This is a genomic window from Pseudonocardia sp. EV170527-09 (assembly GCF_008369905.1).
Taxonomy (GTDB): Bacteria; Actinomycetota; Actinomycetes; order Mycobacteriales; family Pseudonocardiaceae; genus Pseudonocardia.
On the sequence record NZ_VRMC01000010.1, the window covers coordinates 1 to 56970 of the forward strand.

The 56970-nt window shown below is 74.7% G+C and carries 55 protein-coding genes and 3 pseudogenes (1 of these 58 only partly in view); 30 read left to right on the forward strand and 28 right to left on the reverse strand.

The features are described from left to right. Positions 1-40: 40 nt before the first annotated feature. From FVA95_RS04510 to FVA95_RS04520, 3 genes are read right to left on the reverse strand one after another with little or no spacing between them, the layout of a single operon-like run. Complete coding sequence (locus FVA95_RS04510) at positions 41-928, reverse strand: heme-dependent oxidative N-demethylase subunit alpha family protein (RefSeq protein WP_149663074.1); 888 nt, start codon at positions 926-928, stop codon at positions 41-43. Then, the gene (locus FVA95_RS04515) at positions 925-1863 is read right to left on the reverse strand and encodes a PDR/VanB family oxidoreductase (RefSeq protein WP_240051267.1); all 939 of its coding nucleotides are present in this window, start codon (positions 1861-1863) and stop codon (positions 925-927) included. Before FVA95_RS04515 ends, FVA95_RS04510 begins: the two co-directional genes overlap by 4 nt. After that, on the reverse strand, positions 1860-2396 hold the full coding sequence (locus FVA95_RS04520) for a dimethylamine monooxygenase subunit DmmA family protein (protein WP_149663075.1): 537 nt from the start codon (positions 2394-2396) through the stop codon (positions 1860-1862). Before FVA95_RS04520 ends, FVA95_RS04515 begins: the two co-directional genes overlap by 4 nt. Before the next feature lie 158 nt (positions 2397-2554). Between FVA95_RS04520 and FVA95_RS30720 the strand changes: the two genes are divergently transcribed. Next, the gene (locus FVA95_RS30720) at positions 2555-3367 is read left to right on the forward strand and encodes a hypothetical protein (protein WP_161992197.1); all 813 of its coding nucleotides are present in this window, start codon (positions 2555-2557) and stop codon (positions 3365-3367) included. Positions 3368-3602: 235 nt separating this feature from the next. Beyond that, positions 3603-4946, forward strand: a complete 1344-nt coding sequence (locus tag FVA95_RS04530; RefSeq protein ID WP_149663076.1) for an AI-2E family transporter — start codon at positions 3603-3605, stop codon at positions 4944-4946. Here FVA95_RS04530 and FVA95_RS04535 read toward each other — a convergent pair. Together FVA95_RS04535 and FVA95_RS04540 are read right to left on the reverse strand one after the other, a co-directional pair. Then, positions 4931-7507 (reverse strand): HAD-IC family P-type ATPase, encoded by a 2577-nt coding sequence (locus FVA95_RS04535; RefSeq protein ID WP_240051268.1) that lies wholly within the window; start codon positions 7505-7507, stop codon positions 4931-4933. The two genes, FVA95_RS04530 and FVA95_RS04535, sit on opposite strands and share 16 nt — an antisense overlap. A gap of 82 nt (positions 7508-7589) precedes the next feature. Next, positions 7590-8774, reverse strand: a complete 1185-nt coding sequence (locus tag FVA95_RS04540) for an acyl-CoA dehydrogenase family protein (protein WP_149663077.1) — start codon at positions 8772-8774, stop codon at positions 7590-7592. 125 nt (positions 8775-8899) lie between these two features. Between FVA95_RS04540 and msrA the strand changes: the two genes are divergently transcribed. Next, positions 8900-9412 (forward strand): peptide-methionine (S)-S-oxide reductase MsrA, encoded by a 513-nt coding sequence (gene msrA / locus FVA95_RS04545; RefSeq protein ID WP_149663078.1) that lies wholly within the window; start codon positions 8900-8902, stop codon positions 9410-9412. Positions 9413-9499: 87 nt separating this feature from the next. On the opposite strand, the gene FVA95_RS04550 is transcribed toward msrA, so the two are convergent. Continuing rightward, positions 9500-10072 carry a L,D-transpeptidase gene (locus tag FVA95_RS04550; protein WP_149663079.1) on the reverse strand — a complete coding sequence of 191 codons (573 nt, stop codon included), beginning with the start codon at positions 10070-10072 and terminating at the stop codon, positions 9500-9502. A 314-nt stretch (positions 10073-10386) separates the two neighbouring features. Here FVA95_RS04550 and FVA95_RS04555 point away from each other — a divergent pair, with 314 nt between their 5' ends. Then, positions 10387-10965 (forward strand): hypothetical protein, encoded by a 579-nt coding sequence (locus tag FVA95_RS04555; RefSeq protein ID WP_075333372.1) that lies wholly within the window; start codon positions 10387-10389, stop codon positions 10963-10965. A 51-nt stretch (positions 10966-11016) separates the two neighbouring features. On the opposite strand, the gene FVA95_RS04560 is transcribed toward FVA95_RS04555, so the two are convergent. Continuing rightward, positions 11017-11451: a pyridoxamine 5'-phosphate oxidase family protein gene (locus FVA95_RS04560; RefSeq protein ID WP_149663080.1), complete on the reverse strand. Its 435-nt coding sequence runs from the start codon at positions 11449-11451 to the stop codon at positions 11017-11019. Positions 11452-11533: 82 nt separating this feature from the next. Between FVA95_RS04560 and FVA95_RS04565 the strand changes: the two genes are divergently transcribed. The 12 genes and pseudogenes from FVA95_RS04565 (at position 11534) to FVA95_RS04615 (ending at position 22202) form a co-directional block, all read left to right on the forward strand. After that, positions 11534-12517: an AraC family transcriptional regulator gene (locus FVA95_RS04565; protein WP_149663081.1), complete on the forward strand. Its 984-nt coding sequence runs from the start codon at positions 11534-11536 to the stop codon at positions 12515-12517. A gap of 43 nt (positions 12518-12560) precedes the next feature. Next, complete coding sequence (locus tag FVA95_RS04570; protein ID WP_149663082.1) at positions 12561-13520, forward strand: LysR family transcriptional regulator; 960 nt, start codon at positions 12561-12563, stop codon at positions 13518-13520. A gap of 85 nt (positions 13521-13605) precedes the next feature. After that, positions 13606-14913, forward strand: coding sequence for an FAD-dependent oxidoreductase (locus FVA95_RS04575; protein WP_149663083.1), 1308 nt, complete (start codon positions 13606-13608; stop codon positions 14911-14913). An 80-nt stretch (positions 14914-14993) separates the two neighbouring features. Continuing rightward, positions 14994-16133, forward strand: a pseudogene (locus FVA95_RS04580) (aconitase X); the annotation flags it as partial. A 112-nt stretch (positions 16134-16245) separates the two neighbouring features. Beyond that, positions 16246-16698 (forward strand): aconitase X swivel domain-containing protein, encoded by a 453-nt coding sequence (locus tag FVA95_RS04585; protein WP_149663084.1) that lies wholly within the window; start codon positions 16246-16248, stop codon positions 16696-16698. Continuing rightward, complete coding sequence (locus tag FVA95_RS04590) at positions 16695-17135, forward strand: Rieske (2Fe-2S) protein (RefSeq protein WP_075306597.1); 441 nt, start codon at positions 16695-16697, stop codon at positions 17133-17135. The genes FVA95_RS04585 and FVA95_RS04590 overlap by 4 nt, the downstream gene beginning before the upstream one ends. Further along, entirely contained in the window at positions 17132-18262 is a 1131-nt protein-coding gene (locus FVA95_RS04595) for an amidohydrolase family protein (protein WP_149663085.1), read from the forward strand. The genes FVA95_RS04590 and FVA95_RS04595 overlap by 4 nt, the downstream gene beginning before the upstream one ends. Then, positions 18259-19032 carry an amidohydrolase family protein gene (locus FVA95_RS04600; protein ID WP_240051269.1) on the forward strand — a complete coding sequence of 258 codons (774 nt, stop codon included), beginning with the start codon at positions 18259-18261 and terminating at the stop codon, positions 19030-19032. Before FVA95_RS04595 ends, FVA95_RS04600 begins: the two co-directional genes overlap by 4 nt. Positions 19033-19095: 63 nt before the next feature. After that, on the forward strand, positions 19096-19434 hold the full coding sequence (locus FVA95_RS32630) for a hypothetical protein (protein ID WP_240051270.1): 339 nt from the start codon (positions 19096-19098) through the stop codon (positions 19432-19434). Continuing rightward, positions 19431-20462 (forward strand): ABC transporter substrate-binding protein, encoded by a 1032-nt coding sequence (locus FVA95_RS04605; protein ID WP_149663086.1) that lies wholly within the window; start codon positions 19431-19433, stop codon positions 20460-20462. The genes FVA95_RS32630 and FVA95_RS04605 overlap by 4 nt, the downstream gene beginning before the upstream one ends. A gap of 50 nt (positions 20463-20512) precedes the next feature. Continuing rightward, the gene (locus FVA95_RS04610) at positions 20513-21343 is read left to right on the forward strand and encodes an ABC transporter ATP-binding protein (RefSeq protein ID WP_149663087.1); all 831 of its coding nucleotides are present in this window, start codon (positions 20513-20515) and stop codon (positions 21341-21343) included. A 4-nt stretch (positions 21344-21347) separates the two neighbouring features. Beyond that, positions 21348-22202, forward strand: a complete 855-nt coding sequence (locus FVA95_RS04615) for an ABC transporter permease (protein WP_149663088.1) — start codon at positions 21348-21350, stop codon at positions 22200-22202. Positions 22203-22291: 89 nt separating this feature from the next. On the opposite strand, the gene FVA95_RS04620 is transcribed toward FVA95_RS04615, so the two are convergent. The 4 genes from FVA95_RS04620 to FVA95_RS04635 form a co-directional block, all read right to left on the reverse strand. Continuing rightward, positions 22292-23134: an alpha/beta fold hydrolase gene (locus FVA95_RS04620; RefSeq protein ID WP_149663089.1), complete on the reverse strand. Its 843-nt coding sequence runs from the start codon at positions 23132-23134 to the stop codon at positions 22292-22294. Positions 23135-23165: 31 nt separating this feature from the next. After that, the gene (locus tag FVA95_RS04625; RefSeq protein ID WP_149663090.1) at positions 23166-23792 is read right to left on the reverse strand and encodes a TetR/AcrR family transcriptional regulator; all 627 of its coding nucleotides are present in this window, start codon (positions 23790-23792) and stop codon (positions 23166-23168) included. After that, positions 23785-25761: an MFS transporter gene (locus tag FVA95_RS04630; protein ID WP_240051271.1), complete on the reverse strand. Its 1977-nt coding sequence runs from the start codon at positions 25759-25761 to the stop codon at positions 23785-23787. Before FVA95_RS04630 ends, FVA95_RS04625 begins: the two co-directional genes overlap by 8 nt. A 188-nt stretch (positions 25762-25949) precedes the next feature. Then, positions 25950-26897 (reverse strand): acyl-CoA desaturase, encoded by a 948-nt coding sequence (locus FVA95_RS04635; RefSeq protein ID WP_149663091.1) that lies wholly within the window; start codon positions 26895-26897, stop codon positions 25950-25952. 130 nt (positions 26898-27027) lie between these two features. Here FVA95_RS04635 and FVA95_RS04640 point away from each other — a divergent pair, with 130 nt between their 5' ends. The 3 genes from FVA95_RS04640 (at position 27028) to FVA95_RS04650 (ending at position 29638) form a co-directional block, all read left to right on the forward strand. Continuing rightward, the gene (locus FVA95_RS04640; RefSeq protein ID WP_149663092.1) at positions 27028-27927 is read left to right on the forward strand and encodes an oxaloacetate decarboxylase; all 900 of its coding nucleotides are present in this window, start codon (positions 27028-27030) and stop codon (positions 27925-27927) included. Between the two features lie 379 nt (positions 27928-28306). Next, a complete protein-coding gene (locus tag FVA95_RS04645; protein ID WP_149663093.1) occupies positions 28307-28807 on the forward strand; it encodes a hypothetical protein in 501 nt (166 codons plus the stop codon). Between the two features lie 342 nt (positions 28808-29149). After that, entirely contained in the window at positions 29150-29638 is a 489-nt protein-coding gene (locus FVA95_RS04650) for a sodium-independent anion transporter (RefSeq protein ID WP_161992198.1), read from the forward strand. Positions 29639-29659: 21 nt separating this feature from the next. Here the strand turns inward: FVA95_RS04650 and alc are convergent, their stop codons facing one another. The 6 genes from alc to FVA95_RS04680 are packed head-to-tail and all read right to left on the reverse strand — an operon-like array spanning position 29660 to position 35710. Further along, positions 29660-30652 (reverse strand): allantoicase, encoded by a 993-nt coding sequence (gene alc, locus FVA95_RS04655; protein ID WP_149663095.1) that lies wholly within the window; start codon positions 30650-30652, stop codon positions 29660-29662. Further along, positions 30649-31815, reverse strand: coding sequence for a glycerate kinase (locus FVA95_RS04660; RefSeq protein WP_149663096.1), 1167 nt, complete (start codon positions 31813-31815; stop codon positions 30649-30651). Before FVA95_RS04660 ends, alc begins: the two co-directional genes overlap by 4 nt. After that, entirely contained in the window at positions 31812-33602 is a 1791-nt protein-coding gene (gene gcl / locus FVA95_RS04665) for a glyoxylate carboligase (protein ID WP_149663097.1), read from the reverse strand. The genes FVA95_RS04660 and gcl overlap by 4 nt, the downstream gene beginning before the upstream one ends. Beyond that, the gene (locus FVA95_RS04670; protein WP_149663098.1) at positions 33599-34495 is read right to left on the reverse strand and encodes an NAD(P)-dependent oxidoreductase; all 897 of its coding nucleotides are present in this window, start codon (positions 34493-34495) and stop codon (positions 33599-33601) included. The genes gcl and FVA95_RS04670 overlap by 4 nt, the downstream gene beginning before the upstream one ends. Further along, positions 34492-35280: a hydroxypyruvate isomerase family protein gene (locus tag FVA95_RS04675; RefSeq protein ID WP_149663099.1), complete on the reverse strand. Its 789-nt coding sequence runs from the start codon at positions 35278-35280 to the stop codon at positions 34492-34494. Before FVA95_RS04675 ends, FVA95_RS04670 begins: the two co-directional genes overlap by 4 nt. Positions 35281-35317: 37 nt before the next feature. Next, positions 35318-35710, reverse strand: coding sequence for an amidase (locus tag FVA95_RS04680; RefSeq protein ID WP_149663100.1), 393 nt, complete (start codon positions 35708-35710; stop codon positions 35318-35320). 225 nt (positions 35711-35935) lie between these two features. Between FVA95_RS04680 and FVA95_RS04685 the strand changes: the two genes are divergently transcribed. From FVA95_RS04685 to FVA95_RS04710, 6 genes and pseudogenes are all read left to right on the forward strand, one after another. After that, entirely contained in the window at positions 35936-37474 is a 1539-nt protein-coding gene (locus FVA95_RS04685) for an NCS1 family nucleobase:cation symporter-1 (RefSeq protein WP_149663101.1), read from the forward strand. Further along, positions 37474-38208, forward strand: coding sequence for an aspartate/glutamate racemase family protein (locus FVA95_RS04690; RefSeq protein ID WP_149663102.1), 735 nt, complete (start codon positions 37474-37476; stop codon positions 38206-38208). Before FVA95_RS04685 ends, FVA95_RS04690 begins: the two co-directional genes overlap by 1 nt. Further along, positions 38205-39630, forward strand: a pseudogene (allB, locus tag FVA95_RS04695) (allantoinase AllB). Before FVA95_RS04690 ends, allB begins: the two are co-directional and overlap by 4 nt. A 9-nt stretch (positions 39631-39639) precedes the next feature. Continuing rightward, positions 39640-40461, forward strand: a complete 822-nt coding sequence (locus FVA95_RS04700) for an IclR family transcriptional regulator (RefSeq protein WP_149663103.1) — start codon at positions 39640-39642, stop codon at positions 40459-40461. Positions 40462-40603: 142 nt separating this feature from the next. Beyond that, positions 40604-41317: a type IV toxin-antitoxin system AbiEi family antitoxin domain-containing protein gene (locus FVA95_RS04705; protein ID WP_161992199.1), complete on the forward strand. Its 714-nt coding sequence runs from the start codon at positions 40604-40606 to the stop codon at positions 41315-41317. Between the two features lie 33 nt (positions 41318-41350). Continuing rightward, positions 41351-41482, forward strand: a pseudogene (locus FVA95_RS04710) (hypothetical protein); the annotation flags it as partial. A 45-nt stretch (positions 41483-41527) separates the two neighbouring features. Here FVA95_RS04710 and FVA95_RS04715 read toward each other — a convergent pair. From FVA95_RS04715 to uraD, 4 genes are read right to left on the reverse strand one after another with little or no spacing between them, the layout of a single operon-like run. Next, complete coding sequence (locus tag FVA95_RS04715; RefSeq protein ID WP_149663106.1) at positions 41528-43045, reverse strand: nucleobase:cation symporter-2 family protein; 1518 nt, start codon at positions 43043-43045, stop codon at positions 41528-41530. 34 nt (positions 43046-43079) lie between these two features. Further along, a complete protein-coding gene (pucL, locus tag FVA95_RS04720) occupies positions 43080-43994 on the reverse strand; it encodes a factor-independent urate hydroxylase (protein ID WP_149663107.1) in 915 nt (304 codons plus the stop codon). 1 nt (position 43995) lies between these two features. Further along, on the reverse strand, positions 43996-44301 hold the full coding sequence (locus FVA95_RS04725) for a hydroxyisourate hydrolase (protein WP_149663108.1): 306 nt from the start codon (positions 44299-44301) through the stop codon (positions 43996-43998). Continuing rightward, the gene (gene uraD / locus FVA95_RS04730; RefSeq protein ID WP_149663109.1) at positions 44298-44804 is read right to left on the reverse strand and encodes a 2-oxo-4-hydroxy-4-carboxy-5-ureidoimidazoline decarboxylase; all 507 of its coding nucleotides are present in this window, start codon (positions 44802-44804) and stop codon (positions 44298-44300) included. Before uraD ends, FVA95_RS04725 begins: the two co-directional genes overlap by 4 nt. A gap of 411 nt (positions 44805-45215) precedes the next feature. Here uraD and FVA95_RS04735 point away from each other — a divergent pair, with 411 nt between their 5' ends. Continuing rightward, a complete protein-coding gene (locus FVA95_RS04735) occupies positions 45216-46865 on the forward strand; it encodes a cytosine permease (RefSeq protein WP_149663110.1) in 1650 nt (549 codons plus the stop codon). 36 nt (positions 46866-46901) lie between these two features. Here FVA95_RS04735 and FVA95_RS04740 read toward each other — a convergent pair whose 3' ends face one another. From FVA95_RS04740 to FVA95_RS04765, 6 genes are read right to left on the reverse strand one after another with little or no spacing between them, the layout of a single operon-like run. Next, complete coding sequence (locus tag FVA95_RS04740) at positions 46902-47657, reverse strand: urease accessory protein UreD (RefSeq protein ID WP_149663111.1); 756 nt, start codon at positions 47655-47657, stop codon at positions 46902-46904. 1 nt (position 47658) lies between these two features. After that, positions 47659-48387 carry an urease accessory protein UreG gene (ureG, locus tag FVA95_RS04745; protein WP_149663112.1) on the reverse strand — a complete coding sequence of 243 codons (729 nt, stop codon included), beginning with the start codon at positions 48385-48387 and terminating at the stop codon, positions 47659-47661. Then, positions 48377-49081 (reverse strand): urease accessory protein UreF, encoded by a 705-nt coding sequence (locus FVA95_RS04750; RefSeq protein WP_149663138.1) that lies wholly within the window; start codon positions 49079-49081, stop codon positions 48377-48379. The genes ureG and FVA95_RS04750 overlap by 11 nt, the downstream gene beginning before the upstream one ends. Then, the gene (locus tag FVA95_RS04755; RefSeq protein WP_149663113.1) at positions 49078-50793 is read right to left on the reverse strand and encodes an urease subunit alpha; all 1716 of its coding nucleotides are present in this window, start codon (positions 50791-50793) and stop codon (positions 49078-49080) included. The genes FVA95_RS04750 and FVA95_RS04755 overlap by 4 nt, the downstream gene beginning before the upstream one ends. Then, positions 50790-51116: an urease subunit beta gene (locus tag FVA95_RS04760; protein WP_075333380.1), complete on the reverse strand. Its 327-nt coding sequence runs from the start codon at positions 51114-51116 to the stop codon at positions 50790-50792. Before FVA95_RS04760 ends, FVA95_RS04755 begins: the two co-directional genes overlap by 4 nt. After that, positions 51113-51415: an urease subunit gamma gene (locus FVA95_RS04765; RefSeq protein ID WP_020622559.1), complete on the reverse strand. Its 303-nt coding sequence runs from the start codon at positions 51413-51415 to the stop codon at positions 51113-51115. Before FVA95_RS04765 ends, FVA95_RS04760 begins: the two co-directional genes overlap by 4 nt. Positions 51416-51663: 248 nt before the next feature. On the opposite strand from FVA95_RS04765, the gene FVA95_RS04770 reads away from it, so the two are divergent. From FVA95_RS04770 to yidC, 3 genes are all read left to right on the forward strand, one after another. After that, positions 51664-53619: a solute carrier family 23 protein gene (locus FVA95_RS04770; protein WP_149663114.1), complete on the forward strand. Its 1956-nt coding sequence runs from the start codon at positions 51664-51666 to the stop codon at positions 53617-53619. Positions 53620-53705: 86 nt separating this feature from the next. Then, complete coding sequence (locus FVA95_RS04775; RefSeq protein WP_193564296.1) at positions 53706-54044, forward strand: DUF6412 domain-containing protein; 339 nt, start codon at positions 53706-53708, stop codon at positions 54042-54044. Between the two features lie 96 nt (positions 54045-54140). Continuing rightward, positions 54141-55040 (forward strand): membrane protein insertase YidC, encoded by a 900-nt coding sequence (yidC, locus tag FVA95_RS04780; protein WP_149663115.1) that lies wholly within the window; start codon positions 54141-54143, stop codon positions 55038-55040. 7 nt (positions 55041-55047) lie between these two features. On the opposite strand, the gene FVA95_RS33630 is transcribed toward yidC, so the two are convergent. Further along, positions 55048-56601, reverse strand: coding sequence for a PucR family transcriptional regulator (locus FVA95_RS33630; RefSeq protein ID WP_149663116.1), 1554 nt, complete (start codon positions 56599-56601; stop codon positions 55048-55050). A 93-nt stretch (positions 56602-56694) separates the two neighbouring features. On the opposite strand from FVA95_RS33630, the gene FVA95_RS04790 reads away from it, so the two are divergent. Next, positions 56695-56970 carry the 5' end (the start) of an 8-oxoguanine deaminase gene (locus FVA95_RS04790; protein WP_149663117.1) on the forward strand. 1101 nt of this gene lie beyond the right edge of the window, so the window shows 276 of its 1377 coding nt (coding positions 1-276); it begins with the start codon at positions 56695-56697; the stop codon falls past the right edge of the window.

The following is a 56970-nucleotide window of genomic DNA, read 5'->3' on the forward strand; positions in this document are numbered from 1 at the left end:
TCTCGTTCTCAGCAGAGCCCATAGGGTCTGATGTCATCACTCACAGTGCCCATCCCGCCGGACGCTGAGGTCCGGCGTGTCGGGCCGGAACCACCGTTCGTTGCACAGGCCCGCGGATCCCGATCAGGAACAGCACGGCCCCGGTCAGGGGCAGACGCACCAGGTGCTGCACCTCGGTGCGCAGGTGGATCTGTCGGCCGGGGTCGGTGAGATCGAGCCGGGTCCGGGCGGGCTGCCACTGCGGGGCGGCGTCGAGGGACAGGTCGCGGCGGTCGTCGGGCTGCAGACCCCAGTTCAGGCGGCGGTAGGCCTCGCCGGGGTGCAGCTGCAGCAGGAAGCGTTCGGCGCGCTCGAACACCCCGCCGGGTCCGTTGCCCGGGACCGGGCCGTGCAGCTCCCGGAAGCTCATGCCGGCGTCGAACCCGATCGACCACACGGAGGCGAACGCGACGGCACCGGCGTCGAGCCACAGTGCCTCGCCGCGGGCGCCGAGCACGACCACGTCCTCCGCGACGAGCCGGGACACCCAGCGCAACGGGTGTTCGGGGAGGGTGGCGTCGTCGCCGAACACGAACTCCCGGTCGGTGCCGGTCGCCGTGTCACGGAACCGCCACCCGCCGGCCCGGCCGAGGGTGCGGGTCAGGGTGCAGGTGCCGGGTTGCTCGGCGGCGAGCCGACCGAGCAGGTACAGACAGGCGTCCCAGCAGGACGCGCGGGCGTGCGGCGCGGCGACGAACCGGGCGGACTCGCGGTCCAGGATCGACGTGCGCTCGGCGGCGACGGCGGGTCGGTCCGGGCCGTCGTGCAGGATCCGCCCGCCCCAGGAGCCCGCCTCGGTGCGGCGCTCGACCCCGGCCGGTTCGACGTTCGCGCTGATCCGGTAGGTCGGGTGCGGCAGCGGGAACGGGTAGTCGTCGACGCCGGTCACAGGTCCAGCTCCAGTGTCGCCCCGGCGGCGCGGGACACACAGAGCGCCATTCGGTCGGCGCGCTCGTCGGCGGTCAGGACCGTGTCGCGGTGCTCGACCCCGCCGTCGACGACGGGGGTCACGCACTCCCCGCACACCCCGCGCCGGCACATCGCGGGCGCGGTGGCCCCGGCTCGGTGCACGGCGTCGAGCAGGGTCTCGTGGGCACCGACCTCGACCGTGCAGCCGCTGCGGCGCAGCACCGCGCGGAACGGGGTGCCGGGCTCGGGCTCGCCGACGAACGCCTCGGCGTGGATGCGGGCGTCGACCCAGTGCGCGGCGCGGGCGGTCCGGGCGGTCGCGGCGATCAGACCGGGCGGGCCGCAGGTGTAGACGTGGCTGCCGAACGGTGCCGTGCCCAGCAGCCGCTCCAGCGCGGCCCGGGCCTCGACGCGGCCGGTCGCCTCGACGAGCCGGTCCCCGCAGAGTGCGCGCAGCGCGTCGCGGTGCGGGGCGGGACCGGGGCGGTGCACCGTGAGCACGGTGTACGGGTTCCCCCAGAACGCGTGCCAGCGGGCGTGGGACAGGATCGCGGTCACCCCGATCCCGCCCGCGACGAGCAGGTGGTGGCGCGCGGTGTCGACCGGCGGGAACGAGCTGCGCGGCGTCGTCGCCACGACCGCGTCACCCGGGGCGAGACCGTGCGCCCACACCGAGCCGCCGCGGGAGTCCGGGCGCCGCGCGATCGAGACGTGCCAGCGGTCGGGCGCGGGGGACGGCGCGGTCAGCGAGTAGGAGTTCCAGCGGCCCGGCGCCCACTCGACGCCGATGTGGCCGCCGGGCGGCGCCGCGGGCAGTGGTCCGGTCCCCGGCGCGGCGGCGAGCTCCAGGGACCGGACGTCGGGTGCGGCGTTGGTGACCGCAATGACCCGCAGGTGCACCCCGGGCCGGGTCACGGCGCCCGCTGCGGGGTCGGCGCGCCGAGGAACGCGCCGAGCCGGCGCGAGTGGTGGCCGGCGACGTGCAGCACGACCCGGCAGCCGGGACAGGCCACGGCGTCCCCGACGGCCGCGTGTACGACGACGTGCTGGTGACAGTGTCCGCAATGCACCGTTCGGTCCCGGGTGGCGTGAGCGACGTCGGTCGGGACCAGGACGATCTCCTCGTCGAGGGCGCCACGGTGCAGCGCCGCGGCGCGCACGGCCTGCACGAGCTCCTCGGGCCCGGTGACCAGGATCCGGGTGCCGGTGACCAGCGTCGCGAGCTCCCGGTCCAGCAGCGTCGCGGCGTCCGCACCGGCGGGCAGCCGGACCAGGCGGTCGTCGGGCCCGAGATCGGGATCGGGCGTGGCCCCGCAGACGACGACCAGGTGCGGTGCCCCGCCGCGGACGGCCGGACCGGCGTAACGCGGCACCGTGGTCCACTCCGGCGCGACGTGCACGGACGGGACGGCCGCGCCGGTGCGCAGCGGGCGAACGGGGTCGGGCATGACGGAGAGTGATGCTACGGGCGTCGCGTGAACACCAGATGGCGCCCAGCGAATGCGCAGGTCGCCATTTCTGGTGAAACTGTCGCCGAGTCGGTCACGATCTCGGCGCCGGCGCGATGAACTGCGTGAAGCGCCCGCACGTCGGAGAGGGGGACGTCATGGACGGCACGCCGTACCGCCCGCGGCACGCCCTGCGTGAGACCCCACCCACGATCGCCGTCCCGGCGCAGCGGGGCGCCCCGCGGGCCGAGGCCGTGACCCGGCCGGACGCCGAGACCCGGCCGGACACCGACGAGCAGCACAGCGCGGGTCCGTGGTGGGCGACGGTCCCGGCGCCCCGGGACGGCACCGCGCACCCTGCGCCGCCCGCCCCGGTGCCCGAGCGGCCCTGGTTCACCCCGGCCCCGGTCGTCGTCGAGCCCGCGGCCGGGCCCGGCGCCGACGGGAGACTGCCCGGGTTCCCGACCGCGCTGCTGCCACGCCGCCGCCGTCCGCTGGCGGTCGGTGCGGGCCTGGCCGGCGCGATCGCGGGGATGCTCGTCGTGTTCGCGGTGGTCGTCGGCGCCGCGGGAGCGGCAGGCCGCGGGATCGAGGACGCCGCCACCGCGACGGCCGCGGTCGGGGACTGGCGCGCCGCGGGCGGCCAGGTGCACGTCACCGCGATCACCGGGGCCCTGCGCGACATCGCCAGGGCAGGGTCGGACGGCGGGATCCCGGCGCTGGTCGAGGCCTGCCGCGGCCTGCGCGACGAGGTCGCCTCCGCCCAGGCGTACCCGGCGATCCCCGACGCCGTCGCCCAGACGTACTGGCGCGACGGGCTCGCCGCGGGCGCCGACGCCGCCCGGCACTGCATCGCGGGGGCGTCACTGGGCGACCCCGGACTGCTCGGCGACGCGGCCCGGGAGCTGAACGGGATGAGCTCGCAGCTGGGCGCGGTCGCCGACCGGCTCACGCTGCTCTCCGGCGGCTGACCGGCGGGCACTCCGCACCCGGTGCGTCCGCGCCGCCGCGACCCTCCATCGGCTCGTGGGCCCCTGTGGACAGTGCTCCACGACCGGACCACCGGGGTCCGCCACCTCGCCGACCGACCTCCGAGGGCCCCTCCGTCCGCGACGCACGGGCGTGGCATGTCGTTGCGGCGGGCATCGGAGCCCCTGCGCCGCTAGGGTTCCCGCCGCAGGTCAACCGGGACGAACGGAGTGGGTCATGGATTCGGGGGCGCAACCGGCCGCGCGTGCCGAGGACGGTGGGGCGCGACGGGACCCGGCGGAGGGCGGACTGCTGAACCCGTCGCCGACGGCCAGGGCCGCGAGCCGCGGCACCGTCATCGGCAACGGGCTCACCTGGGTGGCGGCGTGGAGCCTGCGGGTCGCGCTGATCTCCCTGGGGCTGCTCATCCTCGGCTACGTCACCGGCATGCTGTGGGTCGTCGTCTGGCCGGTGGTGCTCGCGATCCTGCTGGCCACCGTCCTGCGTCCGCCCGCGGCACTGCTCATCCGGTGGCGGTTCCCACCCGCGGCCGCCTCGGCGCTGGTGCTGCTCGTCGGCATCGCCGCGGTGACCGGTCTGTTCGTGGGCATCGCGCCGTCGATCGCCGGGCAGACCCAGCAGATCACCTCCGGCGTGATCGCGGCGCTCGGCCAGATCCAACAGTGGATCTCCGGTCCGCCGCTGAACCTCGGTGAGAGCCAGATCGGCGACATTATCACCCAGGTCACCCAGCAGCTGCAGCAGAGCGCGACCTCCATCGCCGGCGGCGTCCTGACCGGAGTGTCCACCGTCGCGTCCGGACTGGTCTCGCTGGTGCTGGCCCTGGTGCTGACGTTCTTCTTCGTCAAGGACGGGCCGCGGTTCCTGCCGTGGCTGACCTCGATCACCGGGCGCAGCGCGGGCGGGCACATCGCCGAGGTGCTGCGCCGGATGTGGGACGTCCTCGGCGGCTTCATCCGCGTCCAGGCACTGGTGAGCCTCATCGACGCCGTGTTCATCGGCATCGGCCTGGTGCTGCTGGGGATCCCGCTGGCGCTGCCGCTGGCCGTGCTGACCTTCATCGGTGGGTTCATCCCGATCGTCGGTGCGGTCGTCGCGGGCTCGCTGGCGGTCCTCATCGCGCTGGTCACGCAGGGTTTCGGCACCGCGGTCGCGGTGGTGGTGCTGGTCGTGGCGGTGCAGCAGATCGAGGGCAACGTGCTGCAGCCCTTCCTGCAGGGCCAGAGCCTCAAGCTGCACGGCGCGGTCGTGCTGCTGGCGGTGACGGCGGGCGGCTCGCTCGCCGGGATCGCCGGCGCGTTCCTCGCCGTGCCGGTCGCGGCCGTCGTCGCGGTGCTGCTGCGCTACCTCGGCGAGCAGATCGACCTGCGGGACCGCCGCTTCTCTCGCGTCGACGACGTCGCCGCCGCGGGCCCGCCGGTCGCCGCCGCCCACGACGCGGCACCCGCCGACGCTCCCACTGCGGGGGCCCCGGACCGGGAGACGGAGGGCGCCGGGAGCGGCCCCGGGAACGGCTCCGTGCCCGCCCCGCCGGACTCCGCCCGTCAGGACGGCGGCTGACCGACCCGTCCGGGCAGCCGGTCGGTCCCCAACAGCCGGTCCATCACCCGGAACCGGAGCACCACCCACGTCACGGCGAACCAGCAGACCAGGGCCGGCAGCACCACCAGGACCACCGGCGGCGCCGCGCCGGTGAGCCCGACGTACGACGACAGCGCCGGGGTCCCGACCACGCCCGCGAACACCAGGGTCAGGCCCAGCACCAGCCAGGCCGGGCGACGGTCGGGCACCGGCGCCGTCCACGCCGCGAGGAACCGGTGCGGTGGCAGCAGGAACAGGATCAGGACGAACGACGCCAGCCCCACGAACGTCGACAGCCCGGTCTGCGCGCCGAGCGTCGCGGCCGCCTCGGCGAAGTCGGCGTCGGTGCCGTAGGTCAGCCCGGTGTAGCTCTGGAACTGCGCGATCACCTGCTCCGGGGTCCGCCCGCTGGTGAAGCCCTGCAGGATGCCCTGGTAGAGCACCGTGTAGACGACCGTCCCGGCGCCCGCGGTCACCACCGAGGCCGGCACCACGAAGCGGGCGAGGTTGCCCAGCAGGTCCGGGTCCGGCTCGGACGGCGTCGCCCACAGCGTCAGGAACAGCGTCGGCACGCCGACGGTCAGCAACGTCAGCCCGACCTGGGTGGGGGAGTAGGGGAACCCGAGCCCGAGCATGGTCACAGCCATGATCACCAGGCCCTGGGTGGCGACCCGGGTGAGGAACACGTACATCGACACCGCGATGCCGTCGATGATCCGGCGCCCCTCGGTGCGTGCCGGCAGCAGCGCGGCGAACGAGTCGTCGACGAGCACGATGTCGGCGACGTCGCGGGTCACCGCCGAACCGCTGCGCATCGCGACGCCGACGTGGGCCCGTTTGAGGGCCCGCGCGTCGTTCACGCCGTCGCCGAGCATCGCGACGTGCGCACCGCCCCGGCGCAGGCTCGCGACGATCCGCTCCTTCTGCTCCGGGGCGACCCGCCCGAAGACCGTGGTCCGGGCGACCAGCGCGTCGAGCGCGGCCCGGCGGTCGGCAGCGTTGTCGGCAGCGTTGTCGGCGGAGTCGGCGGAGTCGGCGAGCTCCGCGACCGCCGACCCGTCGACCGGCTCGCCGACGTCGAGCCCGGCCTGCGCGGCGAGCGCGGCGACGGTGCGCGGGTCGTCGCCGGACAGCACCTTCACCACGACCCCGTCCGCGGCGAACCGCTCCAGGGCGTCGGCGACGCCGGGACGCAGCTCGTCGGACAGCGCCACCAGCGCCACCGGGACCAGGTCGGGCAGGGCGGGACGGCCGTCGTCGCCGCGCAGCCCGGCAGCCGGCCGCGCGGGCCGGGCCAGCAGCAGCACCCGCAGCCCGGCGGCGGCGCGCGCCTCCACCCGGTCGGCGACGGCGTCCGGGTCGCCCAGGTGCGGGGCGAGCACGTCCGGGGCGCCGAGCACGAACGCCTCGCCGTCGGTGGTGACCTGCCCTGACCAGCGCAGCGACGAGGTGAACGGGACCTCGTCGCGCAGCTCGGACGGGGCGCCGGGCAGCGCGGCTGCGAGTGCGGCGGTGGTGGGGTTCGGGTCGGTCACGGAGGCCGCGAAGCGGGCGAGCGCGGGGCCCGGCTCGGTCCCGTCGAGTGGGTCGACACGGTCCAGGCGCAGCGCGCCGGTGGTCAGGGTGCCGGTCTTGTCGGTGCACACGACGTCGACGTGGGTGACCGCCTCCACCGCGTTGACGCGTTGGACCAGGGCGCCGCGCCCGGCGAGCCGGGCCGCGCCCCGGGTGTAGGCGACGGCGATGAGGAAGAACAGGCCGTAGGGGACCAGCCCGGACAGCACCGCGGTGATCTGCACGACCCGCAGCAGCGAGAACCCCTCCAGGAACGCCTGGGCCAGGATCGCGCCGCTCATCAGCACGACCAGCACCATCGTCAGCCGTACGACGAAGTCGATGCGTCGCTGCAGCGGTGTCGCCTCGGTGGTGTCCGCGCGGGCCTGGAGCGTCAGCCGGCCGGCGTAGCTGTCGACGCCGACGGCGGTCGCGCGCTGGTGGGCGGTCCCGGCGACGCAGTGGCTGCCCGAGCGCAGCAGGTCGCCGGGATCCTTGACGACCGGGTCGGACTCGCCGGTGAGCAGCGACTCGTCGGCCGCGGCCCGCCCGGTCAGCACCGGCCCGTCGACGACGACCTGCTCACCCGCCCGCACCACCAGCACGTCCCCGACGACGACGTCGGCGGCCGGGACCCGCTGCTCGACACCGTCCCGCACGACGGTGACCTCCGCGGCGTCGAGCAGCTGCAGCCGGTCCAGCTTCCGCTTGGCCCGCATCTCCTGCACCGCCCCGACGACGGCGTTGACCAGACCGAGCCCGACGCTGGTCAGGGCGTCGCCGTAGCGGCCCAGCACCAGCAGGACCAGGCCGATCGCGAACAGGATCGTGTTGTAGGAGGAGAAGACGTTGGTGCGCAGGATCCGCCCGTAGCCGCGCGTCCCGGCGGTCACCGGCGCGTTCGTCCGGCCCGCCCGGCGCGCCGCGGCGACCTGCGCCGCACTCAGCCCCTCGTCGGCCGCCGCCTCCACGATCCCGGCCGCCACGTCGTCCCCTCTCCGCCGTCGGCCCCGTGCGTGGCGATCATGGCAGGCCCCGATGTGTGCCGACTGTGTCTGGGCTGAAGGCTCACCAGCGTTCCAGGCCCCCGCGCTTGACGAGCTGGGCGGCGATCACGTTGCGCTGGATCTCGTTGGTGCCCTCCCCGACGATCATCAGCGGGGCGTCGCGGAAGTACCGCTCGACGTCGAACTCGGTGGAGTAGCCGTAGCCGCCGTGGATGCGCACCGCGTCGAGGGCGACCTCCATCGCGGTCTCGGAGGCGAACAGCTTCGCCATGCCGGCCTCCATGTCGCACCGCTGCCCGGACTCGTACCTCCGGGCGGCGTGCAGGATCAGGGTCCGCGCAGCGGTGATCTTCGTGGCCATGTCGGCGAGGTGGTTGCCGACCGACTGGTGCTGCCAGATCGGCTTGCCGAACGACTCCCGCTCCTGGGCGTAGGCCAGGGAGTCGGCCAGGGCGGCGTCGGCGACGCCGAGTGCGCGCGCGGCGACCTGGATCCGGCCGGTCTCCAGGCCCTTCATCATCTGGGTGAAGCCGTGTCCCGGCTCCCCGCCGAGCACCGCGTCGGCGGGGACGGCCATGTCGGTGAAGGCCAGCTCGCAGGACTCGACCCCCTTGTAGCCGAGCTTCGGCAGGTCCCGGGACACGGTCAGGCCGGGACCGTGCTCGACGAGCAGCACCGAGATGCCGCGGTGACGCGGTTCGGCGGTCGGGTCGGTCTTGCACAGCAGCGCGATCAGTCCCGAGCGCCGCGAGTTGGTGATCCAGGTCTTGGCGCCGTTCACCACCCACCCGTCGTCGGTGCGACGGGCGTGGGTCGTCATCGCCTGCAGGTCCGAGCCGCCGCCGGGCTCGGTCAGCGCCATCGTCGCGCGCAGCTCACCGGTGGCCATCCGCGGCAGGTACCGGTCCTGCTGCTCGCGGGTGCCGAAGGCGACCAGCAGCTTCGCGACGACGGTGTGCCCGCCCATCGCGCCGGCCAGGCTCATCCAGCCGCGGGCCAGCTCGGCCGTGACCAGGGCGTAGCAGGGCATCGAGACCGGCGCCTCGCCCCACGGCTCGGGGACCGCGAGCCCGAAGATCCCGAGCTCCTTCATCTGCTCGATGAGCCCCTCGGGATAGGTGTTCGCGTGCTCCAGCTCCCGCACCACCGGGCGGACGTCCCGGTCGACGAAGTCGCGCACCGTCTCGACGACCGCCCGCTCCTCGGTGCTCAACCCCGCGTCCGACCCGGCGCTCTGCCCGTCCATGCGACCGAGCATCGGTCATCGACCGGGGACCCCGCGAGCCGGGGTGACCGGTCGTGTGCGACGGAACATCCGCGGCGGTGGGACCGTTGTAGGTCCCGAGACCCGACACAGGGAGGTTCACCCCCATGACCGAGACCGCGATCCTCGCCGGTGGCTGCTTCTGGGGCGTCCAGGAGCTGCTGCGCGCGCGTCCGGGCGTCGTCTCCACCCGGGTCGGCTACTCCGGCGACCCGAACACCCCGAACGCCACCTACCGGCGCCACGGTGACCACGCCGAGGCCGTCGAGATCGTCTTCGACCCGGAGCGGATCTCCTACCGCGAGATCCTGGAGTTCTTCTTCCAGATCCACGACCCGTCGACGAAGGACCGCCAGGGCAACGACATCGGCCGCAGCTACCGCTCCGCGATCTTCTACACCACCGAGGAGCAGCGGGCCGACGCCCTGGACACGATCGCCGACGTCGACGCGTCCGGGCTCTGGCCGGGCCGCGCGACCACCGACGTGGAGCCGGCCGGCGACTTCTGGGAGGCCGAACCGGAGCACCAGGACTACCTGCAGAAGTTCCCCTACGGCTACACCTGCCACTTCCCGCGCCCGAACTGGGTGCTGCCGCGGCGGACGGCCAGCACGGGCTGAGGCCCTCCGTTCCCACCACGCACGGACCGGCCCGCGACCCCGCGTCGCGGGCCGGTCCCGTGCGCGAGGGCGGCGTCGCTCGGTCGCTCAGAGGTGGCCGCGGGCCTCGGCGCGGTGCCGGCGCTCCACCGACCCGTTCACGACCTGCACCTTGTCCCCGACCTGCAGGGTCTCGAAGAACCGCCGGGCATCGCGGGTGCGGAGCTTCACACAGCCCGCCGACTCCCGGCTGAGGTCCCCGCCGTGGAAGGCGATCCCGCCGTCGGCGAAGAACACCGACCACGGCATCCGCGCCGGACGGCCGTCCGGGCCCGGGTACTCGCCGCTGCGGTGGTCGGCCTCCTTGCGGTACACCCGGAACGAGTGCCCGACCGGGGTGGCCTTCCCCTCGCCGCCGGTGGTGACCGGGAACGGGCCGCCGGTGACCCTGCCGTCGCGGACCAGCCACGCCTGCCGCGTCTCGAGGTCCACGCAGGCGCGCACCGACGCCGAGCACGGTGTCCCCGGGGCCGCGGGTTCGGCGTGCGCCTGCGTCGCGACCCGGCTCTGCTCCGGGTCGGCGGCGGCGATCGCGGTCCCACCCAGCCCCACCCCGGCCACGAGCACGAGACCGGTCACCAGCACACCGCGACGGCGACGGAGCCGCTCGGTCCGGGACATGCCCACCTCCCACGCCACAGATCACCCACCCGGGTGACAACAGGGCAGACGCCCGTCCGGATGTCGCGGTTGCGCGGGAGCGTCCCGTGGCGGCGAGTGGGTAACGGTGCACGGCGAACGGGTGGGCGGCGGGCCCGGCGGCGGACCGATTGCCGCTCGACCGCCCGGGTACGGGAGCGGACCGTACGGCGTCCGGGGGCGTGATCTCCGTCCCGACGGGATGTCACGGCGCGATAACGGGGGTAGGTCTCGGTGATCGCCCCCTCACCCGCGGTGGTGGGGACGCCCCGTCGTGACCGACCCCAGGAGGAACGATGCGCGCAGCCGACCGTCCGGGCTCCGAGCCGGGACCTGCCGACCGGCTCCGTCGTCGGGCGTCCCGTCGCGAGGACCTGCTCGCGGTGCTGTGCGGGCTGCTCGCCGCCTGCGGGCTCGTCGTGGCGTGGCTCGCCGGTGCCGCGGCCCACGGGACGGTGCTCGAGCGCGGCGCGGTCGAGGCCCGGCAACGCGTGCCGGTCGAGGCGACGGTCACCGCGCGGGCGAACGCTGTCGGGGACCTGCAGACCGGACAGCAGTCGCTCACGCTGAGCTGGACCGGGCCGGACGGCCTGCCGCACTCCGGGGGCAGCTCGCTGCCCGGCATCTACGACGTGGGCGACCGGGTGTCGGCCTGGGTCGGTACCGACGGCAGGCTGGCACCGCCGCCGTCGACCCCCGCCGACGCCGTCACGGTCGCCGTCGCGGCCGGGTTCCTCACCGCCGCCGGGTGGGCCGGCGGGGTACTGGTCGTCGGGCGGCTGGCCTTCGCCTGGAACGGGCGCACGTTCGCCCGTGCCTGGGCGGAGGACTGGGCGGCCGTCGAGCCCGAGTGGTCGGGCCGCCGCACCCCCTGAGTCGCACCCCTTGAGCCGGGCGGCCCCGGCCGGGGCGGGTCGGAACACGCGTCAGAACATCAGCCGCCGCACCCGCTCGGGGTGGATCACCAGCCGCACCTGGTCCTCGGCCAGGATCGCCGCGAGGTCCGCGGCCCGCGTGGGGTCGTCGAGGTCCCAGTAGCGGTGCGCCAGACGCTGCGCCAGCGCGTGCGCCCCGTCGGTCTCGACGGTCGTGCCGCCCTCGACCGCGATCCAACGCTCCCGTTCCCCGACCGGGGCGGCGACGACGAGCGAGGCCCTCGGGTCCTTCCGCCTGCGCCGGATGTGCAGCGACTCCGGTCCGGTGAACAGCTGCACCGTGCCGTCGTCGGTGGCCTCGAACCAGACCGGGCGGGGCTGCGGCGGCACCGGGCCGCCCGCCAGACTGAGGAAGCCGTGCAACGGGCGGGCGAGGAAGGCGCGGTCGTCGTCGGTCAGGGCCGTGCGGATGTCGGTGGTGGGCATGGCGTCCACGACACCAGCACGACGCGGACGACGACATGGGTGAGACGCCGAATCTCCTGTCCGATCGTCTAACCTCGGTGCGGTGGACCCCTTCGGTGACCTCGTCCGCGGGTTGCGCTCGCACGGCTCGCTGTTCGGCAGCACCACCCTGACCCCGCCCTGGTCGCTGCATTTCGTCGACGGCGCACCGCTGACCCTGTGCGCGATGCTCACCGGTGCGGGGTGGATCGTCGTGCCCGGCGCCGACCCGGTGCGGCTGACCGCGGGGGAGACCGCCGTCGTGCGCGGGCCCGCCGGGTTCCACGTGGTCGACGAGGTCGGCACCCCGGCCGAGCCGATCATCTGCGGTGTGGACTGTGCGACGCCCGAGCAGGGCGGCACCCGTCACCGGCTCGGCTGGCACGACCCGGCGCCGGCACCGGACAGCGACGCGAGCACCCTGATCACCGCGGCCTCCGCGGCCGGGGGCGAGGTCGGCGCCCGGCTGCTCGACGCGCTCCCGCCGGTCCTGCGGGTCGGCGCCGGGGGCAGCGGGGACACGGTGCTCGACCACGTGGCCGCCGAGGTCGCCGTCGACGCGCCGGGGCAGCAGGTCGTGCTCGACCGGCTCCTGGACTGGCTGCTGGTCTGCACCCTGCGCGAGTGGTTCGACCGGACCGACGGCAGCCGCCCACGCTGGTGGGCCGCCCAGCACGACCCGGTGGTCGGGCGGGCGCTGCGGCTGCTGCACGCCGACCCCGCCGCGGCCTGGACCGTCGCCGGGCTCGCCGCCGCCACCGGGGTGTCCCGGGCGACGCTGGCCAAGCGGTTCACCGACCGGGTCGGCGAGCCGCCGCTCACCTACCTCACCGGCTGGCGGATGACCCTGGCCGCGGACCTGCTGCTCGCCGAGCCCGACGCGACGCTGGCCGGCATCGCGCGCCGGGTCGGGTACGCCGACCCGTTCGGCTTCAGCGCGGCGTTCACCCGGGTCCGCGGCGTCACCCCCAGTGCGTTCCGCCGGGGCGGGTCGCGAGGCGGGCGGCCCGACGAGCGGGCGGATGCCCCGGACGGGGTGAGCGGCTAGCCTGCAGCGTCGTGACCACCGTCGCCGTCGTGAGCGGCCGGTCGTGACGGTCCCGCCGCACCCACCGTCGGTCCGGCTGGCGAACCTCGACCTCAACCTGCTCGTCTCGCTGCGCGAGCTGCTGCGCGAGCGCAACGTCACCCGGGCCGCCGCCCGGATCGGCATCTCCCAGCCGGCCGCCAGCGCGGCCCTGTCCCGGCTGCGCCGCCACTTCGACGACGAGCTGCTGTCCCGCCATCCCGGCGGCTACGTGCTCACCCCGCTCGCCGCCCAGCTCGTCGACCAGGTCGAGGGCGTCTGCTCGGCCGCCGAGCGGCTGTTCGGCACCGGCCACGGCTTCGACCCGTCGACCGCCCGGCGCGGGTTCACCCTGCTCGTCGCCGACTACACCGTCGCCGTCCTCGGGCCCGCGCTGTCCGCGGCGGCGGCCCGGCGCGCCCCCGGCGTCGAGCTGCGGCTGCGGCTGGTCCGCGAGTCGTTCTCCGCCGACATCGGCGAGACCATCCGGCTCATCGACGGGCTCATCGCCCCGCCCGCCGCCCGCTTCGAACGCCCCGAGCTGCGCTCCACCGCCCTGTTCGACGACCGCTGGGTCTGCGTCGTCGACGCCGCCAACCCGGTCGCCGCCGGGCCGGACCCGATCCTGGACCTCGACGAGCTCGCCGCGATGCCCTGGGTGGTCCCGTTCGCCCCGGACCGGGGCATGTCGGCGGCGGCGCCGATGACCCGCCAGCTCGCCCGCCTCGGCGTCGAGCCCGACATCCGGGTGCGGGTCGAGAGCTACCTGTCGGTGCCGTACATGGTCGTCGGCACCAACCGCGTCGCTCTGCTGCAGGAGCGGCTCGCCCGCCAGGTCGCCGACGGCCTCGGGCTGGTCGTGCTGCCCTGCCCCGGGGACCCCGGACCGATCCGCGAGCGCCTCTGGTGGCACACCGACCTCGACCCGGACCCCGCCCACCAGTGGTTGCGCGAGCTCCTGGTCGAGCTGTCGGCCACCCTGTAGAGCTGCAACTATTCGTCCGGTCGATGGTCCGGCAGGCGAACCTTCTATTTCCGGGACGGTGCGCGCCGTTCCTAGTGTGTGAGCCATGCCTCACCCGCTGACGCCCCTGCCGGTCCACACCGTGACCCGGGACGCCCCACTGCGCGCCGACGACGCGGCCGAGCACGCGGTGACCGCCGACGTCTGCGTCGTCGGCTCCGGCATCGCCGGCCTGTCCGCCGCCGTCGAGTCCGCCCGCCTCGGCCGCGACGTCGTCCTCGTCGACGCCGCCCCCGTCCTCGGCGGGCAGATGGTGAACTCGCTGATCGGGCTGTTCTGCGGGGTCTACGGCAACGGCCCGGAGTTCCGGCAGCTGACCCACGGGCTGTTCGACTCCCTGTTCCCCGACCTCGAGGCCAGCGGCGACCTGTTCCGCCGCACCGGCCACACACTCACCGTCGGCTACGACGAGGTGCGCCTGGGCCGCTGGGTCGAGGACACCGTCCGCGCCCACGGCATCAGGGTCCTCACCAACGCCACCCTCACCGGCGTCGAGCGCGACGGCGACCGAGTCCTCGGCGCCCGCCTCGCCACCCGCTACGGCGCCGTCGACGTCACCGCGGCCGGCTTCGTCGACGCCAGCGGCGACGCCGCGCTCGCCTGGGCCGCGGGCCTGGAGTGCCGGCTGCCCGACCGGGAGATCTACGGCAGCCAGCAGCTCGTCGTCGAGCACCTCGACGCCAGTGCCGCCCCCGAGCCGGCCGAGCTCGCCGAGCGGGTCGCGGCCAAGGCGGGCGACTACGGCCTGCTCCGCCGCGACGGCCTGGCGTTCTACTTCCCGGGTCGCGACACCGCGGTGCTCAACATGACCCACATCGAGGCGCCGCTGGACCCGTTCGCCGCCGCCGAGGCCCAGCTGGAGGGGAAGGCGCAGGCCGACCGGGTCGTCGAGTTCCTGCGCGCGGAGTTCCCCGAGGTGTTCGGCAAGGCCGCGGTGCGCTCCTACGGGCTGCCCGGCCGTCGCCAGACCCGCTGGATCGCCGCCGTCCACCAGCTGACCGTCGAGGAGGTGCGCGCCGGGGTCCGCTTCGACGACGCCGTCGCCCGCACCGCGTGGCCGATCGAGCTGCACGACAGCCCCGACGGCTACGTCTGGGAGACCTTCGACGCCGACCACCTGCACTACGTGCCGCTGCGCTCGATGCTGCTGCCCGGCGCGTCCAACCTGGTCGCCGCGGGCCGCTGCATCGACGGCGACGCCGCCGCCCTGTCCAGCGTGCGCGTCATGGGCCCGTGCGCGGCGATGGGCCACGCCGCCGCACACGCCCTCGACCTCGCCGGACCGGCGGGCAGCCTGCACGACGTGCCCGCCGGTGCCCTCACCGACCGGATCCGGGAGAACGTCGACGGCTGAGCCGGCCCCGCCACCACCACGAGGAGACAGGCAACGATGCCCGGAGGCGCTCCGTGATACTCACCGACGACGACCGCAGGATGCTCGACGGGGCCGAGGGCCCCGCCGTCGCCGCCGCGATGGACCTGCTCACCCGCTACGCCGAGGCGCTGGACGCGGAGCGGCTCTGCTCGGTCCGCAACGTGGCCGGGACCGCCACCCAGCCCTCGCCGCTCAAGGCCCGGCTGGTCGCCGAGGGCGGCTGGGACCGCGCCTTCTCGGTCATCAACCTCGACAGCGACACCACCCACGAGATCCCGCCGATGGCGGTGCCGACCTGCCAGCTCCAGCAGGGCTTCGGCGCCGACGCGGCCGCCGTCGCGCCCTACCCCGCGGAGTTCGTGGAGCTGCAGGCCGACGCCGAGACCTTCTACGGCCGTCGCGGCGTCTCCATCCTCGCCACCTGCACGCCGTACCAGGTCGGCAACCTCCCGGTCCGCGGCGAGCACTGCGCCTGGATGGAGTCCTCCGCGGTCGTCTACGCCAACTCGGTGCTCGGGGCCCGCACCAACTGCGAGGGCACCGCGTCCACCGGGGCGGCGAGCCTCACCGGGCGCGTCCCGTGCTGGGGCAACCATCACGACGCCCACCGCCGCGGCACCCACCTCGTCCGGGTCGACACCCCGGTCGGCGGGTTCCTCGACTGGGGGCTGCTCGGCTACTTCACCGGCGACGTGGTGCAGGAGGCCCGACCGGTCGTCACCGGCGACCTCGCCCTGCCCGACCTCACCGACCTCAAGCACTTCGGCGCCGCGGCCGCCTCCTCCGGCGGGGTCGAGATGTACCACGTCCCCGGGGTCACCCCGGAGGCCCCGACCGTCGAGGCCTCCTTCGGCGGTGCGGTCCCGGCCGACGCCGTCGTCTACGGCGCCGCCGAGCGGGCCGCCACCTACGCCCGGCTCAACGACCAGGGCACCAGCGCGTCCGTCGACTTCGTCCTGCTCGGCTGCCCGCACGCCTCGCTCGACCAGATCCGTGACGTCGCCCGGCTCCTCGACGGCCGCCGCCTGCACGACGGCACCTCGCTGTGGATCATGGCGCCGCGGGCGCTGGCCGCGGTCGCCGAGCGCAGCGGCTACACCGCCGTCATCGAGGCGGCCGGCGGACGCGTGCTCACCGACTCGTGCCCGGCCATGTCCCGCCTCGCCCCGCCGGGCACGCGGGTGTTCGCCACCGACTCCGCCAAGCAGGCCCACTACCTGCCCGCGATCCTCGGGATCGAGGCGTGGTTCGGCACCACACCGAGGACTGCGTGCACGCCGCGGTCACCGGTCGCTGGTCGGGTGAGCTGCGATGACCGCGACCGTCGGCACCGTCCTGCGGGGCCGCACCGTGGTCCCCGGTGCGGTCACCGGGGAGGCGCTGGTCTCGCCGGCGACGATCTCGGGGTGGGGTGGCATCGACCCGGCGAGCGGGACGATCGTCGAGGCCCGGCACCCGCTGCAGGGTGTCTGCTTCACCGGGCGGATCCTGGTGTTCCCCGGCGCCAAGGGCTCCTCGGGCTGGTCGGCGTTCTTCCAGAGCACCCGGCTGCTCGGCACCGCCCCACTCGGGATGATCTTCACGGTCACCACGACGAAGGCCGCGCTCGGCGCCGTCGTCACCCGCGTCCCCGCACTGGCCGACCTCGACGTCGACCCGGTGCGGGTACTGCGCACCGGTGACCGCATCCGGCTCGACGCCACCGCGGGCACCGTCGAGCTCCTCGCGCGGGCGGACGGGCATCGGGCGGGGGGGGGGACATGAGGCTCGCCGTGCTCCCCGCCGACGAGCTGGCCCCCGGGGAGCACCGCGTGGTGCGGGTGGGCACCCGCTCGATCGGCGTCTTCCGGGTCGGCGACGACTACTACGCCCTCGCCGACCACTGCCCGCACCAGGGCGGCCCGCTGTGCCGCGGCTCCGTCGCCGGGGCCCCGGTGGCGACCGGCCCGGCCGACGTGCGGCTCGACGACGACCACGTGCTCGTCGCCTGCCCCTGGCACGGCTGGGAGTACGACGTGCGCACCGGCCGCTCCTACCAGCCCGGCGACGCCCCCGCCCGCAGCCTCCCGGCGTCGGTCGAGCCGGGCCCGCCGGGGATGACACCCGGCCCGTACACCGCCGAGACCTTCGAGGTCACCGTCGAGGACCGCTGGGTGGTCGTCGACACCGGCCGTCGCCCCGCCACCGAGGAGACGTCATGACCACCACCGACTCCGCCACGGCCACCACCCGGGCCCCGGCCCGGCGCCGCGCCCGGACCCCGATCGTCGACGCCGACATCCACCCGGTCGTCACCGCCGACCGGCTCGCGGCCGCGCTGCCCGAGCCCTGGCGGCGCCGTCTGCACCGGTTCGGGCTGCGCGGCGCGCCGCCGCCCGCGGTCTACCCCCGGGTCCGGCACGGCGGCATGCGCCGCGACGCCCACCCCGACGCGGCCGGTGGCCCCGCCCGGCCGCCCGGCAGCGACCTCGATCTGATGCGCAGCCAGCTGCTCGACCCCTTCGACGTCGTCGCCGGGGTGCTGATCCCGATGCAGGGGCACACCGCGGGCGCCGAGGAGCCCGCGTTCGCCGCGGCGCTGTGCCGGGCGTACAACGACGTGCTCGTCACCGACTGGCTCGACCCCGAGCCGCGGCTGCGGGCCAGCATCTGCATCCCGCACGAGTCGCCGGCCGAGGCCGTCGCCGAGATCGAGCGCCGCGCCGCGGACCCGCGGTTCGTGCAGGTCCTGTTCCCCAGCGGTACGTTCCTGCCCTGGTCGGACCCCAAGTACCGGCCGATCTACGCCGCGGCCGCCGCGCACGGCCTTCCGGTCGCGATCCACCTCGGCGGCACCGAGGGCCACCGCGGGGACGGCTGGCCGTCGTTCTACCTGGAGCAGCACGCCTGGTACGGCAACGCGGTCGCCGTCGCGCTGACCGGGCTGGTCGCCGGGGGCGTCCTCGACGCGGTGCCGGACCTGCAGCTCGTGCTCGTCGAGGGCGGGGTGTCCTGGCTGCCGTCGCAGCTCTGGGGCCTCGACGACGCCTGGGAGCTGTGCCGCGACGACGTGCCGTGGCTGACCCGTCCCCCGTCGGAGATCGTGCGCGAGCGGGTCTGGTTCACCACCCAGCCGATCGACGAGCCGCCGGTGCCCGCGCACCTGGCGACGACCTGGGAGCAGACCGGGATGACCGACCGGATCCTGTTCTCCTCCGACTACCCGCACTGGGACTTCGACGACCCGATCACCGCGCTGCGGGTGCTGCCCGCGGCGCTGCGCCGGCCGATGGCGGCCGCCAACGCCGCCCGCCTCTACGGCCTGACCCTGCCCGGGAGCGAGGGATGAGCGCCGAGCCGGCCGGCCGCCCGTCCGACCCGGTGCCCGGTGCTGTGCCGGAGGTGGTGTTCGACGCGGACACCCACGTCGCACCGGCCTCGTTCACCGACCTCTCGCCGCTGCTGAGCCCCTACTGGCGCGACTACGCCCTGGGCGCCGCGCTGCGCGTGGACCCCGTCCAGGCCGGTGCCTACCCGCCCGCGATGGTCGAGGGCCCCGACCCGCACGACGTGGCGACCCTGCGCGCCGCCGTCCTCGACCCACCGGCCCCCGGTGGCGGACGGGTCACCACGGCGGTCCTGACCTGCACCACCGCGTTCGACGTCAGCCGCAACCACGCGTTCGAGGCCGCCCTGTGCCGGGCGGTGAACACCTGGGTCGCGCAGCGGTTCCTCGACCACGAGCCCCGCGCCCGCGGGTCGGTCGCGGTCCCGCTCGGTGACCCGGCGGCGGCCGTCGCCGAGATCGAGCACTGGGCGGACGACCCGCGCTTCGTGCAGGTGCTGCTCCCGGTGCGCGGCCACGACCTGCGCTGGGGTCACCCGGTGTTCCGGCCGGTCCTCGCCGCAGCCGCCGCGGCCGGGCTGGTCGTCACCCTGCACGCCTGGGGCCGGGTCGGCAGCGCCCCGACCACGACCGGGTTCACCCACACCTACCTGCAGGACTACCTGTCCCACGGGCAGGTCGCGCAGTCCCAGCTGGTGTCGCTGGTCGCCGAGGGCGCCCTCGGGGCGCTGCCCGGGCTGCGGGTGACCGTCGCCGAGTGCGGGTCGTCCTGACTGCCGCCGCTGCTGTGGCGGCTGGACAAGGAGTGGCGCGGCATCCGCCGCGAGGTGCCGTGGGTGGACCGGATGCCGTCGCAGTACGTCCGCGAGCAGGTCCGGTTCACCACCGCGCCGGTCCACCTGCCGCGCGACCCCGGCGAGCTGCGCGACGCCCTGGACGTCCTCGGCGCCACCGAGATCCTGCTCCACGCCGGTGACCACCCGCACCGCCACGGCGACGGGGCGGCCCGGCTGCGCGCCGCCCTCGACCCGGCCGCCCGGGCAGCGGTCCGCCACGGCAACGCCACCGCGTGGTACCGCGGCAGTGACACCGCCTGGTACCGCGGTCCGGACACCGTCGCCACACCGTCGCCGTCCTTCGCGTCGACCCACCACGTACCGGAGGTCCCCCGATGACCCGCACGACGACCCGGCTCGCCGCGGTCCTGCTCGCCGCCTGCCTCGTCCTCGCCGGATGCGGGTCGGGCGGCGGCGGCCAGGACGGCCGCGACCGGATCACCTTCCTCAACATCCTGCCGATGGAGTCGCTCGGCTACGCCGCCGAGATGGTCGCCGACACCAAGGGCTTCTTCGCCGCCCACGGTCTCGACGTGACCTTCGAGGCCACGCAGGGCTCCGCGCCGGCCATCCAGACCCTGCTCGCCGGGTCCGCGGAGATCTCCCGGATCGGCGACATCGAGACGATGGTCGCCGCGGGGGAGCGTGGCGCACCGCTGGTCGCGATCGGCGGGGTGGTGCACGACGGGCCGCTGCGCCTGGTCTCCTCCCGGCGGGCGCCGATCACCGACGCCGCGCAGCTGCGCGGCAAGCTCGTCGGGACGCCCTCGGAGGGCGGCACCAGCTCCATCACACTCGACCTGATCGCCGGGTCGGCCGGGATCGCCCCCGCCGAGCTGCGCCGTCAGGTCGTCGGGCTCAGCCCGGGCGTGTTCGACCTGGTGAACACCGGTCGCGTCGACGCGTTCATCGTCTCGCTCGACACCGCGATGCTGCTGCAGGCGACCCGGCCCGAAGCCGTCGTCTACGACCCCAACGACGCGATCTCCGCCGGGTCGCAGATCTACGCCACCTCGAAGGCCACCGCGGCCGACCCGGCCGAGCAGGACAAGCTGCGCCGTTACCTGGCCGCGATCGCCGACGCCACCGCCTTCATCGCCGCCGACGAGGCAGGCGGCTTCACCGAGACGATGCAGCTCATCGGCTCGAAGTACCAGGTCTCGACGCTGGAGCGGCCCGAGGTCGCCCGCGCCGCGCTCGCCGCCTACGTCGACGGCTACGCCGCGGGCCGGGGCCCGACCGGCATCGACCCGCAGCGCTGGCAGGCCACCTACGACGAGGTCTCCTCGGTCGGTCAGGTCCCCGCCGGCCAGGACCCGGCGCAGTGGCTCGACGCCGGCCTCAACGGCACGGAGGGCACCCGATGAGCACCCCGACGACACGACGACGGTCCCCGGCACCGGAGCAGGAGACGAGCATGACCCAGGAGACGGCGATCCGCGCCGCGCAGGCGGCCCCGACCGGGGGCGCGGTCGGCCTGCGGGTGTCCGGCGTGGACAAGGTGTACCCGACCCGGCGCGGTGAGGTGCGCGCGCTGTCGGGGATCGACCTGGAGGTCGCCCGTGGCGAGTTCGTCTCGCTGGTCGGGCGCTCGGGCTGCGGCAAGACGACGTTGCTGCGGATCCTGTCCGGTCTGCTCGCCCCGTCCGCGGGGCTGGTCGAGGCGGGCGGTCGGCCCGCCTGGGCCGCCGGCCGTCGCGACGACGCGGTCTTCGCCGAGTTCGGGCTGGTGTTCCAGGAGGCGAACCTGTTCCCGTGGTTCACGATCACCGACAACGTCGCGCTCCCGCTCAAGCTGCGTGGCGTGCCGCGCGCCGAGCGGCGCGCCCGGGCCGCGGAGCTGTGCGCCACGGTCGGTCTCGGCGGGTTCGAGGACTCCTACCCGCGCGAGCTGTCCGGCGGGATGCGCCAGCGGGCGGCGATCGCCCGCGCCCTGGCCTGTGCCCCGTCGGTACTGCTGATGGACGAGCCGTTCGGTGCGCTGGACGCCCTGACCCGCGACCGGATGAACCTGGAGCTGCAGCAGATCCACGCCGTCTCCGGCGCCACCGTCGTGTTCGTGACCCACTCGATCCCCGAGGCCGTGTTCCTGGCCGACCGCGTCGTGCTGCTGACCCCGCGCCCGGGACGGATCCGCTCGGTCACCGCGATCGACCTGCCCCGCCCGCGGTCCGCGGCGACCGAGACGACACCGGAGTTCGGCGCGCTGGTCGCCGGGATGCGCACCGAGCTGGACCGGGAGGACTGAACCGATGACCACGACCGAACGGCCCGCCGCGGCGACCGAGCCCGCCACCCCCGTGACCGACCCGGGCGGCCCGGAGAAGGAGTCCCCGTGGTTGCGGCGCCTGCCGTGGATCTCCGGACCGGTGCTCCTGCTGCTGCTCGTGGGAGTCTGGCAGTTCACCGTCTCGGTGGTCGGGGTCTCGGAGTTCATCCTGCCCGCGCCGGCCGCCGTCGTCGGGGCGCCGGGGGAGCTGCTGGCCGACCCGGAGATCTGGGGCCACATCGGTGTGACACTGCTGGAGGTCCTCGTCGGGTTCGGCGCCGCGCTCGTCGCGGGCGTCTGCGTCGGCGCGGTGCTCGGGCGCATCGAGTGGCTGCGCCGCGCGGTGCAGCCCGCCCTGGTCGCGCTGCAGGTCGTGCCCAAGGTGGCGTTCGTGCCGATCTTCGTGATCTGGTTCGGCTTCGGCCCCACCTCGAAGATCATCATGGCCGGGCTGCTCGCGTTCTTCCCGATCATGCTCAACGTGATGCTGGGGGTGCGCTCGGTCGAGCGCGGGCACCGCGACGTGATGACCGGGCTGGGCGCCTCGCGCTGGGCGACGTTCCGGAACCTGGAGCTGCCCGCGACCCTGCCGTACGTGTTCGCCGGCGCCGAGGTCGCGATCGTGTTCTCGGTGATCGGCGCGATCGTCGGTGAGTACCTCGGCGGCAGCGCCGGGCTCGGCTACCTCGTGGTGTCGAGCCTCAACGCCCTCGACGCACCACGGCTGTTCGCCGTGATCGTGCTGCTCGCGGTGCTGGGGTCGCTGCTCTACATGATGGTGACGACCGCGAAGCGCCTGGTCATCCCGTGGCACGAGTCGGTGAACACCGGGGTCTGACCGGCCGCGGCGGCACGGCGACCCGAGCACGCCGACCCGAGCACGGCTGCCCGATCACGGCGACCTTCAGCGCGGCGACGCCGCCGGGGTCACGCCCCGGCGGCGTCCCGGGCCCAGTCGGTCAGCACCGGCACGACGACGGCGAGTGCCTGCGGCTCGCGTGCCCACCCGATGTGCGGGCGCGCCCCGGGGACGTCGAGGTGGCGGCGGCTCCGGGTCGCCGCGCCGAACATGGCCAGCAGCGCATCGACCGAGGCGGGTGGGGCGAACCCGTCGCGTTCGAACCCGATCCCGAGGACCGGCAGGTGCACCGCGGCGATCGACGGGGTGTGGTCGACCCGCGGCGTGCCGAACGCGAGCCGCCCGGTGCGGGCCCACCGGCCCCAGTCGCACATCTGCCCGCGGGCCTCCCGCCCGGCGAAGCCGATCCGGTCGCCGGGGAAGTGCCCGATCAGCGTCGACGCGGCCACGACGGCCTGGGTGCGCAGCAGGTGCGCGAGCCCCCAGACCCGCCAGTCGACGCTGCCGGACGCGACCAGGGCGACACCGTCGATGCGGTCGGGGTGCCGTGCGGCGTAGGCGGCGGCGAGGTGCCCGCCGAGGCTGTGTCCGACGACGAACACCGGCGCGCCCGGCCGCGCGGTGCGCACCGCCTCGACGGCGGCGGCGAGGTCGCCGACGAGGTCCTCGTAGCCGAAGTCGTTGCGGCGTCCGGGCGGGGGAGCGGGGCGGGCCTGGTGCCCGCGCAGCTCGGTGACCGCGGCGGCGACGCCGGCGTCGGCCAGCGCGGTCAGCAGCGGGGCGTAGAACGACGCCCGCAGCCCCATCGCGGGCACGACCAGCAGCACGGGCACACCGGGGTCGGGCACCGGGTGCAGGGTCAGTTCCAGCGGCGCCGGGGCCGGACGGTCCAGGACGGTGGTGACGGGCACGCCGGTGATCCTCTCCCGGCCGCCCGCGGGGTCAGGCCGGGGCCCCCGCCAGCGCGCGCAGGCCGGCGTCGAACACGGCCATGACCTCGTCCACCAGCTGGGACAGCGTCGGCGAGCGCGGGTCCACGCCGTGGTCGCCCAGCCAGTGCTGCACCGCGACGCGCAGCCCGGTCACCGCGGCGGCCGCGGCCAGGGTCGGGTAGAGGTCGCGGGCCGGGTCGGACCCGGTCCGGGTGACGACGGCCTCGGCCAGCGCCCGCTCCTGGGCGGCGAACGCGGCCAGCTGGTGCGCGACGATCGTCGGGTACCCGCGCAGCGCCCGCAGCGCCTGCACCCGGTCGAGGTAGCCGGGGTCGGTGACCACGGCGCGCAGTGCGTGCCGCAGCGACTCGGCGACCGGCTCGTCGTCGGGGCGGGCGGCGAACGCGGTCAGCAGGGTGTCCGCCGCCGACTCGTTGGCCGCCACGACCGCCTCCTCCTTGGAGGTGAAGTAGTTGAAGAAGGTGCGGGGCGCGACGTCGGCCGCGTCGGCGATCTGCTCGACGGTCACCGCGTCCAGCCTGCGGGCGCTGCACAGCCGCAGCGCGGCACCGGCGAGCGCGGCTCGGGTGGCGGCCTTCTTGCGCTCGCGACGCCCGGGGACGGCCTGCTCAGCCACGGTCGGCTCCGGTCCGCTCGCGCTCGGGCGCCTCGATGACCGAGACGAGCTCGTGGCGGCCCGGTTGCCCGTCGGTCCGTGCCGTGCCGTCGGCGGGACCGTCGGCGGGTGTGCCGGCCGGCAGGTCGACGTCGAGGCGGAGCCCGTCCGAGCCGACGGTGACCCGGCGCGCCGCGGGGCGGCCCTCCCAGCGGTACACGGTGGACACGATCCCGGTGGCGACGCAGATGCGATAGTGCCCGTCGGCGTCGGCGCGGGTCCGGCCGAGCTCGTCGCCGGTGGGGTCGAGGACGGTCAGCACGGCACCGCCCGCCGGGGCGCCGTCGGCCCGCACGAACCCGTGCAGCACCGGACCGGACGGACCGGTCGGCGGGACCGGGGTGACGGTGGCCCCGGCAGCGGGGTCGGCCGGCTTCTCGATGTCGAGGGTGTCGCGCAGCGGTACCTCGCGCAGGGCCAGGATCGCCACCAGTGCCAGTGCGGCGAGCGGCGCCGCCACTAGGAAGATCATCGAGGTGGCGTGCCCGTAGGCCTCCATGACGATCGAGCGCACCGGCTCGGGCAGGTCGGCCAGGTGCGGCACCTGGCCGCCGCCGACCGCCGCCCCGCCGTCGACGCCGGCCTCGGCCAGCCCGGCCGCGGTCCGGGAGCCGACCACGGAGGCGAGCAGCGCGCCCAGCCCGGCGACACCGGCCGAACCACCGAGCGAGCGGAAGAAGGTCACCGTGGAGCTCGCGGCGCCCATGTGCCGCAGCGCGACGGTGTTCTGCACGGCGAGCACCAGGTTCTGCTGGGTGGTGCCCACGCCGATGCCGACCAGCGCCATCGCGACCGCGACCAGCCAGTACGGCGCGGTCGAGGAGATCACCGCGGCGCCGAGCGACAGGCCCGCGGTCAGCGAGATCGCACCGCCGACGAGGTAGCGCTTCCAGACGCCGGTGCGGCTGATGAGCTGACCCGCGATGTTCGACGCGCCGAACATGCCGACGATCATCGGCAGCGTGAGCAGCCCGGCCTCGGTGGCCGTGGCACCCCGGGCGAGCTGGAAGTACTGCGACAGGAAGATCGTGGAGCCGAACATCGCGACGCCGACGAACAGGCTCGCGACGGTGGCGAGCACGACGGTGCGGTCGCGGAACAGGAACGGCGGCACGACCGGGTCCTTCGCCCGTCGCTCGACGACGACCGCGGCCACCAGCAGCACCAGGCCGGCGCCGATCAGGCCGAACGAGGTGGGCGAGGCCCACGCGAACTGCTTGCCGGCCAACGAGGTCCACAGCAGCAGCGCCGACACCGCGGCGGCGATGAGGGTGGCACCCAGGTAGTCGATGCTGACGCGCTCGCCGTCGGCACGGACGGGGGTGGGCACGTTGAGGGTGCGCTGCAGCACGAGCAGCGAGAGCGCGGCCAGCGGGACGCCGACGAAGAAGCACCAGCGCCAGCCCAGCGGCGAGTCGACGATGATGCCGCCGAGCAGCGGCCCGCCGACGACGGCGATCGACATGATCCCGGAGAGGTAGCCCATGTAGCGGCCGCGCTCGCGCGGGGTGATGATCGCCGCGATCACGACCTGGGTCAGCGCCTGCAGACCGCCCATGCCGAGGCCCTGCAGGACCCGGAAGCCGATGAGCTGTCCGGTGGAGACCGCCAGCCCGCAGAGCAGCGAGCCGACCAGGAAGATCCCGATCGCGGCCTGGACCAGCAGCTTCTTGGAGTAGAGGTCGGCGAGCTTGCCCCAGATCGGGGTCGAGGCCGTCATCGCCAGCAGTGACGCCGAGACCACCCACGTGTACTCGGCCTGCGTCCCGCCGAGGTCGCCCAGGATCCGGGGCAGCGCGTTCGACACGATCGTGCTGGACAGCACGCCGACGAACAGCGCCATCAGGAGGCCGGTCAGGGGGAGCAGTACGTCGCGGCGGTGGGCCGCGGCCTCCTCGGGGGTGCGCGCGGGGCGGGTAGTTGACGTCACGCAACGATTCTGGCGCAAAGATGCAGACTGTGCAAGTTTGCCGATCGTGCGTCGGCGCACACTCTGCACCGATGCGGCCCGGCCGGTCGCGGGGCGCCGGGCAGATCGTGCCCGCCGCCCCGGGACCCCGCCGGGAGCCCTCCGCCGGGGGCGGACCCAGGCGGTGACGGACCCAGGCGGTGACGGACTCAGGCGGTGGCGGGCTCGTCGGGCCGGACGGCCAGCTTGGCCAGGCGCTTCTCGGTCGGCCAGCGGACGTTCCACGCCCAGCCCAGCTTCTCGAACAGTCGGATCGTGCCGGCCGAGATGTCGATCTCGCCGCGACCGACACCGTGCCGGGCCGAGGTGGGATCGGCGTGGTGCAGGTTGTGCCAGGACTCGCCCATGCTGGGGATGGCGAGCAGCCAGACGTTGGTGGAACGGTCCCGTGCCTTGTACGGCCGCTCGCCGACGAGGTGGCAGATCGAGTTGGTCGACCACGCGACGTGGTGCGACACCGCGACCCGGACCAGCCCGGCCCAGAAGAACGCGGTGAACGCTCCCCACCAGGACCAGGTCACCAGGCCGCCGACGACGCCGGGTCCGAACACGGACAGGATCGTCAGGACCGTGAAACCGCGGTGCACGCGGTCGATGTCGGGATCGGCGAGCAGGTCGGGGGCGAAGCGGCGCTGGTCGGTCAGCGAGCGGTCGAAGATCCAGCCCATGTGGGCGTGCCAGAAGCCGCGGACCAGTGCGGCGGGGGAGGTGCCGTAGCGCCACGGCGAGTGCGGGTCGCCCTCGGCGTCGGCGTAGGCGTGGTGACGGCGGTGGTCGGCCACCCAGTGCCGGACCGGCCCCTGCACGGCGAGGCTGCCCGCGACGGCGAGCGCGATCCGCAGGGGCCGGTTCGCGGTGAACGAGCCGTGGGTGAAGTAGCGGTGGAAACCGACGGTCACCCCCAGCATCGACACGACGTACAGGCCGAGCGCGAGGCCGGCGTCGAGCCAGGTCAGCCCCCAGCCCCAGGCGAGCGGGACGGCGGCGACGAGCGCGATCGCCGGGACGATCGCGAACGCGTAGACGAACAGGTGCGGTACGGGATGGCGGAGCCGGTCGGAGAAGTCCGAGCGCGGCGCGGGCCGGGTGTCGGTCACGCCCACGATGGTTCCGGCTCGCACCAGAACGGACAGTGGGGACAACCCCCTCACGTAACCTGAGTGAGGACTTCTCAGGTCGGGCCGGGGGACCGGTGACACCATCGGAGCACGACGAAGGGACCTCGCCGTGGCGGACCTGCTCGGCCGACCCGGGAACCGGCGCGCCCGGCTGCGTGCCCTGCTCGACGCCGGCACCCCGGTGCTCGCCCCCGGCGCGTACGACGCGCTGTCCGCGCGGCTGGTCGAGCAGGCCGGGTTCGACGTCGTCTACATGACCGGGTTCGGGACGACGGCCGGGCTGCTCGGCCGCCCCGACGTCGGGCTGCTCGGGGGTGCGGAGATGGCCGCGCACGCGGGCAGGCTGGCCGACGCCGTCGACCTCCCGCTGATCGCCGACGCGGATACCGGCTACGGCAACCCGCTCAACGTCATCCGGACCGTCCGCGACTACGAACGGGCCGGGGTCGCCGCGCTGCACCTGGAGGACCAGGTCATGCCCAAGCGGTGCGGGCACCTCGCGGGCAAGCAGGTGGTGCCCGCCGCGGAGATGGTCGCCAAGGTGCGGGCCGCCGTCGACGCCCGGACCGACCCGGACCTGCTGGTGATCGCCCGGACCGACGCCGCCGCCGTCGACGGGCTGGACGCGGCGATCGACCGGGCCCGCCGGTTCGCCGACGCCGGCGCCGACCTGCTCTTCGTGGAGGCGCCGACCTCCGAGCGGGACGTCGAGACCGTCGCGACCGCGCTGGCCGGGCACCGGCTGGTGTTCAACTGGGCCGAGGGCGGCCGCACCCCGCCGCTGTCGCGCGACCGGCTCGCCGAGCTCGGCTTCGCCCTGGTCCTGTTCCCGGTGGGCACCCTGCTCGCGGCGACGGCCGGGATGCGGGAGCTGCTGGAGCGGTTGCGCGCGGAGGGCACACCGGCGTCGCTGGTCGACCGGCTCGGCGGTCTCGACGCGTTCGCCGAGCTCGCCGGGCTCGGGGAGGTCCGCGAGCTCGAGCAGCGCTACTGCGCCGACGGCGGCTGACCGGTTCCCGGCCGCCGCCCGCCGCACACATTCCTCCGCGGAGAGGTCGGCACTACACGGTCACGAGTGGCGGGTCGATATGTCGTCCACCACACTTGGTGCAGATGACCTTGCCGACCTGCGGACGTCGACCGGAACGGGTCGGGCCGGCAGGGTCCCGGAATCGCCCCAGGCGGTGGATCGTGCAGCAGAACACTCCCCGGCTCCGCATCTGCGAACGATGCTGGTCGTCGGTCGCGGACGGCTCGGTCTGTCGGATCTTCCGGCACTCCGACCCCAACGCTCCGCTGGAGAGGCCCACCTTCTCCTACCGTCACCTCGACGGTGACCCGGCGTGCAGCGGGGCCCAGCAGCCCGAGCTGGAGACGAGGTGGGTCGCATGAGCGCGCTCCCCGTGCCGGGACGCACACTGCGCCCGGTCCCCGCGCCGGTCGCGCGCGCCCGGACCGCGCTGCCGCCGGCCGACCCGCGGCCGGTGTCGTCGGCCGACCTGGAACGGCTGCACGAGAACCTCCGACGCGTGCTGGCCGGTCTGCGCTGGCCCGCCCATCGCTGGCAGATCCTCGCCGAGGCCGAGGCGTGGGGGGTGAGCGGCCTGGTCCGCGAGCAGCTCGTCCCGCTGCCGGACGGGCGGTACCCGTCGTTCGAGTCCGTCGTCGAGGTGCTCACGGCCGCGGCGCACGACCGGCTGCGCCCGGCGCCGGTCCGGCCCGCGGTCGGCGCCGACCGGCTGCACCCCCTGGAGTCGGCCAGGGAGTCGGTCAGGGAGTCGGTCAGAAGGTCGGCCCTGGAGTCGGCCATGGGGTCGGCCGGTGTCCCGCGGCACCTGCCGCGCGCCGTGGGCGGGCCCGCACCCGGCGCCGGGCACCGCCCGGCCTGAGCCCCGACGGGGCGGTGCGATCGCCCCGTCGGTGCGGCCGTGTCGGCCGGGGTCGGCGGTCCCGAATCCGCCGGCCCCGGCCGGGGCGACCACCCGTCCGCTCCCCAGCGACGGGTAGTGGGTCCTCGGGCTGCGTGGCGTGCGACGGGGCTGAGGCTGCCGGTGCCGACCGATCGGCCACGCGAGGTGATGTATATCACGTGGGGCGGCCGGGTTGGTCCGCTTTCCCCGAACCGGGCGACGGTATCGATCCAGCCGGCGGTGCGCGTGTAGCTCGTGGATCACCGGGAAGGTCGCCGGTGCCGGTCCCACGGTGGGCCCGGCGCGAGCGAGGAGGCGGACGTGGCGGGGCAGACGGCGATCGGGCTGGCGGTCGAGACGGCAGGGCCGGGGGTGCGGCTGGTCCGGGTGTCCGGGTGGCTGGACCGTCCGGGCGTGGAGGCACTGGCCCGGATGCTCGACGCCCAGACCCGGTGCGGCCGGATCCCGGGCCACCTCGTCGTCGACCTCTCCGGGGTCAACGCCTTCGACGGGCCCGCCACCGAGCTGCTCGGTGCGGTCGTCGCCCGCTCGCGTGCCGACGGCGTGCGGCTGCACCTGGCCGGGTGCGGCGGTCGGGCGGAGCTGCTGCCGCTGCGTGCCCGCCAGGTCCTGCAGCGGTGCAGCGCCTTCCCCTCCGCCGAGGTCGCCGTCCGGACACTGACCGCGGCCCGCCCCGGTGCCGCTGGCGAGGGCGGGACCGTGCCCGGGCCGCGCCGGGCCGGCGACGACCGCACGGAGGACCGCACGGACGACCGCACGGACGACCGGCCGGTCTCCTCCGCCACCTGACCGCGACCGGCCCCGGGGCCCTCAGCCCGCCGCGTCGTGGGCGCGGCGCACGGCGGCCGCGCCGTCGTCGTCGAGCTCGCCCCAGCAGCGCAGCCGGGACAGCCCGCCGTCGGGGAACACGTCCAGGCGCAGGTGGGTGGCCGCGGCGGCGCCGGGCAGCAGGAACCGGTGCCGGGTGTCGGGCTGCACCCGCTCGCGGTCCCGCAGCACCGTCCACGACCCGCCGGTGCGCTCGTCGCGGGTGCTGATCGAGACCCAGCCCGGCGCGTTCCCGACGAACCAGGTCGTGTCGACCTCCACGTGCCGGGGCACCCCGCCCGCGGCGAGGGCGAACTCGACCCAGTCGTTGCCGCCGTCGCGGCGCCGGGCGTTCTCCCAGCCCTCGCCCATGTGCCGGGCCCGGCCGGGCAGCAGCAGGTTGCCGGGGGAGGAGTAGAACGCGTCGGAGCAGCCCGTGACGTGACCGCCGTTCTCCGCCGCGAGCAGGTCCACGGTGCCCTCCAGGAACCGCGGGTCGGGCAGCACCCGGCCGAGCACCCGGAACCGGGCGATCCCGCCGTCGGGGTGCATGATCAGGCGCAGGTGGGTGGCCCGGCGGGTGTCGGTCACCGGGTAGACGTTCGCGGTGTGCCCCGCGCAGGCCGAGCGCGGCACGATCTCGTGCCAGGGTGCCTTCTCCAGCTCGTCGGGCGAGGGGTGCCCGTCGACGGCGGTCGCCTCCACCGCGATCTCCGGCGGGTAGTTGCCCTTGAACCAGGACGTGTCGACGACGACGTGGTCCACCACACCCGGCGCGCCCAGGCGGACCAGCGCCCAGTCGTGGCCGGGCTCGCGGCGACGGCGGGTCTCCCAGCCGTCGTAGACCTTGCCCTTGAGGCCGAACTCGTCGGGGTCGAAGCGGGGCGGCGCGGCGGTGATGAGGTTCTCGCGCTGGGCGAAGAACTCGTCGTTCGCGGCGACGACGGAGCCGCCGAGCGCGCGGGAGGCCAGGTCGATGAGCGAGGGGTCGGTCACGGTCTGCTCCTGATCATCGGACGGGTGGGGGACGGGTGGTCGGCGGCGATCCGTGCGCCGAGCAGGCGCAGGAGCTCGGCGGCACGGTCGACGGCGTCGTGGTGGTCGCGTGCGGTGTCGGTCAGGGCGTAGACCCCGGCGAACCCGGCGGTCCGCAGCGCGGCCGCGTCCAGCGTGACCTGCCCGGCGACGGCGACGACCGGGACCCCGGACGCCCGGGCGGCCGCGGCCACCCCGGCCGGGGCCTTGCCGTGCAGGGTCTGGGTGTCCAGCCTGCCCTCCCCGGTGACGACGAGACCGGCGCCGGCCAGCTCGTCGTCGAAGCCGGTCAGCTCCAGGACGGTACCGACGCCGGGGACGACCCGCGCCCCGCAGACCGCGGTCAGCGCGAGCCCGGCGCCCCCGGCGGCACCCGCCCCCGGCGCGGCGGCCAGGGTGGCCGGGTCCCCGCCGGTGGCCGCGGCGAGCACCCGCACCCAGCGGGCCAGCGCGGCGTCGAGCGCGGCGACCACGCCGGCGTCGGCGCCCTTCTGCGGACCGTAGACGGCCGCGGCGCCGTGCGGGCCGAGCAGCGGGTTGTCGACGTCGGCGGCGAGCCGGACCCGGACGGCCGGGTCCCGCAGCCGCGGGTGCAGCGCGGACAGGTCGAGCCGCTCGGCCCGGGCCAGCGCCGCGCCGCCCCGCCCGACCTCGGCGCCGTCGGCGTCGAGCACGCGGGCGCCGAGCCCGCGCAGCAGCCCGGCGCCGCCGTCGGTGGTGGCGCTGCCCCCGAGCCCGACGACGACGTCGGTGCACCCGGCGTCGAGCACCGCGGCCAGCACGGTCCCCAGCCCCTCGGTGCCCGCGCCGCCCGGGTCGCGCACCCCGCCGGGCAGGACCGCGAGCCCGGCCGTCGACGCCAGCTCCACCAGTGCGGACGCCCCGGTCCGGGCCCAGACGGCCGTCAGCGGAGTTCCGGTGGGGCCGGTCGCGGTGGTCGTGACCGGCTCCCAGCCGGCGGCCAGTGCCGCGGCGACCGTGCCCTCCCCGCCGTCGGCGACCGGGCAGCGACGTACCGGGCGGCCCGGGTCGGCGTCGGCGATCCCGGCCGCGAGCGCGTCGGCGACGGCGGCGGCGTCCAGCGAGCCCTTGAACTTGTCCGGGGCCAGCAGGATCGCGCTCACCTGAGGTGGGCCAGCGCGGTCGGGGCGTCGGCGGGGGTCTGCGCGAGGTCCTCGAACTCGGTGACGGCGTCGATCTCGGTGCCCATCGCGATGTTCGTGACCCGCTCCAGCACCACCTCGACGACGACCGGCACCTTGTGCTCACGGGCCAGCTGCGACGCCCGGCGCAGGGTCGTGGCGATCTCGTCGGGGTCGGTGACCCGTAGACCCACACAGCCCAGACCCTCCGCGACGCGGACGTGGTCGACGCCGTAGCCCTTCGGCAGTCCGGTGAGCTCCTCGTCGGCGTTCATGTTGTCGAAGGCCAGCGAGACCTCGAAGTCCATGTCGAACGCGCGCTGTGCCTGCCGGATCAGCCCCAGGTAGGAGTTGTTGACCACGACGTGCACGTAGGGCAGCCCGAACTGGGCGCCGACGGCGAGCTCCTCCATCATGAACTGGAAGTCGTAGTCGCCCGAGAGCGCGACGACCGGGGTCGACGGGCCGGCGACGACGGCGCCCAGCGCCGCCGGGATGGTCCAGCCGAGCGGTCCGGCCTGGCCGCAGTTGACCCAGTGCCGGGGCCGGTAGACGTGCAGGAACTGGCCGGCCGCGATCTGGGACAGCCCGATCGTCGTCACGTAGCGGGTCTCCGGGCCGAACACCCGGTTCATCTCCTGGTAGACCCGCTGCGGCTTGATCGGTACGTGTGGGAAGTCGGTGCGCCGCAGCAGCGTCGCCTTCCGCTCGCGGCAGGACTCGGCCCATGCGCTGCGGTCCGGCAGCGTCCCGGCGTCGTGACGGCGGCGGGCCTCGGTCAGCAGGGCGCGCAGCGCGGCCCCGGCGTCGGAGACCACGCCGTAGTCGGGGGCGAAGACCCGCCCGATCTGGGTCGGCTCGATGTCGACGTGCACGAACCGGCGCCCGCGCCGGTAGGTGTCGAGTCCGCCGGTGTGCCGGTTGGCCCACCGGTTCCCGATCCCGACGACGACGTCGGAGTCCAGGAACGTGGCGTTGCCGTAGCGGTGCGCGGTCTGCAGGCCGACCATTCCGGCGGCGAGCGGGTGGTCGTCGGGGATCGTGCCCCAGCCCATCAGGGTCGGGACCACCGGGACGCCGAGGATCTCGGCCAGCTCGACGAGCTCGGCCGAGGCGTCGGCGTTGACGATCCCGCCGCCCGCGACGATCAGCGGCCGCTCGCCCTCGGCGAGCAGGTCCAGCACCCGCGACGCCTGCGGGCCGGTCATCGCCGGACGGTGCACCGGCAGCGGGGCGTAGGTGTCGGGGTCGAAGTCGATGACGGTCTGCTGCACGTCGATCGGCAGGTCGATCAGCACCGGGCCCGGCCGGCCGGACCGCATGAGGTGGAACGCCTGGGCGAACGCGCCCGGCACCTGCGCGGCCTCGCGCACGGTCATCGCCATCTTGGTGACCGGTGCGGCGATGGCCGCGATGTCGACGGCCTGGAAGTCCTCCTTGTGCAGCCGCGCGACCGGCGCCTGTCCGGTGATCGCCAGGATCGGGATCGAGTCCGCCGACGCCGAGTACAGCCCGGTGACCATGTCGGTGCCCGCCGGGCCGGAGGTGCCGATGCAGACGCCGATGTTGCCCGGACCGGACCGGGTGAAGCCCTCGGCCATGTGCGAGGCGCCCTCGACGTGGCGGGCCAGGACGTGGCCGATCGTGCCGCGGGCGCGCATCGCCGCGTAGAAGGGGTTGATCGCCGCGCCCGGGACGCCGAACGCCTGCGTGGCGCCCTCGGCCTCCAGGATGCGGACGGCGGCCTCGGCCGCGGTCATCCGGGTCATGACAGGTCCCCGTTCAGACGGCGGACGGTGCGGTGCAGGGCGGAGTGGTCGAGCCCGCCGTCGCCGGCGGCACGGGTCGCGGCGACGAGCTGGGCGACGAGCGCGGCCACCGGCGCGACCACACCGGCCTCCCGGGCGGAGTCGGCGACGATGCCCATGTCCTTGTGGTGCAGGTCGATCCGGAAGCCGGGGGCGTAGTCCCCGGCGAGCATCGCGGGCGCCTTCTGGTCGAGGACCTTCGACCCGGCGAGGCCCCCGCCGAGCACCTCGACGGCCGCGTCGAGGTCGGCGCCGTGCGCCTGCAGGAACACCAGGGCCTCGGCGAGCAGGGCGATGTTCCCGGCGACGATCAGCTGGTTCGCGGCCTTGACCGTCTGCCCGGCCCCGGACGGGCCGACGTGCACGACGGTCTTCCCGACGACGTCGAGCAGCGGTCGGGCCGCGGCCACGTCCGCCCCGTCCCCGCCGACCATGATGGACAGTGCGGCGTTCTCGGCGCCCGCCTGGCCGCCGGAGACCGGGGCGTCGGGCATCCGCAGGCCGCGCTCGGCGGCACCGGCGGCCAGGTCCCGGGCGACGTCGGGCCGGATCGTCGAGAAGTCGACGACCAGGGTGCCGGGCTCGGCGGTGTCGAACACGCCGCCGTCGCGGGTGCAGACGTCGACGACGTCGGGGGAGTCGGGCAGCATCAGGGCCACGACCTCGGCCTTGGCCACCGCCTCGGCGACCGGCGCCGCGGCGCGGCCGCCGTCCGCGGCGAGCGCCTCGGCCTTGCCCGGGCTGCGGTTGTGGCCGACGACGTCGTGCCCGGCGCGCACGAGGTGGCGGGCCATCGGGCCACCCATGATGCCGAGACCGATGAACGCGACGGTGCGGGTGTCGGTGCTGCTCATGCGGACGCTCCCTGTCCGACCAGCCAGCCGAACGGGTCGTTGGTGACGGGCTTGTACTCGAGGCTGACCGGCCCGTCGTAGCCGGCGGCGACGACCCGGGCGAGCAGGTCGGTGATCGGCAGGTCCCCGGTCCCGGGCTCGCCGCGGCCGGGGGAGTCGGCGATCTGGACGTGGCCGATCCGGTCGGCGTGGCGGTCGATCGCGGCCGCCGGGTCGTCGCCGTTCACGGCCAGGTGGTAGACGTCGAGCAGCAGCCGCAGGTGCGGCGACCCGACCCGGTCGAGCACGGCGACGGCGTCGTCGGCGGTCCGCAGCGGGTAGGCGTCGACGCCGCTGACCGGCTCGAGCAGCGCGACCGCGCCGATCCGGGCGGCCGCGTCGGCGGCGAGCGCGAGGTTGCCCCGCGCCGTCTCGTCCTGGACACGCGGGTCCAGGTCGTCGCGACGGTTGCCGTAGAGGGCGTTGAAGCCCAGCGTGCCGAGCCGCTCGCCGATGCCGACGGCGACGGCGACGTTGTCGGCGAACTCGCCCGCGCGGGCGGGGTCGGACAGGATCCCGCGCTCCCCGGCTGGCATGTCGCCCGCGGAGAAGTTGAGCCCGGTGAGGGTGACGCCGGCGTCGGCGACGGCGGTGACGAAGGCGTCGACCTCGCGGTCGCCGGGCACGGAGGCGGCGAAGGGCCACCAGAACTCGACGGCGTCGAAGCCGGCCGCCGCGGCGGCCGCGGGACGCTGCAACAGCGGCAGGTCACCGAGGACGATGGAGCAGTTGACGGTGTAGCGCACGAAGGGGCCTCCTCGTCGAGGACGGGCGGTGCTGTTCTCAGGCGGGCTCGGGCAGTCCCTTGTAGGCACGCCAGCCGCCGTGGGTGGTGATGTCGGTGAGCTCGTCGCGCTGGCGTTCCAGCACGCCGGGACGCAGCCCGACCGCGAGGACGTCGCGTCCGTCGTCGAGCTCGATCACGGTGAGTTCGAGCTCCGGCGGCTCGTCGGGCAGGAAGTCGGTGCGGATCGCCCGGAGCGGGACGTCGTAGATCTCCCCGGCCAGCGGTACGCCGCCGGCGGGGTCCTCGAGCAGGGCCGGGAACTCGTCGCGCACCGAGAACATGCGGTAGTGCGGAGCGGTCCGGACCTCGCCGAGGAACGGGTGGGCGGACACGTTGTGGTGGAGCCGGCCGCCGCGCATCGCGTCACCGGAACAGAAGAGGGCAGTCACCGGAGCCTCCGATCCTTCCGCAATGCGGAAAAGTGATTCCGTTGTGCGGCATGAATCGGACCACGGCATCCGGGGGGTGTCAAGCATCGCTGTCGTCGGTGACCCCTTGACGCTTGCGTGACGGGCGCCATAGCGTGATTCCGCACCGCAAGAGATCCGTTTCACATCGCGGAAACCAGCGCGTCACATGCGACGCGCCACGACGTGGGAACCGAGGTGGCCCCGATGACGGGACCCGGAACGAGCGACCGGTCCGCAGCAGCCCCGACCGACGACCAGGTGACCGCCGTGCCCGTCGCGCCGGGCGGCGCGGACGCACCGAGCCCACGGCTCTACAACCGCGACCTCGCGCCTACCACCGTCGAGGGACGGTCGTGGAAGGCCTACAACATCTTCACCCTGTGGGCCGTCGACGTGCACAGCCTGGGCAACTACGGCTTCGCCCTCGGCCTGTTCGCCCTCGGTCTCGGCGCCTGGCAGATCCTGGTCTCGCTCGGCATCGGTGCGCTGGTGCTGTTCGTGCTGCTCACCGTCGCCGGGTACATGGGCTACCGGACCGGCCTGCCGTTCCCGGTCATGAGCCGGATCTCCTTCGGCGTCCGTGGCGCGCAGCTCCCGGCCCTGGTCCGGGGTGCGGTCGCGATCGCGTGGTTCGGCATCCAGACCTACCTGGCCACCCAGGTGCTCGTCGTGATGGTCCTGGCCGTGGCGCCGTCGGCCGGTGGGCTGGAGCAGGTGTCCTTCCTCGGTCTGTCGGTGCTGGGCTGGATCTGCTTCCTCGTGCTGTGGGTCGTGCAGGTGGCGATCCTGCTGCGTGGCATGGACGGCATCCGCCGCTACGAGGCGGTCGCCGGGCCGATCGTGCTGGTGACCCTCGCCGTGCTCTCCGGATGGGTGCTGTGGCAGACCGGCGGGGAGATCGCCTGGTCGGTGCCCGACCCGCTGACCGGCGGCGCGATGTGGGTGCAGATCCTGGCCGGTGCGTCGCTGTGGACGGCGATCTACGGCACCTTCGTCCTCAACTTCTGCGACTTCACCCGCGGCGCGGTGTCCACCGGCGCGGTCCGGCGCGGCAGCTTCTGGGGGATCCTGCCGAACACGCTGTTCTTCGGCGTCGTCGTCGTGGTGCTGGCGGGCGGGCAGCTGCGGATCGGCGGGCAGGTGATCTCCAGCCCGGCCGACGTCGTCAACACCATCCCCAACACGCCGCTGCTGCTGCTCGCCTCGGCGGCGCTGCTGATCCTCACGATCGCGGTCAACCTGATGGCGAACTTCGTGGCCCCCTGCTACGCCCTGTCCAACCTGTTCCCGAAGGTCCTCGACTTCCGCCGGGCCGGGGTGGTCAGCGCGCTGATCGGGCTCGTCATCCTGCCCTGGAACCTCTACGACTCCCCGCTCGTGATCACCTACTTCCTGGGTGTGCTCGGCGCGCTGCTCGGGCCGCTGTTCGGGATCGTGATGGCCGACTACTGGCTGGTGCGGCGCGGCCGGATCGACGTCCCCGCGCTGTACTCCGAGGCGAGCGGGGCCGCCTACCACTACCGGGGCGGGGTCAACCGGCGCGCGGTCGCGGTGTTCGTGCCGTCCGCGCTGGTCGCCGTCGCCGTCGGGTTCGTGCCCGCGCTGGAGCCGGTCGCCCCGTTCAGCTGGTTCCTCGGCGCCGGGCTCGCCGCGCTGCTGACCGTGCTCGTCGCCCCGCGCGGACAGACCTACCGCGCGGTGTCCGGGGAGCCCCTGGCCGTCGCACCCACCGGGGGGCACTAGTGCGCATCGTCGTCGTCAACGTCAACACCACGGCCTCGGTCACCGAGGCCATCTCCGCCTCGGCGCGCTCGGTCGCCGCGCCCGGCACCGAGATCGTCGGGCTCACGCCGCGGTTCGGCGCCGAGTCGGTCGAGGGCAACCTGGAGAGCTACCTGGCCGCGGTCGGGGTCGCCGACGCCGTCGCGCGGTACGCCGCCGCCGGCGAGCCGTTCGACGCGGTGATCCAGGCCGGCTACGGCGAGCACGGCCGCGAGGGCCTGCAGGAGATGCTGGACGTGCCCGTCGTCGACATCACCGAGGCCGCCGCGACCACCGCGATGTACCTCGGCCACCGCTACTCGGTGGTGACCACGCTGGACCGCACCGTGCCGCTGATCTCCGACCGGCTGCTGCTGGCCGGGCTGGAGCGGCGCTGTGCCTCGGTGCGCGCCTCCGGGCTCGCGGTGCTGGAGCTGGAGCAGGACCCGGACCGGGCGGTCGCCGCGATCGTCGAGCAGGCCCGGCTGGCCGTCGAGCACGACCACGCCGAGGTGATCTGCCTGGGCTGCGGCGGCATGGCGGGCCTGGAGGAGAAGGTGCGCGCGGAGACCGGGGTGCCCGTCGTCGACGGGGTGCAGGCCGCGGTGACCGTCGCCGAGTCGCTGGTGCGTCTGCGCCTGAGCACCTCGAAGGCCCGCACCTACGCGGCCCCCCGAACCAAGAAGATCACCGGATTCCCCCTGGAGATGCCATGACCAGCTACGACCTGGTGGTCCGCGGGCAGCGGATCATGACCACGGCGGGCGAGCAGCCCCGCGAGATCGGTGTGACCGGCGGGCGGATCGTCGCCATCGAGCCGCTCGGCAACGGCCTCGACGGTGCCCGGGTGATCGACCTCGCCGAGGACGAGGTGCTGCTCCCCGGCCTCGTCGACACCCACGTCCACGTCAACGAGCCCGGCCGCACCGAGTGGGAGGGCTTCGCCTCGGCGACCCGGGCCGCCGCGGCGGGCGGGGTCACCACGATCGTCGACATGCCGCTCAACTCGATCCCGCCGACCGTCGACGTCGCTGCACTCGAGGTGAAGCGGAAGGTCGCCGAGCACCAGGCGTTCGTCGACGTCGGGTTCTGGGGCGGGGCGGTGCCGGGCAACCTGGGCGATCTGCGCGGCCTGCACGACGAGGGCGTCTTCGGCTTCAAGTGCTTCCTGCTGCACTCCGGGGTCGACGAGTTCCCGCCGCTCGACGCCGACGAGATGGAGCGCGACATGGCCGAGCTGGCCACGTTCGACGCCGTCATGATCGTGCACGCCGAGGACTCCCGGGCCATCGAGAAGGCCCCCACCCCGCACGGCGCGAAGTACGACACCTTCCTGCGCTCGCGCCCGCGCGGCGCGGAGAACCTGGCGATCGCCGAGGTCATCGAGCGGGCCCGCTGGACCGGGGCGCGTGCGCACGTGCTGCACGTGTCCTCCTCCGACGCGCTGCCGATGATCGCCACCGCGCGCCGTGACGGCGTCCGGATCACCGCCGAGACCTGCCCGCACTACCTGACGCTGTTCGCCGAGGAGATCCCCGACGGCGCCACCACCCACAAGTGCTGCCCGCCGATCCGCGAGGCGTCCAACCGGGAGCTGCTCTGGGAGGGGCTGCTCGACGGGACGATCGACTGCATCGTGTCCGACCACTCGCCCAGCACCGCCGAGCTGAAGCTCCTCGGCCGTGACTCTCCTTCCTGGGGGGACTTCGGGCTCGCCTGGGGCGGGGTGTCGTCGCTGCAGCTGGGGCTGTCGCTGGTGTGGAGCGAGGCCCGCCGGCGCGGCATCGGGCTGGCGCAGGTCGTGCAGTGGATGGCCTCGAAGCCGGCCGACCTGGTCGGGCTGCGCTCGAAGGGGCGGATCGCGCTGGGGGTACGACGCCGACCTCGCCGTCTTCGCCCCCGACGCGGCGTACGTGGTCGACCCGCAGCGGCTGCACCACAAGAACAAGGTCAGCGCCTACGCCGGCCGGTCGCTGTCCGGCGTGGTCCGGCGCACCCTTCTGGGCGGGCGCGACGTCGACGTGGCCGGCGAGCCGCACGGGCGGCTGTTGCGCCGTGGCTCGGTGGAGCGGGTGACCGGTGCCCCCGGCGCCCCGGAGGCCTCCGAGGTCCCGGCCGCACCGCCCGAGCAGGGCTAGACTTCCGTCATGCGGAAGAACGATCCCGACAGTCGCGTCGGTGCCGCCGCGGACGTCGCCGCGGCCGCACCGGCCCGCTCGGGGAGCGTGCAGTCCGTGGAGCGGGCCGTGGACCTGCTGGAGGCGATGGCCGACGCGGGTGGGACGGTCAGCCTGTCCCACCTCGCGGCCACCTCCGGGCTTCCTCTGCCGACCATCCACCGGCTCGTCAGGACCCTGGCCGGGCGCGGCTACGTCCGCCAGCAGTCCTCGCGCGAGTACGCCCTCGGCCCCCGTCTGGTGCGCCTCGGCGACACCGCGGGACGTCTGGTGGGGATGTGGGCACGCCCGCGGCTCGCTGCCCTGGTGGACGACCTGGGGGAGAGCGCGAACCTGGCGCTGCTGGAGGGCAACCAGGTCGTCTACGTGGCCCAGGAGCCCGGCCGGCACTCGATGCGGATGTTCACCGAGGTCGGCCGACGGGTGTCGCCGCACTGCACCGCCGTCGGGAAGGCGCTGCTGTCCCGGATGCCGGTCGAGCGGGCGCGGGAGATCCTGCGGCACACCGAGTTCGTGCGGCACACCGACAACACGATCACCTCGCCCGAGGAGTACTTCGTGGAGCTCGACAAGGTCCGTGCCGCGGGGTACGCCGTCGACGAGGGCGAGCAGGAGCTCGGGGTGCGGTGCGTGGCCGTCGCGCTCGACGGGCCGCTGCCCGCCGCGGTGTCCATCTCCGGGCCGACGACCCGGATGACCGACGCGTTGCTCGACTCCGCGGTGCCGAAGCTGCAGGCCGTGGCCGACGCGCTGGTGGCCGAGCTGGCCCGGCAGGACGCGGCCGGGGCCTGAGGCCCGAGATGATCGCGACGGGTGAGGGGATCGGTGCCACATCCGGCACCGATCCCCTCACTAGTGATGATCACCGATCGCACGTGTGACGGCTTCGAGCTGATCGGCCGTGGTGGGCCGGCCCGTGCGGCACCCTGCGCCGGTGACCGAACTGGACCGTCTCCTGGTGCGACAGGGTGGACTCGTCACCCGTGCCCAGGCGATCGCCTACGGCGTCCCGGCCCGGACCGTGGCCCGGCGGGTGTCCTCGGGCGCCTGGCGGAACCGCCATCCCGGGGTCTACCTGGTCGCCGGGCATCGGGTCACCGACGAGACCCGGGTCCGGGCGGCGTGGCTGTGGGGCGGGGCGCGCAGCGTCGTGACCGCGCCCGCAGCCGCGTACTGGCTCGGCCTGCGCCCCGGCGCACCGACCGAGGTGGTGCTCGCCGTGCCGCCGGTGGTGCAGCGGGCCCACCGGCCGGGGGTCCGCCTGCGCCGCCGGACCCTTGACCCGGCCGACCGGGTCGTCCACCGGGGAATCGTCGTGACTGCGGCGCCGCTGACGGTGCTGGAGACGGCCGCCGTGCTGCCGGGCTCCGCCGGCGCCGTGTTCCTCGACCGGGCGCTGCAACGGTGGGTGTCCTACGACGAGCTGTACGCGGCGTACTGCCGGGTGGCGGGTACATCGGGGATCGCGGCCGCCGCGCGGCTGCTCGTCGCCGCGGGGGACCGGGCCGACTCTGCCCTGGAACGTCGGCTCCTGCGGTTGCTGCGCGAGGCCCGGCTCCCCGGGCTCGTGCGCGCGGTGCCGTTCGGGCCCTGGACGGTCGACCTCGCCTTCCCGGCGGCCCGGGTCGCGGTGGAGGTCGACGGCTGAGCCTGGCACAGCGACCCGGAGCGGTTCCGGGCCGACCGCCGCAAGCAGAACGCCTTGGTCGCGGCCGGGTGGACGGTGCTGCGGTTCACCTGGTCGGACGTGCACGACCGGCCCGGCGAGACCGTCGCCCGCATCCGCCGGGCCGTGCACGATCGCGCCGCCTGAGGGGCCCGGTGCCGGATCCGGCACCGGCCCCCTCGGAGGAGACGATCACTCGTCGCGGACCTGGGTCCCGGGCTTGGTGGTGACCGGCTCGTAGGAGTCCGGGCCCAGCACCTCACCGGAGGACAGGATCCGGATCTCCCCGATCTGCACGAGCACCGGCGGCCCCGCGGCGACGATCGACGGTGCCGACGGCCGCCCGGGGGCGAGCACGTTGAAGAACAGGTTCAGCAGCACCGCGACGATCGCCGCCGAGCTGATGCCGGAGTGGAAGATCGTCGCGAACCACTCCGGGAAGTTCGCCCAGAAGTCCGGCGACACCACCGGGATCAGGCCGAACGCCACCGCCGCCGCGACGATCACCATGTTGTTGGTGTTGCGGTACTCGACCGAGGCGAGCGTCCGGATGCCGCTCGCGGCGACCGTGCCGAACAGCACGATCCCGGCTCCGCCGAGCACCGGCTGCGGGATCGCCGAGAACACCGCCGACGCCATCGGCGAGAGCCCCAGCACCAGCAGCCCGCCCGCGGCGACGGCGAACCGGCTCCGGATCCCGGTCAGCGCGACCAGGCCGACGTTCTGGGCGAACGCCGTCGCGGGGAAGGAGTTGAACACCGGCGCGAGCGCCGAGGCCGCCATGTCCGCGCGCAGGCCGTCCCCGACCCGGCGGGAGTCCACCTCGGCCCCGACGACCTCGCCGACCGCGAGGATGTCCGCGGTCGTCTCCACCATGACCACCAGGATGACGATGACCATCGAGACGATCGCGCCGATCTCGAACAGCGGCCCGCCGAACGCGAACGGCGTCGGGACGGCGGCCACGCTCGCCTCGCCCACCTTCGCGAAGCTGCTCAGCCCCAGCACCAGGGCGACGACGGTGCCCACCAGCAGGCCGAGCAGCACCGAGAGCCGGGAGACGACCCGGATCTTGCTGGCGACGATCACGACCAGGAAGGTGAACGCGGCCAGCGCGATGTTCGGCAGCGAGGCGAACGTGGGGTTGGGCACCGTCGCGCCGGCGACCGTGACCGTCTCCCGGCCGGTGATCCACCCGGTCGCCACCGGCATCAGCGACAACCCGATGACGGTGATGATCGACCCGGTGACCACCGGCGGGAACAGCCTCACCACCTTCGCGAAGAACGGCGAGATGAGCAGCCCGACCAGCGCCGCGACGATCACCGCGCCGAAGACGACGCGCAGGCCGTCGGTGCCGTCGTCGCCGACGATCGCGATCATCGTCGACACCGACGCGAACGAGGTGCCCTGCACCAGCGGCAGCTGGGAGCCGAAGAACGGCAGCCCGAGCGTCTGCAGGAGTGTCGCGAGACCGCTCACGAACAGCCCGCTGGCCACCAGGACGGCGCTCTGCGCGGGGTCCAGCCCGGCCGCGCCGCCGATGATGATCGGGACGGCGATGACGCCGCCGAACATCGCGAGAACGTGCTGCACGCCGTAGCCCACCGTGGGTCCGAGGCCGAGCCGGTCGTCCTCGGGGCGGGGGCCTGTCGTGGCGGTCGTGCGTCGGCCGGTCGTCGCCGGCACGTCCGCGTCGTCGGTGCTCATGGGCGTCCCCTCAGTGCGGAGGTGGTGGGATGGGTCAGACCGACGACGGGACGTCGGTCCACGCCTCCGGCGCCGGGGTCACGCCGTCGCGGACGACGGTGCCCTCGATCAGGCCGTAGGGGCGGTCCGCGGCGTAGAACACCTCGTTCGGGTTCTTGAGGCCGAACGGGGAGAGGTCGGACAGGAAGTGGTGCTTGTTGGGCATCGCGAACCGGATCTCGGCGACGCCGTCGCACGCCTCGATGCCGGCGCGGCCCATCTCGTAGAGCGACTGCTGCAGTGCGAGCGAGTGGGTGGTGGCGAACGCGGACAGCATCGCCGCGCCGATCGTGTCGTAGGCGGCGTTGTAGTCGATCCCGGCGGCGACGGCCTCGGGCAGGTAGCGCCAGCGCGCGGTGACCGAGGTGGCCAGGATGCGGTCGTCGGTCTCGACCAGGGTCGTGTAGCGGTCCCGGGGGAAGCCGTGGAACTCGCTGCCGGTGGACTTCAGCACGGTGAGGTCCTTCAGACCCGCGGTGACGTGGGTGGCCCCGCCGGCCTTCTGCACGGTGGCGAGCCGGGTGGCGCGGCCCTTGCGGACGAAGGAGTGGTCGTGCCCCGCGCCGTCGACGAGGATCCGCTCCCACTCGTAGAGCTCGGCCTGCCACAGCCCGCCGGTGATCCACTCGAACTCGCCGGTGAAGTGGTCCCCGAGCAGCATCAGGAACTCCTCAGGGGAGGTGATCCCGTGCTCGGCGGCGAAGGCGTAGACGACGTTCTTCTGGGTGTCGGTGGCGACGACCTTCGAGTTGTCCCCGGTCAGGTAGCTGCTCTCCAGGGCCGCGCCGCGCAGCTGGCTGGTGACGTTGAGATCGGTGATCTCGTGCCGGGCGGTGTCGCGCACGACCCGCACCACGCGGACCTCCGCCTTGCCGTACTTGTTGTCGCCGAGGTGGACCGAGACGGACATGTCAGCTCCCGAGGTAGGTGGAGTAGGAGTAGGGCGACAGCAGCAGCGGGACGTGGTGGTGGCGGTCGGTGCGCTCCGGCCGGAACGCGATCGACACCTCCGGGAAGAACGGGCTCGGCGTCGTGAACGTGATCCGGTGCAACACCCCCGCGGTGAGCGCGGCGGAGTCGGGGGCGCGCCAGCGCCCGTCGTCGTCGGTGGTGCCCGAGGCCAGCATGGTCCCGTCGGCGCCGGTCAGGGTCACCGGGACGCCGGTGGCCGGGCGGCCCGCCGCGGCGTCGAGGACGTGGGTGGAGAAGCTGCTCATGCCAGCACCTGCCGCATCCGCAGCGCGGTGATCTCGGCCAGCTGCCCGGCGGCCTCGGCGCGCTCGGTGGCCGGGTCGTTGCCCAGCCTGCGCTCCAGCTCGGTGAGGATCTGGTCCGCGTCGCGGCCCGCGGCGCGGATCAGGAAGACGTGGCCGAACCGCTGCTCGTAGGCGGCGTTGCCCGCGGCGAGCCGGGCCGCGGTGTCCGACCCCGAGTCCACGCCGGACTGCTCGGAGCGGGAGAAGGCGGCACCGTCGGCGTGCGCGCCACCGGGGCGCTCGCCGATCCGGGGGTGCCCGGCGAGGGCGGCGTCGATCTGCGCGGTGTCGAGGGCGAGCACCGCCTTCTCCGCCGCGGCGACGGCGTCGTCGACGCGGGCGTAGGGCCGGCCGGCGAGGAACCGGTCGGCCCAGGCGGACGAGGTGACGCAGGCCCGCAGGACGGGGCGCAGCTCGTCCGGCGGCGCGGTGTTGAGATGATCGAGGGACAGTGCGTCCGACATGGGCCCTGCTTCCGTGCGGTTCCGCACATTTCATGATGCGGAATCGTGATTCCGAACGATGTCAGTGTTGGTGTCGGGAAGACGCGGTGTCAAGGCTCACCGTGCGGTGTCCGGACACGGTGGAGGTCCCGATGTGCCGGTCCCGGCACCGGGTGTCGTCGGATCCCGGTGGGGCGCAGGGGTGCTCCGGGCTTCCACGGTGGTCCGTGTCCGCGGCGCGGCGCACCCGCCCCGCCACGAACGTCATGCAGTCGTCACCGCCGGTGATCTCTCGTCACGTGATGTCCGGAACATCCGGTTCATCGGTCTGCGCCGTCACACAGTCGTCACATCCGGGCAACCGTGCGCGACAGGTGCGCGACGGAGCATTCGTCCCCGGCGGCCCCCGACCCGGCTGCCGAAGGAGCGGAGATGACCCAGGAGATGAGCTCGCCGGCGACGACCGACGGCGCGCCGACCGCCGTCGGCGCGGCGCGCGAGACGCTCGAGGACTACACGCTGCGGTTCGCGCCGCGCAGCTACCGGCGTTGGTCGCCCGGGGTGGTCGGGGTGACCGCGCTCGGCGGGATCGCCTACCTCGCCGACTTCGCGATCGGGGCCAACATCGGCATCGCCTACGGCACGACGAACGCGTTGTGGGGGATCCTCGTGTTCGCCCTGGTGGTGATCGCGACCGGCACGCCGGTGGCCTACTACGCCGCGCGCTACAACCTCGACCTCGACCTCATCACCCGCGGCAGCGGCTTCGGCTACTACGGCTCGATCCTCACCAACGTCATCTTCGCGACGTTCACCTTCATCTTCTTCGCCCTCGAGGGCTCGATCATGGCCCAGGGCCTCGAGCTCGGACTGGGCATCCCGGTCTGGATCGGCTACGCGCTGTCCACCGTGGTGATCTTCCCGCTGGTCGTCTACGGGATGTCGCTGCTGTCGAAGCTGCAGCTGTGGACGACCCCGCTGTGGCTGGTCCTGATGGTGCTGCCCTTCGGCTACCTGCTGTTCGCCCACCCCGACTCGGTGTCGACCTTCCTGGCCTACCAGGGTGAGGACGGGATGGGCGCGCCGAGTCTCGGTTCGGTCATGCTCGCCGCCGGGGTCTGCCTGTCGCTGATCGCCCAGATCGCCGAGCAGATCGACTACCTGCGGTTCATGCCGCCGAAGACCCCGGAGAACGCGCGCCGCTGGTGGACCGCGACGCTGCTCGCCGGGCCGGACTGGGTGCTGTTCGGTGCGGCGAAGCAGGTCGTCGGGCTGTTCCTGGCGGTCTACTTCATCGCCAACGTCGCCGGCGGTGCCGAGGTCGCGAACGAGCCCGTGCAGCAGTTCCTGCTCATCTACCAGGACCTCATGCCGGGCTGGCTGGCCATCACGCTGGCCGTCGTGCTGGTCGTCATCAGCCAGATCAAGATCAACGTCACGAACGCCTACTCGGGCTCGCTGGCGTGGACGAACTCCTTCACCCGCATCACCGGGCACTACCCGGGTCGGCTGGTGTTCCTCGGGGTCAACCTGCTGATCGCGCTGGTGCTGATGGAGGCGAACATGTTCGACTTCCTCAACACCATCCTCGGCTTCTACGCCAACATGGGCATCGCGTGGATCGTGGGCGTCGCGACCGACATCGTCGTCAACAAGTACCTGCTGAAGATCTCGCCGAAGGTCCCGGAGTTCCGCCGCGGCATGCTCTACGCGGTGAACCCGGTCGGCTTCGGGTCGGTCGTCGTGGCGGGCGGGCTGTCCATCGCGACGTTCTTCGGCGCGCTCGGCAGCGCGGTCCAGCCGTTCTCGCCGGTGGTGGCGATCGTCCTCGGGTTCGTCCTGCCGCCGGTCCTCGCGGCGGCGACCCGAGGCCGCTACTACCTGCGGCGCACCGACGACGGCATCGACGAGCCGATGTTCGACGACCACGGCAACCCCTCCGCCGCCGTCCTCAGCTGTCGCTCGTGCGGACAGGACCTGGAGCGCCCGGACATGACGGCGAGCGCGGCGGGTGGGCACGTCTGCTCGCTGTGCCTGGCGACCGACCGGGCGAAGGAGCACGTGCTGCCCGCGCAGCCCTGAGGTCCGCGGCCGGTTCCCGGCCGCGGCCGGGAGCGGTCACACCGGCGCGGGGACCGGACCCGCGGCGGCCACGGCGGCGGCGAGCCGGCGGCCCGCGGTGACGGCGTCGTGCCCGACGGCGGTCGCGAGCGCGCCGCGTACCGCCAGCGGGGACAGGCTCCAGCCCGGCCCGGCGGCCGCGGCCACCGGGCCCGGAGCGTCGACGACCACCTCGGTGCCCAGCACCCGGTGCCCGCCGAGGTGGGCGGGGGAGCCGTCGAGCAGCGGGTCGCCGATCTCCTGGGTCTGCACCAGCAGCGGCCGGCCGTCCTGGGTGATCCGGACGGTGCCGCGGTAGCGGCCGGGCCGCTCGCCGGTGCGGCCGGCGACCAGGACGTCACGGGCGTGCAGCGACGCGGTCGCGGCCAGCTCCACGTCCAGGACGGTCTCGTGGTGGGCTCGGGCGGTGACCACCGTCGGCTCGGGCAGGTGGGTCAGCGAGCCGCCCTCGGCGACGGTGCAGCGCAGCACCGTCCGGCTCGGGCGGCCGGGTCCGCCGCCCGGCAGCGCGACGGCGGCCGCGACGCCGCACAGCGTCAGGTGCGCGCCCGGCCCGACGGTGACGACGAGCTCGACGTCGTCACCGGCCAGCGGGGTCGACGCCGATCCGACCAGGTGCACCACCGCGCCGTCCGCCCCGGCCCCGGCGGCTCCCCGCCGCGGGATCAGCGCGAGCGGGGACTGCGCGCGCAGGCGCCGGACGACGGTCCGGCCGTCGTGCCCGGCGACGACCAGCTCGGCGCGTGCCCGCACCTCAGACCGTGGCGCGGACGGCGGCGACCTGCTCGCACACCCACGCCCCGACCTCGGTCGCGCCCGGGTCCTCCACCAGCGACTGCGCGATCACCGGCAGCTCCCCGCGGATCCGCGCGGCGTCGCCGGTCATGACCCCGAGGTCGGCGCCCACGAGCGGCGCCAGGTCGGTCTTGTTGATCACCAGCAGGTCGGCGGTGGTGACACCCGGGCCGCCCTTGCGCGGCACCTTGTCCCCACCGGCGACGTCGACGACGAAGATCTGCCGGTCCACCAGCCCGCGGGAGAACACCGCGGTGAGGTTGTCCCCGCCGGACTCGACCAGCACGAGCTCGAGCCCGCCGTCGACGTCGGCGAAGCGCTCCTCCAGCAGCTCGACCGCGTCGAGGTTGGCGGTGATGTCGTCGCGGATGGCGGTGTGCGGGCAGCAGCCGGTCTGCACGGCCTCGACCCGCTCCGGCGCGAGGACGGCGTTGCGGCGCAGGAAGTCGGCGTCCTCGGTGGTGTAGATGTCGTTGGTGACCACGGCGAGGCGGACGCGCCCGGCGAGGCCGCGGGCCAGCGCGGCGACCAGCGCGGTCTTGCCGGAGCCGACCGGGCCGCCGATGCCGATGCGCACCGCGCGGCCACCGGCGGGGGCCGGGGCGTGGTGGTCGTGGTCGGTGACGGTCGGGTCGAAGCTGATCACGTGGCCGTGACCGTGGCCGGTCGTTGCGGACTCAGGAGGCAAAGAGACGCACCCTCTCGCGGTGGTGGTGGACGTGGGACTCGGCCATGAGGTCGAGCAGCGGCGCCCCGGGCGCCGGGAGATCGGCGGGGTCGCCCCCGGCGAGGCCCGCGGCCTCGGCGGCCAGGGCCTCCAGCTCGTTGCCGAGGGCGACGACGGCGGTGTTGACGGCGAACGGGTCCAGCCCGAGCAGCCGCACCGCCGCCGATGCGGGCCCGGACACGGCGAGGTAGCCGACGCAGCGGGCCGCCGCGGCCGGCGGCTCCCCGGCCGCGCCGACGACGACCCCGACGAGCAGTGGGTGGTGCGGCCGCCGGTGGACGGCGACCAGGGCGTCGAGGGCGGCCGACGGCCACGCCGAGCGGACCGCGCGCAGCGACGCCCGGCCCTGGGACCGCGACGCCTCCCGCTGGGCGGCCGAGGGGGTGCGCGCGTCGAGTGCGGCGTCGAGCTCCGCCCACCCGGCGCCGCTCGCCGCGGCGAGGTCGGCAGCGGGGCCGGCGGCGAGGTCGGCGGCGGCCGCGGCGGCGCAGGCGGCGAGCCGGCCCGCGGTGCGCAGCCGCCCCCGGAGGAAGGCGTGCAGCGACGCGACGTCGGTGACCAGGCCACGGTCGGCGGCCTCCTCCAGACCGCCGGAGTGCACGTGCCCACCGCCGGGGAACCGGGCGTCGGACAGGACGAGCGAGGCGAGCATCAGAACAGGAAGTACCGCTGCGCCATCGGCAGCTCGGCGACGGGGGCAGGCTCGACGACGTCGCCGTCGATCGTCACGGTGAACGAGTCCGGGTCGACCCGCACGTCCGGGGTCGCGTCGTTGAGCAGCATCCCGGCCTTGCGCACCGAGCGCGTGTCGGCCACCGGCACCGCGGGGGTCGCCAGACCGAGGCGGTCGGGGACGCCCTCGTCGAGGGCCGAGGGGGCCATGAACGTCAGCGAGCCCAGCGCCGCGGGGGTGTGGGCGTAGCCGAACATCGGCCGGCCGTACACCGGGCCCGGGGTCGGGATGGAGGCGTTCGCGTCGCCCATCTGCGCCCACACCGCGAACCCGCCCTTGAGCACGACCTCGGGGCGCACCCCGAAGAACTTCGGCTCCCACAGCACGAGGTCGGCGAGCTTGCCGACCTCGACCGACCCGATGTGCTCGGCGGCGCCGTGCGCCAGCGCCGGGTTGATCGTGTACTTCGCGACGTAGCGCCGGGCACGCAGGTTGTCGGCGCGGTCGGAGTCGCCGGGCAGCGGCCCGCGGGCGGCCTTCATGACGTGCGCGGTCTGCCAGGTCCGGATGACGACCTCGCCGATGCGGCCCATCGCCTGGGAGTCCGAGCTCATCATCGAGATCGCACCCAGGTCGTGCAGCACGTCCTCGGCGGCGATCGTCGTCGGGCGGATCCGGGACTCGGCGAACGCCAGGTCCTCGGGCACCGACGGGTTGAGGTGGTGGCAGACCATGAGCATGTCGAGGTGCTCGTCGAGGGTGTTGACGGTGTGCGGCCGGGTCGGGTTCGTCGACGACGGCAGCACGTGCCCCGTGCCGACGACCTCGATGATGTCCGGGGCGTGCCCGCCGCCCGCGCCCTCGGTGTGGAAGGCGTTGATCGAACGCCCGGCGATGGCCTCCAGTGTGGACTGCAGGAACCCGGCCTCGTTGAGGGTGTCGGTGTGGATCGCGGCCTGGACGCCGGTCTCCTCGCACACCCGCAGGCAGACGTCGATCGCCGACGGGGTGGTGCCCCAGTCCTCGTGCAGCTTGAACCCGCCCGCCCCGGCCCGCAGCTGCTCGTGCAGTGCCTCGTGCGAGGTGGTGTTGCCCTTGCCCATCAGGAGCAGGTTCACCGGCTGGTGGTCCATGGCCGCCAGCATGCGGCCGATGTTCCACGGTCCGGGGGTGACGGTGGTGGCCTTCGAGCCGTCGACGGGCCCGGTGCCGCCACCGAACAGCGTCGTGACGCCGGAGGCGAGCGCGGTCTCGACCAGCTGCGGGCAGATGAAGTGCACGTGCGCGTCGACCGCGCCCGCGGTGAGGATGCGGCCGTTGCCGGCCAGCACCTCGGTGCCGGGCCCGATGACCAGGGCGGGGTCGACGCCGTCCATGGTGTCGGGGTTGCCGGCCTTGCCGATGGCGACGATCCGGCCGTCCTTCACGCCGACGTCGGCCTTCACCACACCCCAGTGGTCCAGCACGACGGCGCCGGTGATCACCAGGTCCGGGCAGTCCGCGGCGAGGACGGCGGCCTGACCCATCGACTCCCGGATCACCTTGCCGCCGCCGAACAGCACCTCGTCGCCGGACGCCGGGCCGCGGGAGCGGTCCTCGGTGACCTCGATCAGCAGGTTCGTGTCGGCGAGCCGGATCCGGTCGCCGACGGTCGGGCCGTACAGGTCGGCGTAGCGCGCTCGGTCGATGCTCACTGCTCGTAGCTCCGCTCGTCGAGGGCGCCGGCCCGTTCGGGGCGCAGACCGGGGACCCGGCGTGCCCCGGCGATCGGCACCAGTGTCACCTCGCGCTCCACCCCGGGCTCGAACCGCACCGAGGTCCCGGCGGGGACGTCGAGCCGGTGCCCCCAGGCGGCGTCGCGGTCGAAGGACAGGCCGGGGTTCGCGGCGGCGAAGTGGTAGTGCGAGCCGACCTGCACCGGGCGGTCCGCGGCGTTGACCACGGTCAGGGTCAGCCGGGGGCGGCCGGGGTGCAGCTCGACCGGCTCCTCGCCGACGAGGATCTCGCCGGGGGTCACGCGATCGGCCCGTGCACGGTGACGAGCTTCGTGCCGTCCGGGAAGGTGGCCTCCACCTGTACCGAGTCGAGCATCTCCGGGACGCCGTCGAGGACGTCGTCGCGGGTCAGGACCTCCCGGCCGCTGCTCATCAGCTCGCTGACGGTGCGGCCGTCGCGGGCGCCCTCCAGGACGTGCTCTGTGATCAGGGCGACCGACTCCGGGTAGTTCATCCGCAGACCCCGCTCGCGGCGCCTGCGGGCGACGTCGGCGGCGACGTGGACGAGGAGCTTGTCGCGCTCGCTCGGACTGAGGTGCATGCCCGCATTGTGTCCGGTCCCGGGTTTCGACGGGATGTCCGGGAGGTTCCGAACGGTGTCCCGCCGGGGTCCCGATGTCCGGGTCGACTGTCGGAACCTACGAAAGCCCCGCGACGAGCGGCCCGGGGTTCGTCGGGGACGGCGGTGCCGGGGGGTCCCGGCCCGGGCGCATGGTGATGCAGGTCGCAATCCGGCCCCTCTGCGCGCCCCGCCCCGTCATCCCCCTCCGGCTCCCATCGAGGTCACCGATGCGCCTGCGCCGATCCACCAGCGCCACTGCCGATCCCGCCCGTCCCGTCCACCCGGTCGACCGGGTGCCGCCCGCCGGACGGCTCGCCGTCTACGGCATGCAGCACGTGCTGGCGTTCTACGCCGGTGCCGTCGTCGTGCCGATCCTGCTCGCCAACGCCATCGGGCTCGACGAGCGCCAGCTCATCCACCTGATCAACGCCGACCTGTTCACCTGCGGCATCGCCTCGATCCTGCAGTCGGTCGGGATCGGCCGGATCGGGGTGCGGCTGCCGCTGCTGCAGGGCGTCACGTTCACCGCGGTCTCCCCGATGATCGCGATCGGGCTCGCCGCGGGGGGCGGGACGCAGGGGCTGACCACCATCTACGGCGCGGTGATCGTCGCCGGGCTGGTCACCTTCTTCGCCGCTCCCTACTTCGCGCGGCTGCTGCGGTTCTTCCCCCCGGTCGTCACCGGCACGGTGATCACCGTGATCGGGCTGGCCCTGCTGCCGGTCGCCGCGACCGACGCCGTCGGCGGCTCGAACGCCCCCGACCCCGGCAACCCGCTCTACCTCGGGCTCGCCCTCGGGACGCTGGCGGTGATCGTGCTGATCCAGCGGCTGTTCCGCGGATTCCTCGCGACGGTCGCCGTGCTGGCCGGGCTCGTGCTCGGCACGCTCGCCGCGGTGCCGTTCGGTCTGGTCGACCTGTCCGCGGTGGGGGAGTCGGACTGGGTCGGGGTCACCACGCCGTTCCACTTCGGCTGGCCGCAGTTCTCGATCGCCGCGATCCTGTCGATGATCGTCGTCATGATGATCACCGCGGTCGAGACGACCGGTGACGTGATCGCCACCGGCGAGATCGTGGACAAGAAGGTCGGGTCGGACGACGTCGCCCGCGCCCTGCGCGCCGACGGCGCCGCCACCACCCTGGGCGGCGTCCTCAACTCCTTCCCCTACACCTGCTTCGCCGAGAACGTCGGCCTCGTCCGGCTGACCCGGGTCTCCAGCCGCTGGGTGGTGGCCGCCGCGGGCGGTTTCATGATCCTCATCGGACTGGTGCCGAAGGCCGGGGCGCTGGTCGCGGCCGTCCCGCACCCGGTGCTGGGCGGTGCGGCGCTGGCGATGTTCGCGACCGTCGCCGTCGTCGGGATCCAGACGCTGTCGCGGGTCGACTTCCGCGACCACCGCAACGTCGTCGTGGTCGGGTCCGGGCTCGGGGTCGCGCTGTTCGTGACCGTGCAGCCGGACGTGGCGCAGGCCCTGCCGGAGTGGGCGGGCATCGTGCTCGGCTCCGGGATCACCGCGGGCAGCGTCGTCGCGATCGGGCTCAACCTGCTGTTCTTCCACACCGGGCGCCGCCGCGACATCGCACCCGCGACGCCCGGCGGGGACACGGTGACCTTCGACCGGCTCGCCTCCGCCGACGCCGGCGAGTTCTCCGCGGTGCTCGGGCGGCTGTTCGAGGGCCCGACCGCGGTGCCCGCCCGGGTGCACGCCCGCGGCCCCTTCGCCGACGCCACCGCGCTGCGCGCGGCGGTGCAGGACGAGCTGTTCGCCGCGCCGCCCGAGGAGCAGCGGGCGCTGATGGGCCACTACCCCGACCTCGGGGGGCTCGCCGGCGCGGGCGGCTCCGGCGCCCCGGCCCCCCGCCGCCCCGACGGCGTCGGCCCGGTCGGTGGCCCCGTCGGTGGCCCCGTCGGTGGCACGGCCGCGGCGGCACTGCGTGACCGGGCCGGGCTGGCCCTGCTCGGCAACGACGACCGCGCCGAGCTCTGCGCCGTGGCGGCGGCCTACCGGGAGCGCTTCGGGTTCCCGCTGATCGTCTGCCTGCGCGACGCGGGGGACACCCGCACCTTGCTCGCCACCGCGCGGCGGAGGTTGGAGCACCCGCCCGCGCAGGAGCACGCGACGGCCCTGGTGGAGATCGCCAAGGTCGCGGGGCGCCGGTTCGACGACCTGGTGTCCGGCTGACCCGGTGACCGGCGCAGGGCCCACCGGCCGGCGCGGGCGGTCCGCGCCGGCCGCTGCGGGTGTCCGGGGCCGGTACGGTGGGCGGCGTGGACCTCGGGATCGGCCGGCGCGCGCGAGCGGGGGCGGCCCTGCTGGTCGCGTCGCTGCTCCTGCTCGTGCCGGTCCTGCTGCCCGCCGACGTCGACACCGGGCTCGTCGGCGCCGTGGTCGCGCTCGCCGTCCTCGTGTGGGCAGGGCACCGCGAGCTCGGCGCGATCCACCTCGTCGCCACTGCCGCGACCACCCCGGTCCGTGAGGCCCGCCGGGTCCGGCACCGGGCCGGGATCGTCCGGCAGACCGACCCCGACGCGGCGGGCCGTGCCCGGCCGCGCGCTCCGGGACCGCTCCACCCGGAGCAGGTTCCCGGCACCGTCGCGGCCGCCTGACGCGCCGCGCCGCCGGCCGGTGCGGTGTGCGCACCGGCCCGTCGTCGTCCCTGCTCCGGGTCCCGTCCTGCCCCTCGGACGTCCCCGGAGTGAGAAGTGCTCGACTTCCTGTACTACCCCGTCTCCTTCGTCATGCGCCTGTGGCACGAGTTGTTCGGCGCCCTGTTCGGACCGGCCACCGGCCTGTCCTGGGCGCTGTCGGTGGTGTTCCTCGTGCTCACCGTCCGGGCGCTGCTGGTGCGCTCGGCATGGACCCGGATGCGCGCCGCCCGGATCGGTCGCGCACTGGCCCCGCAGGTCGCCCGGCTCCGCGAACGCCACCGCGGCGACGCCCGGGCACTCGCCGAGGCGACCGCCGCGCTGCACCGCACGCACGGCTCGTCACCGGTCACCGGGCTCGGGGTGGTGTTCCTGCAGATCCCGGTGTTCGTCGCGCTGCTGCACGTGCTGCGCTCGTTCAACCGGCCCGGCCTGACCTCCGAACAGAACGCCGCACTCGCCAACTACGCCTTCCCACCCGACCAGGTCGCGTCGTTCCTGCAGGCCCGGCTGTTCGGGGCGCCGCTGTCGGCGTGGCTGCGGATGCCCGCCGAGCAGCTCGCCGCGTTCGGCGGGGCACCCGTCGACGGGGCGGCGGTCGCCGCCGTCGTGGTGGTGCTGACCGTGCTCGCCGCGGTCTGCACCCACCTCAGCATGCGCTACGCCCGGGCCGACCCGGGTGCCGTGCCGCAGGGCGCCACCCGGATCCTCGCGGCCCTGCCCTGGATCGCGCCGGTCGGGGTACTCGCCGGTGGGCTGCTCTACCCGGTGCCGGTCGCGCTGCTGCTCTACTGGATGACCGGCAGCGTCGCGACCCTGGTCCAGCAGCTCGTGCTCACCCGGCTGCTCGACCGCAGGCCACCGGTCGTCGTCGCCCCGCCGGCGCCGGAACGCGGCCGGGCGCCACGGCCGGGCGCCAAGCCGGTGCGCCGCCGCCCCGCCGGCGCCCGCCGCTGAGCCGCCGTCAGCGCGAGCGCAGCGCCAGGTAGAGGTCGACGCGGTCGGTGAACGAGGACGGGTCCCGCCCGGTCAGCTCCGCCACCCGACCGATCCGGTACCGGACGGTGTTGACGTGCAGGTGCAGTCGGGCCGCGGTCCGGTTCCACGACCCGGACTCGTCGAGGAACACCTCCAGGGTCTCCACCAGCCCGGTGCCCGACCGCGCGTCGTGGTCGAGCACCGGGCCGAGGACCTGGGCGGCGAAGCCGCGCCGGACGTCGTCGGGGACCCCGGCCAGCAGCGCCACGTGCGAGGTGATCTCCCCGGCCCGCACCGAGGTCACCGGGCCCACCCGGGACGCCGCCAGTCCCGCGGCGTGCCCGGCCTCGGCGAGCGCGCCCGACAGCGCCTCCGCCGTCGACGGCCGCGACACCCCGGCCGACAGCCGTCCGCCCGCCAGACCCGGCCCGAGCCGGTGCACCGCGCCCAGCACCACCTCGACCGGGTCCGGGGTGTCCGCACGCCCGGGTACCGCGACGACGGCGACCGCGTCGCCACCCAGCACCCCGACCGCGGCCGGGCCGGTGCCGACCAGCGCGTCGAGCAGCACGGTGTGCGCGGTGTCGGCCGGGTCCGCGACGCCCGAGGCGCGCAGCACGACCACGGCGAGGGTCCCGTCCGGCTCCACCCCGGCCTGGCGCAGCCGCACCCGGGTCTCCGGCCGGTCGCCGGTGTCGGCGGCGATCCGGGCCAGCGCGTCGTCGGCGATCGGGCGGGCCACCGCCGCGCCCTCGCGGCGCCGGGACCGGTCCAGCGCGGCGATGGCGGCCAGCTCCCCGACGGCGTCGACGGCCTCGGTGCCCGCCTGCGCGGTGCCCGGCGGCAGCTGTGCGGAGACCAGCCAGCCGGTGGCCCGTGCCGTTCCCGGTGCCGCGGGGACAACCAGGTGCGCGGCACCCTCCCGACCGGCCGGGACGGTCACCGGCAGCCGGCCCGCGGTCAGGAACCCGGCGACGACGGCGTCGCGCTCGGCGTCGGGCAGGGCCGGCCCGGCCAGCAGGCCGCCCGCGGCGGTGAGCACCCGGCAGACCAGGCCGGAGCCCGCCGAGACCGACCCGGCCAGCTCGGCCAGCTCCGCGCCGCCGGCGAACGCGGCGAGCAGCCGCCGGTGCCGGCCCAGGGTGTGGGCGAGCCGGTCCCCGCGGGCCGCGGACAGCGCCCCGATCACCACCTCGGTCACCGCGCCGAACGACACGTCCACCGGGACCGCGACCAGGACGAGGTCGTGGCGGCGGCAGGCGTCGACGACGTCGGCCGGGATGTCGCCGAACACGGCTTCGCCGGCCACCAGCGCCGCCGCGCCGGACCGGGCGACGGCCGCGACGAACCGCTCCGAGTCCGCCGGTGTCCGCCGCCACACCAGCCCGGACACCACCAGCTCGCCGCCGCCCAGGTAACGCGACGGGTCGGGCAGGTCGGTCGGGTACACCCAGCGCACGGACCGGTCCAGATCGGCCGCCGAGCCGTGCAGGACCCGCAGCCGCAGCTCCGGTCGCGCGACCAGCTCCGAGAGCAGCATGGGAGGAACCTACAACTCGGTGCACCCGGCGGGACCCCGATTCGTCACAGTGGTGCCTTCTCCCGGTGACCGTCACACGGTGCACTGGGGTCCATGCAGCAGCCGAACGCCGGGCGGACCGCCAGCCGGGTCGCCATCGAGGGTGCCCACGTCGTCACCGTCACCGGGGAGGAGATCCCCGGCGGGCACGTCGTCGTCGAGGGGGAACGGATCGCTGGCGTGGGGCCCGGCCCCGCCCCGGCGGGGTCCTACGACCGCCGGGTCGACGCCCGCGGCTGCCTGCTCACCCCGGGGCTGGTCAACACCCACCACCACCTCTACCAGTGGGTGACCCGCGGACTCGCCGTCGACCACACGCTGTTCGAGTGG

Coding starts and splice junctions, on each gene's coding strand:
- FVA95_RS04555 (WP_075333372.1), top strand. CDS start 10,387: ATGCGCGCAGCCGACCGTCCGGGCTCCGAGCCGGGACCTGCCGACCGG.
- FVA95_RS33630 (WP_149663116.1), bottom strand. CDS start 56,601: ATGCTGCTCTCGGAGCTGGTCGCGCGACCGGAGCTGCGGCTGCGGGTC.
- FVA95_RS04530 (WP_149663076.1), top strand. CDS start 3,603: ATGGATTCGGGGGCGCAACCGGCCGCGCGTGCCGAGGACGGTGGGGCG.
- FVA95_RS04540 (WP_149663077.1), bottom strand. CDS start 8,774: ATGGACGGGCAGAGCGCCGGGTCGGACGCGGGGTTGAGCACCGAGGAG.
- FVA95_RS04725 (WP_149663108.1), bottom strand. CDS start 44,301: ATGAGCAGCTTCTCCACCCACGTCCTCGACGCCGCGGCGGGCCGCCCG.
- FVA95_RS30720 (WP_161992197.1), top strand. CDS start 2,555: ATGGACGGCACGCCGTACCGCCCGCGGCACGCCCTGCGTGAGACCCCA.
- FVA95_RS04645 (WP_149663093.1), top strand. CDS start 28,307: ATGAGCGCGCTCCCCGTGCCGGGACGCACACTGCGCCCGGTCCCCGCG.
- FVA95_RS04770 (WP_149663114.1), top strand. CDS start 51,664: ATGCGCCTGCGCCGATCCACCAGCGCCACTGCCGATCCCGCCCGTCCC.
- FVA95_RS04590 (WP_075306597.1), top strand. CDS start 16,695: ATGAGGCTCGCCGTGCTCCCCGCCGACGAGCTGGCCCCCGGGGAGCAC.
- FVA95_RS04615 (WP_149663088.1), top strand. CDS start 21,348: ATGACCACGACCGAACGGCCCGCCGCGGCGACCGAGCCCGCCACCCCC.
- FVA95_RS04605 (WP_149663086.1), top strand. CDS start 19,431: ATGACCCGCACGACGACCCGGCTCGCCGCGGTCCTGCTCGCCGCCTGC.
- FVA95_RS04600 (WP_240051269.1), top strand. CDS start 18,259: ATGAGCGCCGAGCCGGCCGGCCGCCCGTCCGACCCGGTGCCCGGTGCT.
- FVA95_RS04610 (WP_149663087.1), top strand. CDS start 20,513: ATGACCCAGGAGACGGCGATCCGCGCCGCGCAGGCGGCCCCGACCGGG.
- FVA95_RS04765 (WP_020622559.1), bottom strand. CDS start 51,415: ATGCACCTCAGTCCGAGCGAGCGCGACAAGCTCCTCGTCCACGTCGCC.
- FVA95_RS04700 (WP_149663103.1), top strand. CDS start 39,640: ATGCGGAAGAACGATCCCGACAGTCGCGTCGGTGCCGCCGCGGACGTC.
- FVA95_RS04670 (WP_149663098.1), bottom strand. CDS start 34,495: ATGAGCAGCACCGACACCCGCACCGTCGCGTTCATCGGTCTCGGCATC.
- FVA95_RS04685 (WP_149663101.1), top strand. CDS start 35,936: ATGACGGGACCCGGAACGAGCGACCGGTCCGCAGCAGCCCCGACCGAC.
- FVA95_RS04595 (WP_149663085.1), top strand. CDS start 17,132: ATGACCACCACCGACTCCGCCACGGCCACCACCCGGGCCCCGGCCCGG.
- FVA95_RS04735 (WP_149663110.1), top strand. CDS start 45,216: ATGACCCAGGAGATGAGCTCGCCGGCGACGACCGACGGCGCGCCGACC.
- FVA95_RS04520 (WP_149663075.1), bottom strand. CDS start 2,396: ATGCCCGACCCCGTTCGCCCGCTGCGCACCGGCGCGGCCGTCCCGTCC.
- FVA95_RS04560 (WP_149663080.1), bottom strand. CDS start 11,451: ATGCCCACCACCGACATCCGCACGGCCCTGACCGACGACGACCGCGCC.
- uraD (WP_149663109.1), bottom strand. CDS start 44,804: ATGTCGGACGCACTGTCCCTCGATCATCTCAACACCGCGCCGCCGGAC.
- pucL (WP_149663107.1), bottom strand. CDS start 43,994: ATGTCCGTCTCGGTCCACCTCGGCGACAACAAGTACGGCAAGGCGGAG.
- FVA95_RS04575 (WP_149663083.1), top strand. CDS start 13,606: ATGCCTCACCCGCTGACGCCCCTGCCGGTCCACACCGTGACCCGGGAC.
- FVA95_RS04585 (WP_149663084.1), top strand. CDS start 16,246: ATGACCGCGACCGTCGGCACCGTCCTGCGGGGCCGCACCGTGGTCCCC.
- FVA95_RS04550 (WP_149663079.1), bottom strand. CDS start 10,072: ATGTCCCGGACCGAGCGGCTCCGTCGCCGTCGCGGTGTGCTGGTGACC.
- FVA95_RS04715 (WP_149663106.1), bottom strand. CDS start 43,045: ATGAGCACCGACGACGCGGACGTGCCGGCGACGACCGGCCGACGCACG.
- msrA (WP_149663078.1), top strand. CDS start 8,900: ATGACCGAGACCGCGATCCTCGCCGGTGGCTGCTTCTGGGGCGTCCAG.
- gcl (WP_149663097.1), bottom strand. CDS start 33,602: ATGACCCGGATGACCGCGGCCGAGGCCGCCGTCCGCATCCTGGAGGCC.